Annotated in this window: 50 protein-coding genes (2 of these 50 cut by a window edge); 20 read left to right on the top strand and 30 right to left on the bottom strand. The window is 74.6% G+C overall.

From position 1 onward, the window contains the following. The 3 genes from HNR12_RS00735 to HNR12_RS00725 all read left to right on the top strand — a co-directional run. A protein-coding gene (locus tag HNR12_RS00735; RefSeq protein WP_372454526.1) for a thiolase family protein crosses the window boundary here: on the top strand, positions 1-258 show its 3' portion. The gene continues 921 nt to the left of window position 1, outside the view; only the last 258 of its 1,179 coding nucleotides appear in the window; its start codon lies off the left edge, out of view; the stop codon is at positions 256-258. After that, entirely contained in the window at positions 255-2,378 is a 2,124-nt protein-coding gene (locus HNR12_RS00730; RefSeq protein WP_338119696.1) for a 3-hydroxyacyl-CoA dehydrogenase NAD-binding domain-containing protein, read from the top strand. The genes HNR12_RS00735 and HNR12_RS00730 overlap by 4 nt, the downstream gene beginning before the upstream one ends. 111 nt (positions 2,379-2,489) lie before the next feature. Continuing rightward, positions 2,490-3,047, top strand: a complete 558-nt coding sequence (locus HNR12_RS00725; RefSeq protein WP_179765636.1) for an STM3941 family protein — start codon at positions 2,490-2,492, stop codon at positions 3,045-3,047. 12 nt (positions 3,048-3,059) lie between these two features. On the opposite strand, the gene HNR12_RS00720 is transcribed toward HNR12_RS00725, so the two are convergent. Beyond that, complete coding sequence (locus tag HNR12_RS00720) at positions 3,060-5,294, bottom strand: MMPL family transporter (protein ID WP_179765635.1); 2,235 nt, start codon at positions 5,292-5,294, stop codon at positions 3,060-3,062. Between the two features lie 226 nt (positions 5,295-5,520). On the opposite strand from HNR12_RS00720, the gene HNR12_RS00715 reads away from it, so the two are divergent. After that, the gene (locus HNR12_RS00715) at positions 5,521-6,213 is read left to right on the top strand and encodes a TetR/AcrR family transcriptional regulator (RefSeq protein WP_179765634.1); all 693 of its coding nucleotides are present in this window, start codon (positions 5,521-5,523) and stop codon (positions 6,211-6,213) included. Positions 6,214-6,346: 133 nt separating this feature from the next. Next, positions 6,347-7,702 carry a neutral zinc metallopeptidase gene (locus HNR12_RS29365; RefSeq protein ID WP_338119695.1) on the top strand — a complete coding sequence of 452 codons (1,356 nt, stop codon included), beginning with the start codon at positions 6,347-6,349 and terminating at the stop codon, positions 7,700-7,702. Positions 7,703-7,759: 57 nt separating this feature from the next. Here the strand turns inward: HNR12_RS29365 and HNR12_RS00705 are convergent, their stop codons facing one another. The 8 genes from HNR12_RS00705 to HNR12_RS00670 all read right to left on the bottom strand — a co-directional run bounded on the left by HNR12_RS00705 (position 7,760) and on the right by HNR12_RS00670 (position 17,670). Continuing rightward, positions 7,760-9,115, bottom strand: coding sequence for an FAD-dependent oxidoreductase (locus tag HNR12_RS00705; protein WP_179765633.1), 1,356 nt, complete (start codon positions 9,113-9,115; stop codon positions 7,760-7,762). Positions 9,116-9,228: 113 nt separating this feature from the next. Continuing rightward, the gene (dxs, locus tag HNR12_RS00700) at positions 9,229-11,154 is read right to left on the bottom strand and encodes a 1-deoxy-D-xylulose-5-phosphate synthase (protein ID WP_179765632.1); all 1,926 of its coding nucleotides are present in this window, start codon (positions 11,152-11,154) and stop codon (positions 9,229-9,231) included. Between the two features lie 95 nt (positions 11,155-11,249). Then, positions 11,250-11,891 (bottom strand): G/U mismatch-specific DNA glycosylase, encoded by a 642-nt coding sequence (gene mug, locus HNR12_RS00695; RefSeq protein WP_179765631.1) that lies wholly within the window; start codon positions 11,889-11,891, stop codon positions 11,250-11,252. A 49-nt stretch (positions 11,892-11,940) separates the two neighbouring features. After that, a complete protein-coding gene (locus tag HNR12_RS00690; protein ID WP_179765630.1) occupies positions 11,941-12,660 on the bottom strand; it encodes a sulfite exporter TauE/SafE family protein in 720 nt (239 codons plus the stop codon). Between the two features lie 270 nt (positions 12,661-12,930). After that, positions 12,931-14,214 carry a sugar ABC transporter permease gene (locus HNR12_RS00685; protein ID WP_179765629.1) on the bottom strand — a complete coding sequence of 428 codons (1,284 nt, stop codon included), beginning with the start codon at positions 14,212-14,214 and terminating at the stop codon, positions 12,931-12,933. Beyond that, positions 14,214-14,999, bottom strand: a complete 786-nt coding sequence (locus tag HNR12_RS00680) for an ATP-binding cassette domain-containing protein (protein WP_179765628.1) — start codon at positions 14,997-14,999, stop codon at positions 14,214-14,216. The genes HNR12_RS00685 and HNR12_RS00680 overlap by 1 nt, the downstream gene beginning before the upstream one ends. Positions 15,000-15,113: 114 nt before the next feature. After that, a complete protein-coding gene (locus tag HNR12_RS00675) occupies positions 15,114-16,256 on the bottom strand; it encodes an ABC transporter substrate-binding protein (RefSeq protein ID WP_179765627.1) in 1,143 nt (380 codons plus the stop codon). Between the two features lie 244 nt (positions 16,257-16,500). After that, positions 16,501-17,670: an ROK family transcriptional regulator gene (locus HNR12_RS00670; RefSeq protein WP_179765626.1), complete on the bottom strand. Its 1,170-nt coding sequence runs from the start codon at positions 17,668-17,670 to the stop codon at positions 16,501-16,503. A 131-nt stretch (positions 17,671-17,801) separates the two neighbouring features. Between HNR12_RS00670 and HNR12_RS00665 the strand changes: the two genes are divergently transcribed. Continuing rightward, positions 17,802-18,401, top strand: coding sequence for a hypothetical protein (locus HNR12_RS00665; protein WP_372451148.1), 600 nt, complete (start codon positions 17,802-17,804; stop codon positions 18,399-18,401). On the opposite strand, the gene HNR12_RS00660 is transcribed toward HNR12_RS00665, so the two are convergent. Together HNR12_RS00660 and HNR12_RS00655 are read right to left on the bottom strand one after the other, a co-directional pair. Beyond that, a complete protein-coding gene (locus HNR12_RS00660; RefSeq protein ID WP_179765625.1) occupies positions 18,398-18,676 on the bottom strand; it encodes a hypothetical protein in 279 nt (92 codons plus the stop codon). The genes HNR12_RS00665 and HNR12_RS00660 overlap by 4 nt on opposite strands. Before the next feature lie 159 nt (positions 18,677-18,835). Next, the gene (locus tag HNR12_RS00655) at positions 18,836-19,879 is read right to left on the bottom strand and encodes a molybdopterin-dependent oxidoreductase (RefSeq protein ID WP_338119694.1); all 1,044 of its coding nucleotides are present in this window, start codon (positions 19,877-19,879) and stop codon (positions 18,836-18,838) included. 186 nt (positions 19,880-20,065) lie between these two features. Here HNR12_RS00655 and HNR12_RS27730 point away from each other — a divergent pair, with 186 nt between their 5' ends. Next, positions 20,066-20,494: an anti-sigma factor domain-containing protein gene (locus tag HNR12_RS27730; protein WP_394353905.1), complete on the top strand. Its 429-nt coding sequence runs from the start codon at positions 20,066-20,068 to the stop codon at positions 20,492-20,494. Between the two features lie 266 nt (positions 20,495-20,760). Next, the gene (locus HNR12_RS00645) at positions 20,761-21,231 is read left to right on the top strand and encodes a septum formation family protein (protein ID WP_246424972.1); all 471 of its coding nucleotides are present in this window, start codon (positions 20,761-20,763) and stop codon (positions 21,229-21,231) included. Positions 21,232-21,580: 349 nt separating this feature from the next. On the opposite strand, the gene HNR12_RS00640 is transcribed toward HNR12_RS00645, so the two are convergent. Continuing rightward, on the bottom strand, positions 21,581-24,013 hold the full coding sequence (locus HNR12_RS00640; protein WP_179765622.1) for a serine/threonine-protein kinase: 2,433 nt from the start codon (positions 24,011-24,013) through the stop codon (positions 21,581-21,583). A 200-nt stretch (positions 24,014-24,213) separates the two neighbouring features. Next, complete coding sequence (gene acnA, locus HNR12_RS00635) at positions 24,214-26,949, bottom strand: aconitate hydratase AcnA (protein WP_179765621.1); 2,736 nt, start codon at positions 26,947-26,949, stop codon at positions 24,214-24,216. 415 nt (positions 26,950-27,364) lie between these two features. Here acnA and HNR12_RS00630 point away from each other — a divergent pair, with 415 nt between their 5' ends. Beyond that, positions 27,365-27,685 (top strand): hypothetical protein, encoded by a 321-nt coding sequence (locus tag HNR12_RS00630; protein WP_179765620.1) that lies wholly within the window; start codon positions 27,365-27,367, stop codon positions 27,683-27,685. A gap of 59 nt (positions 27,686-27,744) precedes the next feature. Here the strand turns inward: HNR12_RS00630 and HNR12_RS00625 are convergent, their stop codons facing one another. From HNR12_RS00625 to HNR12_RS00615, 3 genes are all read right to left on the bottom strand, one after another. Further along, positions 27,745-28,677, bottom strand: a complete 933-nt coding sequence (locus HNR12_RS00625) for an LLM class F420-dependent oxidoreductase (protein ID WP_179765619.1) — start codon at positions 28,675-28,677, stop codon at positions 27,745-27,747. Positions 28,678-28,745: 68 nt separating this feature from the next. After that, the gene (locus HNR12_RS00620) at positions 28,746-29,531 is read right to left on the bottom strand and encodes a DNA alkylation repair protein (RefSeq protein WP_179765618.1); all 786 of its coding nucleotides are present in this window, start codon (positions 29,529-29,531) and stop codon (positions 28,746-28,748) included. Positions 29,532-29,560: 29 nt separating this feature from the next. Further along, positions 29,561-30,823: a class I SAM-dependent RNA methyltransferase gene (locus HNR12_RS00615; RefSeq protein WP_179765617.1), complete on the bottom strand. Its 1,263-nt coding sequence runs from the start codon at positions 30,821-30,823 to the stop codon at positions 29,561-29,563. A gap of 308 nt (positions 30,824-31,131) precedes the next feature. Between HNR12_RS00615 and HNR12_RS00610 the strand changes: the two genes are divergently transcribed. The 3 genes from HNR12_RS00610 to HNR12_RS00600 all read left to right on the top strand — a co-directional run bounded on the left by HNR12_RS00610 (position 31,132) and on the right by HNR12_RS00600 (position 33,210). Next, positions 31,132-31,815: a potassium channel family protein gene (locus tag HNR12_RS00610; protein WP_179765616.1), complete on the top strand. Its 684-nt coding sequence runs from the start codon at positions 31,132-31,134 to the stop codon at positions 31,813-31,815. Between the two features lies 1 nt (position 31,816). After that, positions 31,817-32,500, top strand: a complete 684-nt coding sequence (locus HNR12_RS00605) for a potassium channel family protein (RefSeq protein ID WP_179765615.1) — start codon at positions 31,817-31,819, stop codon at positions 32,498-32,500. Positions 32,501-32,565: 65 nt separating this feature from the next. Further along, positions 32,566-33,210 carry a class I SAM-dependent DNA methyltransferase gene (locus HNR12_RS00600; RefSeq protein WP_179765614.1) on the top strand — a complete coding sequence of 215 codons (645 nt, stop codon included), beginning with the start codon at positions 32,566-32,568 and terminating at the stop codon, positions 33,208-33,210. A 56-nt stretch (positions 33,211-33,266) separates the two neighbouring features. Here HNR12_RS00600 and HNR12_RS00595 read toward each other — a convergent pair whose 3' ends face one another. Beyond that, positions 33,267-34,043: a DUF3159 domain-containing protein gene (locus HNR12_RS00595; protein WP_179765613.1), complete on the bottom strand. Its 777-nt coding sequence runs from the start codon at positions 34,041-34,043 to the stop codon at positions 33,267-33,269. Positions 34,044-34,229: 186 nt separating this feature from the next. Between HNR12_RS00595 and HNR12_RS00590 the strand changes: the two genes are divergently transcribed. Together HNR12_RS00590 and HNR12_RS00585 are read left to right on the top strand one after the other, a co-directional pair. Further along, a complete protein-coding gene (locus HNR12_RS00590; protein ID WP_179765612.1) occupies positions 34,230-34,472 on the top strand; it encodes a hypothetical protein in 243 nt (80 codons plus the stop codon). 347 nt (positions 34,473-34,819) lie between these two features. Next, the gene (locus HNR12_RS00585; protein ID WP_179765611.1) at positions 34,820-35,908 is read left to right on the top strand and encodes a serpin family protein; all 1,089 of its coding nucleotides are present in this window, start codon (positions 34,820-34,822) and stop codon (positions 35,906-35,908) included. A gap of 69 nt (positions 35,909-35,977) precedes the next feature. On the opposite strand, the gene HNR12_RS00580 is transcribed toward HNR12_RS00585, so the two are convergent. The 4 genes from HNR12_RS00580 to valS form a co-directional block, all read right to left on the bottom strand. Then, on the bottom strand, positions 35,978-36,556 hold the full coding sequence (locus HNR12_RS00580; RefSeq protein ID WP_179765610.1) for a GNAT family N-acetyltransferase: 579 nt from the start codon (positions 36,554-36,556) through the stop codon (positions 35,978-35,980). A gap of 29 nt (positions 36,557-36,585) precedes the next feature. Beyond that, positions 36,586-37,416 (bottom strand): DUF3710 domain-containing protein, encoded by an 831-nt coding sequence (locus HNR12_RS00575; protein ID WP_179765609.1) that lies wholly within the window; start codon positions 37,414-37,416, stop codon positions 36,586-36,588. Positions 37,417-37,472: 56 nt separating this feature from the next. After that, positions 37,473-37,949, bottom strand: coding sequence for a dUTP diphosphatase (gene dut / locus HNR12_RS00570; protein WP_308118531.1), 477 nt, complete (start codon positions 37,947-37,949; stop codon positions 37,473-37,475). A gap of 357 nt (positions 37,950-38,306) precedes the next feature. Next, positions 38,307-40,883: a valine--tRNA ligase gene (gene valS / locus HNR12_RS00565; protein WP_179765607.1), complete on the bottom strand. Its 2,577-nt coding sequence runs from the start codon at positions 40,881-40,883 to the stop codon at positions 38,307-38,309. Between the two features lie 285 nt (positions 40,884-41,168). Here valS and HNR12_RS00560 point away from each other — a divergent pair, with 285 nt between their 5' ends. Further along, positions 41,169-41,468, top strand: a complete 300-nt coding sequence (locus HNR12_RS00560; RefSeq protein ID WP_179765606.1) for a DUF4235 domain-containing protein — start codon at positions 41,169-41,171, stop codon at positions 41,466-41,468. Positions 41,469-41,625: 157 nt separating this feature from the next. On the opposite strand, the gene HNR12_RS00555 is transcribed toward HNR12_RS00560, so the two are convergent. The 4 genes from HNR12_RS00555 to HNR12_RS00540 form a co-directional block, all read right to left on the bottom strand. Further along, complete coding sequence (locus HNR12_RS00555; RefSeq protein ID WP_308118532.1) at positions 41,626-42,582, bottom strand: hypothetical protein; 957 nt, start codon at positions 42,580-42,582, stop codon at positions 41,626-41,628. Between the two features lie 226 nt (positions 42,583-42,808). Next, positions 42,809-43,108, bottom strand: a complete 300-nt coding sequence (locus HNR12_RS00550) for a DUF4193 domain-containing protein (RefSeq protein WP_179765605.1) — start codon at positions 43,106-43,108, stop codon at positions 42,809-42,811. Between the two features lie 461 nt (positions 43,109-43,569). Beyond that, positions 43,570-44,865, bottom strand: coding sequence for a sensor histidine kinase (locus tag HNR12_RS00545; protein WP_179765604.1), 1,296 nt, complete (start codon positions 44,863-44,865; stop codon positions 43,570-43,572). After that, positions 44,862-45,515 carry a response regulator transcription factor gene (locus tag HNR12_RS00540; protein WP_179765603.1) on the bottom strand — a complete coding sequence of 218 codons (654 nt, stop codon included), beginning with the start codon at positions 45,513-45,515 and terminating at the stop codon, positions 44,862-44,864. The genes HNR12_RS00545 and HNR12_RS00540 overlap by 4 nt, the downstream gene beginning before the upstream one ends. 799 nt (positions 45,516-46,314) lie before the next feature. Between HNR12_RS00540 and HNR12_RS00535 the strand changes: the two genes are divergently transcribed. Next, positions 46,315-46,482: a hypothetical protein gene (locus tag HNR12_RS00535; RefSeq protein WP_179765602.1), complete on the top strand. Its 168-nt coding sequence runs from the start codon at positions 46,315-46,317 to the stop codon at positions 46,480-46,482. 150 nt (positions 46,483-46,632) lie between these two features. On the opposite strand, the gene HNR12_RS00530 is transcribed toward HNR12_RS00535, so the two are convergent. Further along, on the bottom strand, positions 46,633-47,451 hold the full coding sequence (locus HNR12_RS00530) for an inositol monophosphatase family protein (RefSeq protein WP_179765601.1): 819 nt from the start codon (positions 47,449-47,451) through the stop codon (positions 46,633-46,635). A 127-nt stretch (positions 47,452-47,578) separates the two neighbouring features. Then, positions 47,579-48,616 (bottom strand): ferrochelatase, encoded by a 1,038-nt coding sequence (locus tag HNR12_RS00525; protein ID WP_179765600.1) that lies wholly within the window; start codon positions 48,614-48,616, stop codon positions 47,579-47,581. 196 nt (positions 48,617-48,812) lie between these two features. Here HNR12_RS00525 and HNR12_RS00520 point away from each other — a divergent pair, with 196 nt between their 5' ends. Then, positions 48,813-50,114, top strand: coding sequence for a D-arabinono-1,4-lactone oxidase (locus tag HNR12_RS00520; RefSeq protein WP_179765599.1), 1,302 nt, complete (start codon positions 48,813-48,815; stop codon positions 50,112-50,114). Positions 50,115-50,186: 72 nt separating this feature from the next. On the opposite strand, the gene HNR12_RS00515 is transcribed toward HNR12_RS00520, so the two are convergent. After that, positions 50,187-51,140 (bottom strand): hypothetical protein, encoded by a 954-nt coding sequence (locus HNR12_RS00515; RefSeq protein ID WP_179765598.1) that lies wholly within the window; start codon positions 51,138-51,140, stop codon positions 50,187-50,189. A gap of 725 nt (positions 51,141-51,865) precedes the next feature. Between HNR12_RS00515 and sepH the strand changes: the two genes are divergently transcribed. Continuing rightward, a complete protein-coding gene (gene sepH, locus HNR12_RS00510) occupies positions 51,866-53,161 on the top strand; it encodes a septation protein SepH (RefSeq protein ID WP_179765597.1) in 1,296 nt (431 codons plus the stop codon). A gap of 86 nt (positions 53,162-53,247) precedes the next feature. On the opposite strand, the gene HNR12_RS00505 is transcribed toward sepH, so the two are convergent. Both HNR12_RS00505 and HNR12_RS00500 read right to left on the bottom strand, forming a co-directional pair. Continuing rightward, complete coding sequence (locus tag HNR12_RS00505; RefSeq protein ID WP_308118889.1) at positions 53,248-55,059, bottom strand: PH domain-containing protein; 1,812 nt, start codon at positions 55,057-55,059, stop codon at positions 53,248-53,250. Further along, complete coding sequence (locus tag HNR12_RS00500; RefSeq protein WP_179765596.1) at positions 55,056-55,517, bottom strand: PH domain-containing protein; 462 nt, start codon at positions 55,515-55,517, stop codon at positions 55,056-55,058. The genes HNR12_RS00505 and HNR12_RS00500 overlap by 4 nt, the downstream gene beginning before the upstream one ends. Before the next feature lie 235 nt (positions 55,518-55,752). Between HNR12_RS00500 and HNR12_RS00495 the strand changes: the two genes are divergently transcribed. After that, positions 55,753-56,742: an ATP-binding cassette domain-containing protein gene (locus HNR12_RS00495; protein WP_179765595.1), complete on the top strand. Its 990-nt coding sequence runs from the start codon at positions 55,753-55,755 to the stop codon at positions 56,740-56,742. Next, positions 56,739-56,973, top strand: partial view of an ABC transporter permease gene (locus HNR12_RS00490; protein ID WP_179765594.1) — the beginning only. The gene runs 593 nt beyond the window's last position; the window shows 235 of its 828 coding nt (coding positions 1-235); the start codon lies at positions 56,739-56,741; its stop codon lies beyond the right edge, outside the window. Before HNR12_RS00495 ends, HNR12_RS00490 begins: the two co-directional genes overlap by 4 nt.

The following is a 56,973-nucleotide window of genomic DNA, read 5'->3' as shown; positions in this document are numbered from 1 at the left end:
GCGTTCGCCGTCCAGGTGCTGGCGTTCCTGGAGCACTTCGGCGTTCCCGACGACGACCCGCGGGTCAACCCCTGGGGCGGCGCGATCGCGCTGGGCCACCCGCTGGCCTCCTCGGGCGTGCGGCTGATGACGCAGCTGTCCCGCCTGTTCGGCGAGCGCCCCGACGTCCGCTACGGCCTGACCACCATGTGTGTGGGCCTGGGCATGGGCGGGACCGTGCTGTGGGAGAACACCAACTGGGAAGGGAGCGCCAAGTGAGCAACTCCGACGTACGGTCCGGCGGCGTCCCCGACTCCCCCGAGGCCCTGCGCGAGGTCTTCGCCGACGAGGTCGTCACCCGCGCCCTGGCGCGCGACGTCCAACTGCCCTACAACGCGGGCACGGCGGTGCTGATCACCCTGGACAACGGGCACGACCACACCAAGCCCAACACCTTCGGCCCGGCCGGGCTGCTCAGCCTCAACGACGCCATCGAGGCGGCGCGCGCCCGCACCGACATCGCGGCCGTGGCCATCACCGGCAAGCCGTTCATCTTCGCGGTGGGCGCCGACCTCACCGGCGTCCCCCAGGTGCGCACCCGCGAGCAGGCCCACGCGGTGGCCCGGCTGGGCCACGACGTGTTCCGCAAGCTGGGCGAACTGGACGTGCCCACTTTCGCGTTCGTCAACGGCGCCGCCATGGGCGGCGGCGTGGAGGTGGCGCTGCACTGCCGCTACCGCACCGTCTCCTCGGGCGTGTCGGCCTTCGCGCTGCCCGAGACCTTCCTCGGCCTGGTGCCGGGCTGGGGCGGCACCTACCTGCTGCCCCACCTCATCGGCGCCGAGAAGGCGCTCAAGCTCATCATCGACAACCCGCTGGCCCAGAACCGGATGATCAAGGGCCCCGAGGTGCGCGCCCTGGGCATCGCCGACGCGGTGTTCGAGCCGGCCGACTTCGTCGAGGAGTCGCTGCGCTGGGCCGCCCGGGTCGTCAAGGGCGCGGTCGCCGTGGAGCGGCCCGAGGTCGACCGCGGCGCCGGCTGGGACCAGGCCGTCGCCAACGCGCGCTTCATGCTGGAGGGCCGCCTGCACGGCGCGGCGCCCGCCCCGGTGCGGGCGCTGGAGCTGGTGGCCGCGGCCAAGGACCGCACCCGCGACGAGGGCTTCGCCGCCGAGGACGACGCGCTGGCCGACCTCATCATGAGCGAGGAGCTGGCCGCCGGGCTCTACGCCTTCGACCTCAACCAGAAGCGGGCGCGGCGCCCGGCCGGCGCGCCCGACAAGTCCCTGGCCCGCCCGGTGACCAAGGTCGGCGTGGTGGGGGCCGGGCTGATGGCCGGCCAGCTGGCGCTGCTGTTCGCCCGCCGCCTGGGCGTGCCGGTCGTCATGACCGATCTCGACCAGGAGCGGCTGGACAGGGGCGTGGGCTACGTCCACGGCGAGGTCGACAAGCTGCTGGCCAAGGGCCGGGTCAATCCCGACCAGGCCAACCGGCTCAAGCGCCAGGTGACCGGTTCGCTGACCAAGGACGCCTTCGCCGACGCCGACTTCGTCATCGAGGCCGTCTTCGAGCGCATGGACGTCAAGAAGCAGGTGTTCGCCGAGGTCGAGGCGGTCGTGCCGGCCGAGGCGGTACTGGCCACCAACACCTCCTCGCTGTCGATCACCGAGATGGCGGCCGACCTGCGCCACCCCGAGCGCGTGGTGGGCTTCCACTTCTTCAACCCGGTGGCGGTGCTGCCGCTGCTGGAGATCATCCGCGGCGAGCGCACCGACGACGCCGCCCTGGCCACCGCCTTCGCCACCGCCAAGCAGCTCAAGAAGAGCGCGGTGCTGTGCAAGGACGCGCCGGCGTTCGTCGTCAACCGGCTGCTCACCCTGTTCATGGGCGAGGTCCTGGCCGCCGTCGAGGAGGGCACCGAGCCCGAGGTCGCCGACCGCGCGGTGGCGCCGCTGGGGCTGCCGATGTCGCCGCTGATGCTGCTGCAGCTGGTGGGCCCGGCCGTGGCGCTGCACGTGGCCGAGACCCTGCACGAGGCGTTCCCCGACCGCTTCGGCGTCTCGCCGCAGCTGCGGGCGCTGGTGGAGTCGGGTCGCACGGCCGTCTACGGCCCCGACCTGACCATCGATCCCGAGGTGCGGGCGCTGTTCACCGGCGGCGGCCGGCCCTCCAGCGAGGAGCAGATCCTCCAGCGCGCGCTGGAGGCCCTGGCCCGCGAGATCCGGCTGATGCTGGAGGAGGGCGTGGTGGCCGAGCCCGCCGACATCGACCTGTGCCTCATCGCGGGCGCGGGCTGGCCGTTCCACCTGGGCGGGATCACGCCCTACCTCGACCGGTCGGGGGTGTCGGAGAAGGTCAACGGCGCGCGGTTCCACCCCAACGGGCCCAAGGCCCTGTAGGCCGCCCGCGGGCGCGGCGGCGCCACCCGCCGCCGCGCCCGGGCGACACGCGCCGCGCGGTCCCCGCCCCATACCCCGGGCCCGGGGGCCGCACCGCGTTATCCTGGCACTATGCCGGGCCCAGCGACACCCTTTGTGGTCTCCAACCGCTTCCGCATCACCTGGGAGGGGCTGTGGCTGACCCTGGCCTGCGTGGTCTTCACCGGGATCGGCGTCGCGCTGGTGCTGCGGGGCAGCCCCGTCGACCTCGCCCTGGGCCTGCTGGCGGTCGCCGTGTTCGGCGGCGCCGGGCTGGTGTCGCTCTCGCGCTTCCTGTCCCACCGCCCGGTCCTCATCCTCGACGAGGCCGGCGTGCACTTCATCGCGCCCTGGCCGCGCGGGCGCCGCGACGACCTCTCCTTCCCCTGGTCGGAGGTCGCCCTGCTGCGGGCCTGCACCCAGGTCGTGCCGCACCGCGGGGGCTCGGTGCCGATGCACTACCTCGTCTTCGTCAACCGCGACGAGGCCGAACTGCCGTTCCATCCGCCCTCGCCCTGGCACACCACCAACGCCGTGCGGGTGCGCCCCACCTGGAACCACACCATCGGCGAGATCATCGAGGCGGCCCACCACTACAAGCCCGACCTGCCCTTCGACGACCGCCGCCGGCCCGGCCCCGGCCGCGGGTAGCCCGCCTGCGGCTCAGCGCGCCCCGGCCGGGCTCGCCGGGCGGTCGCCGTCGGCCCGCCGGGGCGCCTCGGCGACGTCCTCGCCCTCGGTGATCCCCACCCGGTCGTGCAGCCGGCGCAGCGGGCCGGGCAGCCACCAGTTGGCGCTGCCCAGCAGCCGCATGGTGGCCGGCACCAGCAGCGCCCGCACCAGGGTCGCGTCGACCACCACCGCCATGGCCAGGCCGATGCCCATGATCTTGAGGAACAGCAGGTCGGATGAGCCCATGGCGGCCAGCACGACCACCAGCAGCAGGGCGGCGCTGGTGATGATGCCGCCGGTGCGCTGCAGGCCCACGGCCACCGAGTGCGCGTTGTCGCCGGTCAGGGCGAACTCCTCCCGGACCCGGCTGAGCAGGAACAGCTCGTAGTCCATGGCCAGGCCGAACGCGATGATGACGATCAGCACGATGAACGTGGGGTCGATCGTGCCGACCGGCTCGAACCCGAGCACGCCCGCCAGGTGGCCCTCCTGGAAGCCCCACACGACCACGCCCAGGGACGCGCCCAGCGACAGCGCGCCCATCACCACGGCCTTGACCGGCAGCACGATGGAGCCGAAGGCCAGGAAGAGCAGCACCAGGGTGGTGGCGACCACGAAGACGACGGTGGTGGGCAGGGTGTCGACGATGGCGGCGACGTTGTCGATCTGCATGGCGGCCGGCCCGCCGACCAGGACCTCCTCGGCGCCCTCGGGCTCGGGCGCGGTGCGCACCGCGCGCACCAGGTCGGCCGTCGCCGGGTCGTCGGTCTCGCCCTCGTAGGCCACGGTGATGTGGGCGGCGCCCTCGCCGGTGCGCGAGACCTCGGCGCCCTCGGCGCCGTCGAGGCCGCCCAGGCGGTCGGCGAAGTCCGCCAGCTCCCCGCGCGCGACGTCGCCGGTGACCGCCACGTCGATCCGCCCGATCCCCCCGGCCGGGAAGTCCTCGCGCAGCGACTCGGTGGCCACCCGGCTGGCGGCGTCCGCCGGCAGGTAGCGCTGGTCGGTGGAGCCCAGCTCGGTGGCGGCCAGCGAGGAGGCGAAGGCGACCAGCACCGCGCCCACGGCCACCAGGTAGAGCACCGGGCGGCGCATCACGCTGTGGGCCAGGCGCGCCCAGGCCCCGCCGGCCGCGGTCTCCTCGGGGCCGCGCCCCAGCGCGGCGCGGCGCAGCTCGCGGCGGCGCCGGGCGCGGGCGAACAGCCGCAGGGAGTCGATGCGGTCGCCGGCCACGGCCAGCAGCGCGGGCAGCGCCACCAGGGCGGCCAGGACGTCGAAGAGGACCACGGCGATCCCGCCGAACCCGATGGAGCGCAGGATGGGCTGGGGGAAGAACAGCAGGCCGGCGAAGGCGATCATGACGGTGACACCGGAGAACGCCACCGTGCGCCCGGCGGTGGCCAGGGTGCGCGGCACGGCCTCGCGCACCTCGGTGCCCCGGGCGCGCTCCTCGCGGAAGCGGTTGACCATGAACAGGCCGTAGTCGATGGCCAGGCCCAGGCCCAGGATGGTGGCGACGTTGACGGCGAAGACGGAGACGTCGGTGACGTAGGTGAGGGCGCGCAGCAGGGTGAGCGAGCCCAGGATGGCCAGGCCGCCCACGGCCAGCGGCATCAGCGCCGCCACCACGCCGCCGAAGATCACCACCAGCAGCGCCAGCAGGACCGGCAGCGAGATCAGCTCGGCGCGCACGACGTCGCCCTCGGCCTGGGCCGCCAGGTCGGACTCGATGCCCACCGCGCCGCCGATCTCGGTGTCGAGCTGGCCGGCGTCCAGCTCGTCCTCGATGGCGTGGAAGTTGTCCATGCGCTCGGCGTCGGTGTCGCCGGCCAGGGTGATCGGCACGTAGGTGGCGTGCCGGTCCTCGGAGACGAGGATGCCGCGCTCGGTGTCGCTGAGCCCTTCGTCGAGGTAGGTGCGGACCGAGGCGATCCGGTCCTCGGGCAGGTCGTCGCGCATCTGCTGGACGGAGAAGGCGAACATCGGGTTGTCGACCCGCAGCTCGTCGCTGCGGTAGACCACCACGATGTCGGCGGCGTCGTGGCCGAGCTCGGCCTCCAGCGTCTCGGCGGCGCGGGCGGACTCCGATCCGGGGTCCTCGAACCCGCCCTCGCTGACGGACTCGAAGACACCGGTCCCCCATACCCCGGCGAAGGCGGCGAACAGGGCGGTGGCGGCGAGCACCCAGCCGCGCCACCGGTAGGTGAAGCGCCCAAGACCTGCGAACATGAAACCGCTCCTCGACGTCTCACAGACGTGGATTGAACAGAGCAGACACCGGCACGGATACGGCGTTAACTAAGCTTACGTCGTTAACGGTTATGACGTTATCGTGGCACGGCGCCCCGCGGTCACCGCGCGGGGGGCGGAAAGGGACGAGGAATTGCCCACACGGCCCACCCCACCGGCATCCACGCAGGTAGCGGACGCGGCGGCGCCCACCCGGCGCGAGCGTGTGCGTGAGGCCACATCGCGGGAGATCAAGGAGATCGCGCGGCGCCACCTGGTGGCGCACGGGTCCTCGGGGGTCTCCCTGCGCGCCATCGCCCGCGAGATGGGCATGACCGCGCCCGGGCTCTACCGCTACTTCTCCAGCCTCCACGACCTCCTGGACTCCCTGCGCGCCGACCTCTTCACCGAGCTGACCGACGCCGTGGCCGCGGCCCAGGCCGCCCTGCCCGAGGACGACACCGACGGCCGGGTGCTGGCCGCGCTGCGCGCCGTGCGGGCCTGGGCGCTGGGCAACCGCGCGGAGTTCACCCTGCTGTTCGGCCCGGCCGTCACCGACACCGGCCCCGACGACGACAGCCCGGCCGCCGTCGCCGGGCAGCGCTTCGCCGCCGCCTTCGTCTCGCTGTTCGACCGGCTGCTGGCCGAGGGGCGGTTCGCGCCGCCGCCCGAGCCCGAGGCGTCGGCGGAGCTGCGCGCCCAGCTCGACGCCTTCGCCGCCTGCACCGGGTTCACCGGCGACCACGCCTCCGACGCGGCCACCCAGTTCATGCTGCGCTCCTGGGTGCGCTTCTACGGGCTGGTCTGCATGGAGGTCTTCCGGCACCTGGGGTTCGTGGCCGACGACCTCGGCGCGCTGTTCGAGGCCGAGCTGCGCGACCTGGTCACCGGGCTGGGCGTGGTCTACCGCGCCCCCTGACCGGCGCGGGGCCCCTCGGCCCGCACTGGCCGGTCCCGGCCGATTGCGGACCGCGCTGTGCGACCGCGCACGGGGGCCGAATATGGTTGATCGTCACGCTTGCCCGCGTTGCGCAACCAGAAGGACCAGCCCCGTGGAGACCACCCCCGACGGCGCGGACGACCCGGCCGCCGGCCGCCCCCCGGCACACACCCCGCCCCCGGCCGACCGCGACCACGCGGACGCCCCCCGGCCCGGCCCCGCGCCCGCCGAGCGCGCGGGCACCGGCCCCCGCCCGGCCGGCGCGGGCGGCGCCCCGCCGCCGGCGCCGGCGCCCGCGCCCCGCCCGGCCGAGTCCGGCGGCCCCGCCGCCGGCGCCGTCCCGGCGGCCGCGGGCGCCCCCGACGGGCCCACCGCCACCGGCGCCTTCCCGGCCGCGCGGACCGGCGCGTTCGGGGCCCCGCCGCGCCCCGGCGGCCCGGGCGGTCCCGCCGCGCCGCCGCCCGCCGGCCCCCACCCCGGCGCCCCCGCGCCGTTCGGCCCGCCCTACGGCCACCACCCCCACCCCGGCGGACACCCCGTCCACGGCTACCACCCGGGCGCCTACCCCTACCCGCCGCGGCGCGGCCGCGGCGCCACGGCGGTGTGGGTGGCCGTGGGCGGCTCGGCCTTCACCGCCGTGGTCGCCCTGACGCTGTGCGTGGCCCTGGTCGTGGCCGCCGACCCGGGCGCGGGGCCCTCCGCCGGCGGCCAGGCGCCCTCGGGCGACGACCCGGCGGCCCACTACGACGAGCGGCTGGCCGCCCGCCCCGGCGCCATCGACCTCGACGTCGCCGAGCACCCCGCCTACGACCTGGCCATGCCGGAGTCGATCGACTGCGCCCCGCCCGACCTGGACCCCGCCTCCGACGCCTCCTGGCGGACCTTCAGCGACGAGGTGGGCCGCTGCCTCAACGAGCTGTGGCAGCCGCGGCTGGAGGAGCTGGGCCTGCGCACGCCCGAGCCGACCTGGGACGTCACCGAGGAGAACCCCGACACCGGCTCGGCCGAGGAGGGTATGACCCTCGCCTACTACGAGAACGACACCATGACCATCACCGTGGTGCTGCCCAACGTCTCGGAGCTGGCGCGCGACGTGCCCGACAACAGCCAGGAGAGCGTCTGGGCGGCACTGCTGGGCCACGAGTACGGCCACCACGTGCAGCAGGCCACCGGCATCCTGGAGGAGAGCTACGCCATGGAGCGCCAGGCGCCCACCGAGGACGCCGAGCTTGAGGCGCTGCGCCGCACCGAACTCCAGGCCGAGTGCATGGCCGGGGTGGCCATGCAGGCGATGGGCGGGTTCGACCAGGCCGAGATCGACCGGGCCAACACCTTCCTCAACAGCGGCAGCGACCTGCCCACCCACGGCACCTCGGCCAACCGCCAGGAGTGGTTCGACAACGGCGCCTCGGCCGACACCCTGGAGGCGTGCAACACCTACGGCGCGCCGGTGGCCGACGTCGACTAGCACGGCGCGCGGGGCCGGGCTCCCGGCCGCGCGCGGCGTGGCGCGCCGCGCGCGGCCTCAGCGGCCCAGCGCGGCGTGCAGCTCCGACCAGCCGCCGAGCTTGACGCGCTCGCCCCGGCCCAGCCGGCGGCCGCGCTCGACCTCGGCGGCGTCGATGGTGAGCCAGTCGCCGTAGTCGGTGACCACCGCGCCGCTGCCCGCCAGCACGTCCTCGACCGGTTCCAGCACGGGCGCGGCGGCGCGCAGCTTGGGCGCGTCGTCCAGCAGGGACCGCACCGTGGCCGCGGCGTCGGACTTGTTGGTGCCGATGACCCCGGTGGCGCCGCGCTTGATCCAGCCCGCCACGTAGTCGCCGGGGCGGATGCCGCCCTCGGGGTCCAGCACCCGGCCCTGGACGTGGGGCACGGTGCGCGTGGCGGCGTCGAAGGGCACCCCGGCCAGGGCGGTCCCGGCGTAGCCGACCGAACGGAACACCATCCCGGCCGGGACCGTGTCGAACTCCCCGGTGCCGGCCAGGCGGCCGTCGTCGTCGAGCACGGTGCGCTCCACCCGCAGCGCCTCGGCGCGGTCGGTGCCCAGGACCTCGACGGGGCGGGTCCAGAACCGCAGCTCGATGCGGCGCGGCCGCGCCGCGGGCGGGCGGGCCGCCCACTCCTTGAGGATGGCGAGGTTGGTGCGGGCGGCGCGCTCGGCGGTGCGCATCTGCGGACCGGTGGGGTCGATGTCGACCTGCTCGGGGCGCACGGCGACCTCGGCGCCGGGCAGCCGGCCCAGCTCGCGCAGCTCGGGGGCGGTGAACTTGGCCTGGAGCGGGCCGCGCCGGGCCAGCAGGTGGATGCGGCGCACGCGGCTGGCGGCCAGCACCTCCAGCACGGGCTGGGGGATGTCGGTGCCGCGCAGCTCCTCGCCGGACTTCGCCAGCAGCCGCACGACGTCCACGGCGACGTTGCCCGCGCCGACCACCGCGACCTCCTCGGCGTCGAGCAGGAACCGCTCGACCTCGGAGTCGGGGTGGCCGCAGTACCAGTTGACGAAGTCGGTGGCCGCGACGCTGCCGGGCAGGTCCTCGCCGGGGATCCCCATGCGGCGGTCCACGGCGGCGCCGGTGGCGTAGACGACCGCGTGGTAGGCGCGGGCCAGGCCGGCGCGGTCGACGTGGCGGCCGAACTCCACGCCGCCCACGAAGCGCACCTGGGGCCGCTCCAGCACCTCGCGCAGGGTGCGGGCCACGCGCTTGATCTTGAGGTGGTCGGGGGCCACCCCGTAGCGCACCAGGCCGTAGGGCGTGGGCAGCCGGTCCACGAGGTCGACGGCGACGTCCTCGCGGCTCTGCCGGGTCAGCGCGTCGGCGGTGTAGATGCCGGCCGGCCCGGAGCCGATGACGGCCACCCGCAGTGGGTCGGGAGAACTCATCTCCCCATTCTCGCGCATCGAGCCCGCGCGCGTCCGCTCGCCGGGGTGCGGACGCGTGCGGGCGCGGCCGGCGCCCCGGGCAGCCGCGCGGGTGCCCGGGGCGCCGGGCGGGCTCAGGGCTTGGCGGCGGCGGCGCGGCCCACGGCGCGGTCGGCGTGGCGGGACACGGTCTCGGTGAGCTTGCGGGCCAGGCTCTGCGGGGTCAGGCCCATGTCCTCGAGGATGTCGGCGCGCTTGGCGTGCTCCAGGAACTCCTGCTCGATGCCGAAGGTGCGCACGGGGATGTCGAGGTCGGCGTCGCGCAGCGTGCGGGCGACGGCGTCGCCCACCGCGCCCACGCGGCCGTTGTCCTCGACCACGGCCACCACGCGGTGGCGCGCGGCCTCTCCCACGATCGCCTCGTCCAGCGGCTTGACCCAGCGGGGGTCGATGACGGTGACCCCGATCCCCTGGTCGGCCATGCGGTCGGCGACCTCGCAGCAGGTCTGGGCCATGGGGCCCACCGCGATCAGCAGGAGGTCCTCGGAGTGGTTGGCGCGGGTGGGCCGGCGCAGGACGTCCATGCCGCCCACGCGCTCCACGGCCTCGATCTCGGGCGCCACGGCGCCGGTGGGGTAGCGCACGACCGTGGGGGCGTCCTCGACGGCCACGGCCTCGCGCAGCTGCTCGCGCAGGCGCGGCGCGTCGCGCGGCACGGCCAGCCGCAGGCCGGGCACGACCTGGAGGATGGAGAGGTCCCACATGCCGTGGTGGCTGGCGCCGTCGGGGCCGGTGACCCCCGAGCGGTCCAGGCAGAAGGTGACGCCCTGGCGGTGCAGGGCGGCGTCCATGAGGACCTGGTCGAAGCAGCGGTTGAGGAAGGTGGCGTAGACCGCCACGACCGGGTGCAGGCCGCCCATGGCCAGGCCGGTGGCCGAGGTGGCGGCGTGCTGCTCGGCGATGCCGACGTCGAAGCAGCGGTCGGGGTAGGCCTCGGCGAAGGGCGCCAGGCCGGTGGGGTGCAGCATGGCGGCGGTGATGGCGACGATGTCCTCGCGCTCGGCGCCGAGCGCCACCATCTCCTCGCTGAAGACCGAGGTCCACTTCTGGGGCGCGGGCGCGCTCGCCGCCGCGCCCGCCGGGGCGGCCTTGGCCGCGCCGATGGAGTGGAACTGGTCCTCCTCGTGGTTCTCGGCGGGGGCGTGGCCCTTGCCCTTCTGGGTGATGCAGTGGACGATCACCGGGCCGCCGAAGTCGCGGGCGCGGCGCAGCGCCTTCTCGACCACGGCGGCGTCGTGGCCGTCGATGGGGCCGACGTACTTCAGGCCGAGGTCCTCGAACATCATCTGCGGCTGGATGGCGTCCTTGATGCCCTTCTTCAGCCCGTGCAGCGCCTCGTACAGCGGCTGGCCCACCACGGGCGCGCGGTTCAGCGCGGCCTTGGCGAGGTCGAGGGCCTGCTCGTAGCCCTGGGTCATGCGCAGGGAGGCGAGGTGGTCGGCCAGCCCGCCCATGGTGGGCGAGTAGGAGCGGCCGTTGTCGTTGACGACGATGACGACGCGGCGGTCGTGCCGGGCGGCGATGTTGTTGAGCGCCTCCCAGGCCATGCCGCCGGTCAGGGCGCCGTCGCCGACCACGGCGGCGACGGTGCGGTCGCGCCGGCCCTGGACCTCGTTGGCCTTGGCCAGGCCGTCGGCGTAGGAGAGCACGGTCGAGGCGTGGGAGTTCTCGATGAAGTCGTGCTCGGACTCGGCGCGCGAGGGGTAGCCCGAGAGCCCGCCGCGGCTGCGCAGCCCGGAGAAGTCCTTGCGGCCGGTCAGCAGCTTGTGCACGTAGGACTGGTGGCCGGTGTCGAAGAGGACGGGGTCGCGCGGGGAGTCGAAGACGCGGTGGAGCGCGATGGTCAACTCGACCACCCCCAGGTTGGGGCCCAGGTGGCCGCCGGTGCGGGTGACCTCGGTGACGAGGAACTCCCGGATCTCGGCGGCGAGCTGCGGCAACCTCTCAGCCGGGAGCTTCTTGAGGTCGTCCGGGTTGCGCAGCGAGTCGAGTAGCGTCAACGTCTCGTCAGTCCCCTCGATCCGGCGTGCCCCCGCTGGGCCGGGCGCGGTCCCTCCGCACCGTGCACGCCTCGTCCTGCTCGGTTTTCCCGAGTTTATGAGCCGCTGGACGGCGGGTGGTACCGAACCCACCCGGCTGTGGACGATTCGGTCCCCCCGGCGGCGGTGGCGGCGTCGTGCAGGCGGCGCATCTCGGCCGCGATGCCGTCGGTGTTCCAGTGGGCGTTGAGCCAGCTGGGGTTGGGCAGCACCCACACCGGGACCCCGGCGAGGGGCTCCCGGCGGGGGCCGATCCGGGCGGCCGGGTCGCCGAAGGCGTGCCGGAACGCGGTGACGCCGAGCACGCCCAGCGCCCGCGGCCGGAGTTCGCGCAGCTTGTCGGCCAGGAGCGCGCCGCCCTCGCGGAGTTCGGCGGGGCTCAGCTCGTCGGCGCGCGCGGTGGCGCGCGCCACCAGGTTGGTGATGCCCAGGCCCCAGTCGGGCAGCAGGTGCTGCTCCTCGGGCCGCAGTTGGCGGGGGGTGAGCCCGGCGCGGTGCAGCGCGGGCCAGAACCGGTTTCCGGGCCGGGCGAAATGGTGGCCGGTCCACCCCGAGTACAGGCCGGGGTTGATGCCGCAGAAGAGGACGTCCAGACCGGGGGCGAGCACGTCGTCGATGACGGCCCCGTGGGCCGCGGCGAGGTCGGCCTTGGTGGGGCGCCGCCGGGGGTGGGGTCCGCCGCCGCTGGATGCGCTCATGGCCTTTCGGAGCCTACCCCAGGCCGCGAGCGCGTCCGGGGCCTTCGGGTCACAGCACCGACTGCACCAGCAGCGCCGCACCCGAGGCGGTCACCACGCACAGCAGCGCCGCGCGGATCAGCCCGGCGTCGACCACGCGGGCCAGCGGCCGGCCGAGGACGAACCCGGCGACCTCGAAAGGCAGCAGCCACAGGCCGGCCCGCACGTGCTCGGCACGCAGTTCGCCGCCGGCGGCGAGCATGCCCAGCGACAGCACGGCGCCCAGCGTGAAGTAGGCGCCCAGGGTGGCGCGGATGCGCGGGCCGGTCTCGTGCTGGTAGAGGATCGCCAGCGGCGGACCGCCGATGGAGGTGGCGGTGCCGGTGACGCCGGAGACGAGGCCGGCCGCCACCAGCGCGGTGCGGCTCAGCCGCACCCGCACCGCCCGCACGGTCAGGGCCACGGCGACCAGCACCATGGCGCCCACGGCGCCGCCCAGCACCTCGGGCGCCACCAGCGCGACCACCCCCACCCCGGCGGCGGTGCCGGGCACCCGGCCCAGCATCGCCCAGCCCAGGCCGCGCCAGTCGATCTCCCGCCACTCCGAGACCAGGGTGAACAGCGGCAGGACGCTGGTGACCACCAGCATGGTGCCCGGCATGTACTCCGGGTAGACCAGCGCGACGACCGGCGCCGCCACCAGGCCCAGGCCCAGGCCGACCCCGCTCTGCACCACGGCGCCCAGCAGCACGGCCAGGCCGGCCACCAGGAGGAAGGAGAGTTCGGGCATCGGGCAGCGAGGCTATATCCCCGCATTCCAGGTCGGATCGCTGGCGTTGCCGCATTGCCCGAACATCGGGTCATCCCGCTTTTCGCGGTTGCCGCGCCCCCGCCCGGCGCGGGTCGGCCCGGCCCCGGCGCGCGGCGGGGCGCGCCGGCGCCCCCGGAGGGGAGGGCTCCGGGGGCGCCGGGTGACCGCGCGCACCGGGTGGGGAGGGGGTGCGGGCGGTCGCGGCGGCGTACGGGGCGTACGCCGTGGTGGCGGGCGGTGCCGGGGGCCTCAGCCGCCCCGGGCGTGGGTGCGGCGGGTGCGGCGCGAGACCGCGTCGAGGGTGACCGCCACCAGCAGCACCAGCGCGGTGATCATGAACCGCACCGGGGTGCCCATCTGCAGCAGGTACAGGCCCGAGGTGATGGCGCCCAGCACCAGGCCGCCCAGCAGCGCCGAGTAGGCGTTGCCGCGCCCGCCGAAGAGGCTGGTGCCGCCGATCACCGCGGCGGCGATGGCCATCATCAGCTCCTCGCCGGCGGCGGTGTCCAGGCTGGCCGAGAACGACCGCGACACCAGGATGATGCCGCCCATCGCCGAGAGCATGGAGGCCAGCGCGAACACCGAGATGCGCACCGCGTCGACGTTGATGCCGGCCCGGCGGGCCGCCTCGGCGCCGCCGCCCACCGCGAAGACCATCCGGCCGTAGCGGGTCTTGCGCAGGATCAGGTCGAAGGCCACGACGAACCCCACGAAGATGAGGAACGCCAGCGGCACGCCCTTGAACTGGTTGAGGACGAACACGGCCCCGAACACCGGCACGGCCAGGGCCAGCGTGCGCACCGCGATCTCCACGGGCGGCTTGGCCGGCAGCCCGGCGGCGGCCCGGCGGCGCTCCCCCAGCAGGGTGAACACCAGGAAGGTCGCCACCACCACGACGGCGATGCCCCAGCCGAAGGCGGGCACGAAGAACGTCTGGGTGAGGGCGGCGATCGCGCCGCTGTCGCTGATGTTGATCGTGCCGTCGCTGCCCAGCAGCTGCAACTGCACGCCCTGCCAGCCCAGCAGGCCGGCCAGGGTGACCACGAAGGCCGGTACGCCGATCTTGGCGAAGACCGTGCCGTGCAGGATGCCGATGGCCAGGCCGGTGCCGATGGCGGCCAGGATCGCCAGCCACTCCGACACGCCCATGCGCACCGCCAGCACGGCCAGCACCGAGGCCGAGGCCCCGGCCACCGACCCGATGGACAGGTCGATCTCGCCCAGCAGCAGCACCATGATGACGCCGGTGGTCATCAGGCCCACGGCCGCCACCTGCACCGTCAGGTTGGACAGGTTCTGCGGCGAGAGGAACCGCTCGTGCATGAGCTGGAACACCGCGCAGATGACGATGAGGCCGACGATCACCGGCAGCGGCCCCAGTTCGCCGCCGCGGATGCGGCGCAGCGCCGCCGCGGCCAGGCCGGGCGGGGACGTCTGGGTGACGAGCAGCCGGGGGTCGGGCTCGACCCCGACCGCGTCGGGCTTCCGGCCGGCCTTGCCGGTCTTTCCGGTGATGGGTGTCTGCTGTGCCATCACGCCTCCTCCGTCCGGCCCACCGACGCGCGCCCGGAGCGCCGCGAGACCGGATTGTCGGCCGCACCGGTGATGGCCGCCACGATCTCCTCGTAGCTGGTGTCCTCCACCGGGAAGTCGCCGGCGTTGCGCCCCAGGCGCAGGACGACGGCGCGGTCGGCCACGGCGCGCACGTCGGCCATGTTGTGGCTGATGAGGATCACGCCCAGGCCGCGGTCGCGCAGCCGCTCGATGAGGTCGAGCACCTGGGCGGTCTGGGCCACCCCCAGGGCGGCGGTGGGCTCGTCGAGCATGACCACCTTGGGCTCGCCCAGCAGCGAGCGGGCGATGGCGATGATCTGCCGCTGGCCGCCCGACAGCGAGGCGACCGGGACCCGCAGGCTCGGCATCTTCACCGACAGCGAGTCCAGCAGCTTCAGCGCCCGGCGCTCCATCTCGACCTCGTTGAGTATCCCGGCGGCCGACTTCTCGACGCCCAGGAACAGGTTGGCGACGATGTCGAGGTTGTCGCACAGGGCGAGGTCCTGGTAGATGGTGGCGATCCCCAGGCGCTGGGCGTCGCCGGGCCGGCCGATGGAGACCGGCCTGCCCTCCCAGAGGATGTCGCCGCTGTCGGCCGGGTTCACCCCGGCGATGACCTTGACGAGGGTGGACTTCCCGGCGCCGTTGTCGCCCAGCAGGGCGACCACCTCACCGGGCGCGACCCGCAGGTCGACCTGGTCGAGTGCCTGTACGGCGCCGAATCTCTTGGATATCCCGGACAGTTCCAGGACTGGTGTGCTCAATGTCGCGTCCTTTAGGCTTCCGTCCACGACGGGAGTCGCGTGGCTTGTGGTGTCCCGCTCGGCGAACGGGCGCCGGTGTGCAGGACCGGCGCCCGTCGGCGTGTCGGCGGCCGGCTACTCCGCCTGCGCCTCCTGGCAGAAGTCGGTGTCGGCGTACTCCTCGGTGCAGATCTCCTCGACGGTGTAGAACCCGTCGGCCACCACCGTGTCCTGGACCTCGTCCACGGTCACCGGCACCGGCTCGATGAGCACGGCCGGGATGGTGTTGCCGTCGTTGTCCTCGACCTCGGTCAGCTCCACGCCCTCGCCGGCCTGGTACTCCTCGCCGGTGGCGGCGGCCACCGCCATCTCCGCTGCCGTGCGCGCCTCGGGCTCGATCGCCTTGTAGACGGTCATGTACTGCTCGCCGGAGATGATGCGCTGCACGCCCGCGATCTCGGCGTCCTGGCCGGTGATGGGCGGCAGGTCGTCCACTCCGGCGCTCTTGAGCGCGGCCACGACGCCGGCGGCCATGCCGTCGTTGGCGACGTAGACGCCGTCGATGTTGTCGGCGCCCACCGAGGTGATGGCCTGCTCCATCTCGGTCTGGGCCTGGTCGGGCGACCACTCGGGGGTGTCGTACTCGGCGGCGATCTCGACCTGGCCCTCGAAGACCTCGTGGGCGCCGTCCTTGAAGTCGCCGGCGTTGGGGTCGGTGGGCGCGCCGTTGATCATGACGATCTGGGGCTCGCCGCTGCCGCCCTCCTCCTCCAGGGCCGCCAGCAGCGCCTCGGCCTGGACCTGGCCCACGCGGTGGTTGTCGAAGGAGACGTAGTAGTCGACGCCGCCCTCGGCGAGCCGGTCGTAGGCCACGACGGGCACGCCCTGGCTCTGGGCGTTGTTGACGATCCCGGCGGCGGCCTCGGAGTCCACGGCGTCGAGCACGAGCACGTCCACGCCGTCGGTGAGCATGGCCTCGGCCTGGGACTGCTGCTTGGAGGTCTCCTGGTCGGCGTTCTGGTACAGCAGCTCGCAGTTCTCGCACAGCTCCTGGAGCGCCTGCTCGAAGAGGGGCTTGTCGAACTCCTCGTACCTGGCGGTCTTGGACTCCGGCAGGAGCAGGCCGACCTTGAAGCCCTCCTCGACGCTGGCGTCGCCGCCCTCCTCACCGGTGCCGGTGGTGGTGGCGCCGCAGCCGGAGACGACCAGGGCCAGTGCCGACAGCGCCGCCGCCGCGCCGAGCGCGGGGCGGAACGAGTACCCGCTTCGCTTGTTCAACGAACTTGACCTCCTCTGAGGCCACCGAGGCGTACATGGGGGGACACCGGTCGCGCAGTGTGGGCCGGGTCACTCGGTGGGCCGATGCGGGAAGTCAAACCCCGCGCCCCGCTTGGCGTCAAGGCTTGAACACATAACCGAAACGTCACGGAGGTTTCATTCAACCCTTGAACGCATTGTCGGCGCAGGTCACAGGCATAGCCGTGAAACATGAGGAGAATCGGGTGTTATGTCGCCTTTGGCGCTACATGTTCGCGGCGGCCCGCGCGGCCAGCAGCAACGCGCCCCGCAGGGCCGCGTCGTCGCCCAGGCGGCCGCGCTCGATCCGCAGCCGCGCCAACGCGCTGCCCAGCGTGCCCAGCTCCATGGAGCGGCGCACCGGCTCCTGCAGCGCCTCCCCCGCCTCGGTCAGCTCCCCGCCGAGGAGCACCAGCTCGGGGTTGAACGTGTTGGCCAGCACCCCCAGGGCGCGGCCCAGCGCCGAGCCCGCCTCGGCGACGATGCGCCGGCAGCCGGGGTCGCCCTTCTCGGCCGCGGCCACCAGTTCGGCCACGCTCCGGGGCGCGCCCTCGCCCTGGTGGGGCAGCATGTCCAGCAGGTAGGGCGCCCCCAGCACGGTCTCCAGGCAGCCCCGGTTGCCGCAGCGGCACACCTGGCCGCGCTCGTCCAGGCCGATGTGGCCGATCTCGCCGGCCGTGCCCCCGGCGCCGCGGAACAGCGCGCCGCCCACCACGATCCCGGCGCCCACGCCCTGGCCCAGCCGCACGTAGACGACGTGCTCGCGGCCCTGGCCGGCACCGTCGGCCATCTCGGCCAGGGCGCACAGGTTGGCGTCGTTCTCGGCGGTGACCGGAACCCCCAGCCGCAGGCCCAGCGCCTCGCCCGGGCGGAAGCCGGCCCAGCGGGGCATGCAGGTGATGGCGCCGATCTCGCCGGTGGCGAGGTCGACGGGGCCGGGCACGGCGGCGGTGGCCGCCACCACGGTCCGCCGGTCCACCCGCACGCGGCCCAGCAGGGTCTCGACCAGCCACACCGCGCGCCGCACACCGCGCTCGGGGTCGCCGGCGACGTCGTAGGCGATGGCCTCGCGCGCCAGTACGCCGCCCTCGCTGTCGCCCAGGGCGGCGGTGATGGCGGTCAGCGTGAAGTCGATCGCGACCACGGCGCCGGGCGGGCGGATGAGGGTGACCGCGCGGGCGCGGCGGCCGTTGGAGGAGGTCTCGCGCACCGACACCGTCCCGGCCGCGCGCAGGTTGCGTACGATGTTGGAGACGCTGGCCGGGGACAGCCCCGTGCCGCGCGCGATCTCGGCCTGGGTCAGCGTGCCGCCACTGCGTAGCGCGTCGACCACGCGCTGCTGGTTGGCCCGCCGCAGCGCCGCCTGGGAGCCGGGAGTCACCTCCACATCGGTCACCTGGTCCGTCTCCTCCCGTGAAGCCGCCCTGAAGCCTTGCGCCGCTGGTGAAAGCGAGCTTACAAGAATTGAATTCAGCACAGGCACGGCGCCGCGGCCCGGGCACGCCGCCCCGGCCGGCCGCCCTCACCCTGTCCGCCGCCGACCCCGACTGGCCCCGGCGGGCCGTGGCGGCGCTGCGCCGCTCCCCCGCCCGCGCCGGCGGGGTGCGCGTGCTGGCCGTCGAGGGGCGCTCGGGCGCGGGCAAGACCACGCTCGCCCGGCGGCTGGCCGCCGAGGCCGGCTGCCCGCTGCTGCACATGGACGACCTCTACCCGGGGTGGTCGGGGCTGGCGGCGGCGGTGCCGCTGGTGCGGCAGTGGGTACTGGAGCCGCTGGCGCGCGGGGCCGATCCGCGCTGGCGGCCCTACGACTGGGCGCGCGGCGCCTTCGGCGACTGGCAGACCACGCCGGTGCGCGGCGAACTGGTCGTCGAGGGCTGCGGGTCGGGCGCGGCGGAACTGCGGCCCCACCTGGCGGCGCTGGCCTGGGTCGAGGCCCCGCGCGAAGAGCGGGAGCGGCGGCTGGACGCCCGCTGGGACGCCGCCGAGTACGCGCCGTACCGGCATATGTGGGCGGACCAGGAGGACGCGTTCTACGCCGCCCACCACCCGCGCGAGCACGCCGACCTGGTGATCGACAACGGCGGACCGGCGCCCGCGGGGGGCGCCGGCCGGGGTGCCGCGGACTAGTTGTTGTCGTCCTGCGCGTCGTCCTGCTCGTTCATGTCGTCGGTGTCGTCCTGGTCGTTGGCGTCGTCCTGCTGGTCGTCGCCGTCCTGGTCGTCCTGGCCGTCCTGCTGGTCGTCCATGTCGTCCTGGCCGTCCTGCTCGCCGTCCTCCTCCTGGACGGTCTCCTCGCCGTCGTCGCCGTCGTCGTTGCAGGCGGCCAGCGAGAACGACGCGGTCAGGGCGATAGCGCCGGCGGCGACGAGGCGGCGCAGGACGGTGAGAGAGGGGCTGGGCATGGGATTCTCCTCGCAGTCGTTCGGTTGCGGTGCGCACCCGCCGCGGGGCGCGGCGGGGCCGGTGCCGGCCGTGCGGCCGGCTGTGGACGTCCGGCTGTCCCAACGGGACGCCGCCAAACGCCCGCCGCGGCGGGGAACGCGCCCCGCCGAGGTCAGGGGTCAGGTCACGGTCACCTCGACGGTGTGGTGGCCGCTCGCGCCGTCGGGCGCCGGCGGGGCCTCCTGGGCGGTCTGCCACCGGCCGTCGCGGTCGCGCGCCCGCACCCTGAGCCGGTGCCGGCCGGGCCGCGCCGTCCACTCCAGTACCCACTGGCGCCAGGTGTCGGCCGTGTCCTCGGCCGCCAGGCGCGCCGGGAGCCACGGGCCGTCGTCCACACGCACCTCGACCGCCGACACCCCGGTGTTCTGCGCCCAGGCCACGCCGGCCACGGGCACCGTGCCCGCGCCGACCGAGGCGCCCGCGCGGGGGGTGTCGATGCGCGACTGGGTCTTGACCGGTCCGCGCTCGGACCATCCCCGGGGCACCCAGTAGGCGTCGAAGGCGGCGAATGTCGTCAGCTCCATCTCGGTGATCCACTTGCACGCCGAGACATACCCGTAGAGGCCGGGAACCACCATCCGGGCGGGGAATCCGTGCTCGGCGGTGAGCGGCCGGCCGTTCATGCCCAGGGCGAGGAGCGCGTCGCGGCCGTCGAGCAGGTCCTCCACCGGGGTGCCGATGGTCATGCCGTCCTCGGAGCGGGCGACCAGCTGGTCGGCGGGGCCGCCCGCGCCGGGCGCACGCACCCCGGCCTCGCGCAGCAGCGCCGCCAGCGGCACCCCGATCCAGCGGGCGTTGCCCACCAGGTCGCCGCCCACCGGGTTGGACACGCACGCCAGGGTGATGTCGCGCTCCATCAGGTCGGAGCGCTCCAGCAACTGGGCGTAGGTGTACTCACGCGGGCGCACGCCCCGGCCGTGGACGCGCAGCCGCCAGCGCCCGGCGTCGACCTGGGGCACCGCCAGCGCGGTGTGCACCGTGTAGAAGTCGGCGACAGGGGTGTAGAAGGGCGCCACCCCCTCGACGTCGAGTTCCACGCCGTCGGGCAGCGGCGGCGCCGGGGAGTCGGGGCGGGGCAGCCGGACCGCGCCGGCCTGCTCGGCCGCTGTCGGGCGCCGCTCGGCGTACAGCCGGCCGCCGGCGGCCGCCCCGGCCGAGAGCACCGCCGCGGCACCGGCCAGGGTTGCGATGAGGAGGTGTGGCGGCGGGTGCGCGCGGCGGTGCCCGGCATCCGCCAACTTCCGCCGGCCGCCGGAACGGCGTCGGCTCCGCCGGAGCGGGCGCTTCCGGCGCGGGCGAAGCCGCGCGGCCGGCGCGCGCGGACACGCCGCCACCGCCTGCCGTGGGTGGTGGCCGCCGCCGCGACCGCGCTGGCGCTGGTCTTGGGCGGCGCGGTGGGGGCGATGGGCGTCCGCATGCAGCAGATGCGGGAGCACACCGCCGAGGTCGAGCGGCTGCTGGCGGCCTCCGACGCCAGTGTGCGCGACGCCCCCCCTCGACGGCGGCGACGCGCGGGCCAGCGTGGTGACCTCCCAGCGCAGCGGCACCGTGCTGGTCATGGTCGAGGGCCTGCCCCGGCTCCCGAGGGCATGGGCTACCAGTTGTGGTACGTCGAGGACTCCGGTACGCGCTCGGCGGGGATGCTGGCGGACACGGGTGGCGGCATGTACTCCGGCATGGCCCGGGGTCTGGGCTCCGCCGAGCGGATCGGCATCAGTCTGGAGCCGGCCGGCGGCATGCCCGAGCCGAGCCACGACCCGATGACCGTGGAGCTGTAGCGCCGGACCGGGGCCTCCCCACGGCGGCGGCCGGGTCCGGCCAGTGTGATGTCTGGCATGGGAGTTTTCCGAAGTTCGTGGAACCAACCGGCCGCCGGCGGCGTCCCATGATCACAGCAGCCCCGGATGCGGACAATCACCCCTGAACGCGGTGCCCCTGGGTCGCTGCCTCCGCGGTATCGAGACGGACGCATCGCTCGGCATTCCCCCTGCGGTCTGGACGCCTGGATCCCATCCCCTTGGAACGAAGAACAGACGGAGAACTCATGCCTTCGACGACCATGCGCCCGCGTATCGTTCGGGTCGCCGCCACCGCCGCCGTCGCCGCCGCCGGCCTGACCCTGTCCGGGTGCGGCATGCTGGCGAGCCTCCAGGGTGGCAGCGTGTTCACCCTTGAGGTGGGCGACTGCCTGGCCGAGCCGCTGGGCATGACCGAGATCTCCGAGATCGAGACCGCCGAGTGCAGCCAGCCCCACGAGTCCGAGGTCTTCGCCAGCGTCATGATGGAGGACGGCGAGTACCCCGGCGACGAGGCCGTGGCCACCGAGGCCGAGGAGACCTGCATGTCGGAGTTCGAGACCTTCGTGGGCATGCCCTACATGGAGTCCGAGCTGGACATGGACATGCTGCACCCGACCCAGGAGTCCTGGGACTCCATGGACGACCGCGAGATCCTCTGCATCATCTACGACCCCGCCGGCCAGACCACCGGCAGCCTGTCGGGCGCGGCCCGCTAGTCGGCCGCGTCCACCGCGTCGGCCCGCGAGGGCCGGCCCTGCCGCGCCCGGCCGGGTCCGCCCCGGCCGGGCGCGGCGCGTTTCACCGCGGCGCGGCGGTGACCGCGGCGGACGCGCGGGGGCACCAGGGCGCGCTTTATGGGTACTCGCCCTACTGCGCGGCGCCCCAGTGCCGCTCTGGCTGCGTTCTCGTCGGTCGGCAGGGAACCGAAACCGCCCTGACTCCCTCCTCGGCCTTGCGAGAGCGGCACTGGTCCCTGACCGGCGCCCCGCCAGGGGGCGCCACGCGCCTCAGGCGGGGCGCACACGAGTGCGCCGCTCGCTACGGGCGGCGTCCCTAGCACCTGCCCTAGCCGCCGCAGGCCGCGCGGACCTCCTCCAGTTCGCGGCGCATCTGCAGCACGCCGTTCTCCAGCTGGGTGGCGTGCCCGTTGAGCTGGTGGAACCGCGCCTCCGCGGCGTGGGCGGAGGTGCGGTGGCCGTGGCGGGGGCCGCTGGCCAGCCGCAGGATCCCGGCGGCCAGCCGCGCCGCCAGCCACACCAGCACGATGAGCAGGATCCAGCCGAGCATGTCGTCGGCGGTCTCGGTGAGGTCCAGGATGACCAGCACACCCACCGCCAGGCCGGGGAAGGCGGGGTTGATCCGCAGCCAGGCCCCGAGCCGGTTCAGCCGGGCCTCGCGCTCCCACCTGCTCAGCGCCTCGGTGCGCTCCCCCTCGGCCACGGCCAGGGCGGCCGACCAGTCGGCCAGGCGCGTGGCGCTCTCCCGGGCCACGCCCGTCAGCGGCGCCACGGCGGCGGCCGTCCCGGCCCGGGCCGCCGGTCCCGACGCGCGCTCCACGGCGCTCCACAGCGCCGCGAACCACTCGGCGGCCTCGGCGCTGCCCTGGGCGTCGGGCGGCACGACCAGTTCGGGCCGCAGCAGGTAGGACAGGATGAGCGCGGAGTCCACGACGGCGTGGGCGGCCAGGCGCGGGGCCGCCCGGTCCAGCCGCTGGCGGAACTCTCCCGCGGCGCGCTCGGCGGCCTCCAGGTCGTCGGCCAGCCGGCGCAGCTCGGCGCTGTCGGGGCCCTGGTGCAGGGCCATCACGCTCAGCACCTCGGAGCGGGCCAGCAGCATCAGCTCGTTGTCGGGCGCCGCGCCCGTGAAGGCGGGCCGCACCACGGCGAAGCGCTCGCGCAGCGCGGCCACCGAGGCGTCGCGCCCCCGGAAGACCGGCGGCAGGTCGGGGCGCAGCTGGACGATGAACCAGGCGAGGGCGACGTTGGAGTCGGCCGCGCGGCGGCGGAACAGGGCGCGGTCGACGAGGGTGTCGCCGATGTCGTCGATCAGCCAGACGCCCAGCGCGGCGCGCTCCTCCTCGCTGCCGAAGACCTCGGCGGCCGCCGGCCAGTTGGCCTGCATCGCCGCTGCCAGCTCGCCGGGATCGGTGAAGCGGCGGCCGGTGAACCAGTAGGGCGGGACGTCGCCGACGGCGCCGTGGAACCCGGTGGGGCCACGGGTGCCGGTGTGCGGGGGCGCGCCGAAGGCCGAGGCGCCGGGCCCTGATGCTGCGGCGTGCGGCGGGGTGGTGTGCGGCGCCCCCGGTGCTGCCGCCGCGCCCGAGGCGTCGGCCGCCGCGGCGCCGGAGGCGGGTTCGGGGGTGGGCGGGGCCGGGGCCGCGCGCGTGGCACCGGGCGCGAGGCTGGTGTAGACGAGCGTGCCCGGGGCGTCCGGGGCACCGCCCTCGGGGTCGGCGGGGGCGCGCGTCTGGGCGGGCGGTTCCACGCGCGTGGGGGCCACCCTCGTCTCGGCCGCGCCGGACGGCTCCACCACCGTGCCCCCGTCGGCGCCGGCCGGCGGCTCCCCCGCCGGCACCACGCGGGTGGGCTCCACCCGGGTGGCGGCCACGCGGGTGGGCGCCTCGGCCGCCCCCGCGCGCTGCGCGGGCTCTGCTGCGCCGTCCGCCCCGGCGGCGGGTGCGGCGGGCGGTGCGGCGGGCGCGGCGCCCAGCAGCAGGTCCAGCAGGCCGCGCGCGGTGGGGCGGCGGGCCGGGTCCTTGTCCAGGCAGGCCAGCACCACCGGCAGCAGCGGCTCGCCCAGGTCGCCGGTGTCGGGCTCGCCGGTGAGGATGCGGGTGGCGCGGGCGGCCTGCGTGGGCGCGGCGAACGCCTCGCGGCCGGTCGCGGCGTAGACCATGACCGCGCCCCAGGCGAAGACGTCCACGGCCGCCGTCAGCCGCAGCCCCTCCAACTGCTCGGGCGCCATGTAGCCGACGGTCCCCACCACGCCGCTGGCGGTCACCGAGGTGGCCTCCACGGCGCGGGCGATCCCGAAGTCGATGACGCGCGGGCCGTCGGCGGCCAGCAGGATGTTGTCGGGCTTGAGGTCGCGGTGCACCACGCCGGCGCCGTGGATGGCGGCCAGCGCGGTGGCTGTGGAGACCGCCAGCCGCTGGAGGTCGACCCCCCGGCGCGGCCCGTGGTCGCGCACGGCCGCGGTGAGCGTGGGTCCCTCGATGTACTCCGAGGCGATCCACGGCTGCTCCGCGGCGCAGTCGGCGTCGAGGATCGGCGCGATGCAGAAGCCGCTGACCTTGCGGGCCTGCTCCACCTCGGCGGCGAACCGGCGCCGCATCTCGTCGTCCCGCGCCCAGGAGGCGTGCAGCAGCTTCACGGCGGCGCGGGAGCCGTCGGGCGCCACGCCCAGGAAGACATCGCCGAACCCTCCGCGCCCCAGGCGCTCGACCAACCGGTACCGCCCGGCGAAGCGGTCGCCTCCCGCGGTTTCGGCCTCGCCCATACGCACCGTTTCCGACTCGCCCCATGCTCTACGGGATCAGGACTATACGCCCCGCGAGCACCGGGTTGGTACTCGTGGTGCCCGCGGGAGGGCCGCGACGCCCTCGGTGGGAGGCCTACGGCGCGGGGCCGCCCCGTCTGCGCGGACGGCGGCGGCCCCGGTGTGCCCCTCGCGCGGCCCCGGCGGGGCCGCGCGGGCGGCTACTTGGCGATGAGCTGGCGCAGCACGTACTGCAGGATGCCGCCGTTGCGGTAGTAGTCGGCCTCGCCGGGGGTGTCGATGCGCACGACGGCGTCGAACTCCACCCCGGTGTCGGTGCTGACCTTGACCGTGCGCGGCACGCGCCCCTCGTTCAGCTCGGTGATGCCGGTGATGGAGAAGGTCTCCTCGCCGGTCAGGCCGAGGGAGTCGGCGGACTGCCCCTCGGGGAACTGGAGCGGCAGCACGCCCATGCCGATGAGGTTGGAGCGGTGGATGCGCTCGTAGGACTCGGTGATCACCGCGCGCACGCCCAGCAGCCGGGTGCCCTTGGCCGCCCAGTCGCGCGAGGAGCCCGAACCGTACTCCTTGCCGCCCAGCACCACCAGCGGGATGTCCCGCTCGGCGTAGTTCTGCGCCGCGTCGTAGATGAAGGTGACGGGCGCGTCGGCGGGGTTGTCGGCCTGGGTGAAGTCGCGGGTGTAGCCGCCCTCGGTGCCCGGCGCGATCTGGTTGCGCAGCCGGATGTTGGCGAAGGTGCCGCGGATCATCACCTCGTGGTTGCCGCGCCGCGACCCGTAGGAGTTGAAGTCGCGCCGCTCGACGCCGTGGGCCTTGAGGTACTGGCCCGCCGGGGTGTCGGGCTTGATGGACCCGGCCGGCGAGATGTGGTCGGTGGTGACGGAGTCGCCGAGCTTGGCCAGCACCCGGGCGCCGGTGATGTCGGTGACCGGCTCGGGCGTGACGCCCATGCCCTCGAAGTAGGGGGGCTTGCGGACGTAGGTGGACTCCGCGTCCCACTCGAAGGTGTTGCCGGTGGGCGTGGGCAGCGAGCGCCACCGCTCGTCGCCGGCGAACACGTCGGCGTAGGCCGACTCGTACATGTCCGAGGCGATCGCGGAGTCGATGACCTCCTGGATCTCCTCGGGCGCCGGCCAGATGTCGGCCAGGTAGACGGGCTCGCCGTCGGAGCCGGTGCCCAGCGGCTCGGTGGTGATGTCGACGTCCATGGACCCGGCCAGGGCGTAGGCCACCACCAGCGGCGGCGAGGCCAGGTAGTTCATCTTGACGTCGGGGTTGATGCGGCCCTCGAAGTTGCGGTTGCCCGAGAGCACGGCCGCCACGGCGAGGTCGTTGTCCTGGACCGCCTTGGAGATCTCCTCGGGCAGCGGGCCGGAGTTGCCGATGCAGGTGGTGCAGCCGTAGCCGACGAGGTTGAACCCGAGCTTGTCCAGGTAGGGGGTCAGGCCCGAGCGCTCGTAGTAGTCGGTGACGACCTTGGAGCCCGGCGCCAGCGAGGTCTTGACCCACGGCTTGCGGGACAGGCCCTTCTCGACCGCCTTCTTGGCCAGCAGGGCGGCGCCGATCATGACCGAGGGGTTGGACGTGTTGGTGCAGGAGGTGATCGCGGCGATCACGACCTTGCCGTGGTCGATCTCGGTCTTGGTGCCGTCGGCCATGGTGACCGGCACGGGGTTGTGCGGCACCTGCCCGTTGGGCGTGGGGGTCGGGGAGTCCGACGCCGGGAAGGACTCGGCCGAGGCCTCGTCCACCGAGCTGGTGACGTAGTTCTGCACGTCCTGGCGCCAGGTGGCCTTGGCGGCGGACAGGGCGATGCGGTCCTGCGGGCGCTTGGGGCCGGCGATGGAGGGCACGACGTCGCCCAGGTCCAGCTCCAGGTACTCGGAGTACTCGGGCTCGCGGGCGGGGTCGTGCCAGAGGCCCTGCTCCTTGGCGTAGGCCTCGACCAGGCGGGTCTGGGCCTCGGGGCGGCCGGTGAGGGTGAGGTAGCGGATGGTCTCCTCGTCGATCGGGAAGATCGCCGCGGTGGACCCGAACTCCGGGCTCATGTTGCCGATGGTGGCGCGGTTGGCCAGGGGCACCGAGGCCACGCCCTCGCCGTAGAACTCCACGAACTTGCCGACCACGCCGTGCTTGCGCAGCATCTCGGTGACGGTGAGCACGAGGTCGGTGGCGGTGGTGCCCGGGTTGAGCGAACCCGTCAGCTTGAAGCCGACCACGCGCGGGATCAGCATGGAGATCGGCTGGCCGAGCATGGCGGCCTCGGCCTCGATGCCGCCCACGCCCCAGCCGAGGATGCCCAGGCCGTTCTGCATGGTGGTGTGGGAGTCGGTGCCCACGCAGGTGTCGGGGTAGACCTGGCCGTTGCGGACCATGGCCACGCGGGCCAGGTGCTCGATGTTGGCCTGGTGCACGATGCCGGTGCCCGGCGGCACCACCTTGAACTCGTCGAAGGCGGTCTGTCCCCAGCGCAGGAACTGGTAGCGCTCGCGGTTGCGCTCGTACTCGATCTCGACGTTGCGCTCGAAGGCGTCGGGGCGGCCGAAGATGTCGACCACCACGGAGTGGTCGATGACCAGCTCGGCCGGGGCCAGCGGGTTGATCTTCTCGGGGTCGCCGCCCAGGTCGTTGACCGCCTCGCGCATGGTCGCGAGGTCGACCACGCAGGGCACGCCGGTGAAGTCCTGCATGATCACCCGCGCGGGGGTGAACTGGATCTCCTGGCTGGGCTGGGCGTTGGGGTCCCACTGCCCGATGGCCCGGATGTGCTCCGCGGTGACGTTGGCGCCGTCCTCGGTGCGCAGCAGGTTCTCCAGCAGCACCTTGAGGCTGTAGGGGAGCCGCTGGACGCCCTCGACGGCGTCCAGGCGGAAGATCTCATACGACTCGTCGCCAACGCGGAGCGTGTCACGGCTGCCGAAGCTGTTCGCGGACACGGTGATTGCCTCCTGATCTCGCCACTTTGTCCCAGCATCCTGCCGCAGCGGCACTGCCGGGACACCACTGAGGCTGTCCTAACAAGGAGCCGGCCAGGACGGCGCCGCGCCGCCCGCCCGGCGGCGCGCCGGGGACCCTGTTCGTTTCTACCAGCGATGTCCCCGCTACCCCCGTCGGCGCGCGTAGCCGGGCCCGGACTTCGCCCGCGCGGGCCTGCCGCGCGGCGGCCGATCTCGCCTGCCCCGAGTTGATTTATCTCGATATCAAGGTATCGGACGCATATCTCGACATCAAGTTACCAGCGGGTACGAGGAGGGCCCGGGTTACGGGGAACCACCGGCCCGTCGCCGCGCGTCCTACCTCCTCGACACGCCTCGGTCCCCCATGTCAGCGAACCAGCAAGGAGCCCCCCTGATGCGCGCACTGCGCGACACGGTCATCTTCGTCCTCTGCGGCCTTGCGCTGCTCGTGTGGGGACTCATCACCCTGCTCTCCCCCGGCGCGCCCGAGGGCATCACGCTTGCCGAGGCGGCCTCGCGCTACTGGACCATCCCCGTGGGCGCCGCGATGCTGGGGACCGGAATCGTCTTCTACGTGCGCGGCGGGCGCCGCCGGGCCACGCCCTCGGCGGGGTCCCAGGGGCCGGGCGAGCCCGGGCGGGGCGGGGCCTCATCAGGCCCCGCCGACGGCCCGGCGCCCGCCCAGGCGCCCGAGGAGCACCGGCGCGAGGACTGAAGGCGCGCGGCGCCGCCCCGGCACCCCGTGGTCCGGCGGGGCGTCCGGGGCGGCGGACGCTACTGGAGCTGCCGGTAGACCTGCGCGGCCAGCAGCTCCAGGTGGTCCAGGTCGGACAGGTCGAGCACCTGCAGGTACAGGCGCTCGGCCCCCAGCTCCTTGAAGCGGCCGATCTTCTCGACGATCTCGGCCGGGCTGCCGGCCAGGCCGTTGCGGCGCAGCTCCTCGGGCGCGCGCCCGATGGCCGCCGCCCGCCGGTTCACCTCGGCCTCGTCGCGGCCGCAGCAGACCACCTGCGCCGCGGAGTAGACCATCGGCTCGGTGCGCCCGGCGGCCTCCACGGCCGCGCGCACCCGCTCGAAGGCGGCACCGGTGTCCTCGGGCGAGTTGAACGGGACGTTGTACTCGTCGGCGTGCGCGGCGGCCAGCCGGGGCGTGCGGACCTTGCCGGTGCCGCCGATCAGCACCGGCGGACGCGGGGCCTGCTGCGGCTTGGGCAGCGCCGGGCTGTCGGTGAGGCGGTAGTGGCGGCCCTCGTAGCGGAAGGTCTCGCCGACCGGGGTGGCCCACAGGCCGGTGATGATGTCGAGCTGCTCCTCGTAGCGCTCGAACCGCTCGCGGCCCGAGGTGGGGAACGGGATGCCGTAGGCGGTGTGCTCGTCCTCGAACCAGCCGGCGCCGAACCCGAACTCCACCCGGCCGCCGCTCATGCGGTCGACCTGGGCGACGGCGATGGCCAGCGGGCCGGGGTGGCGGAAGGTCGCGGCGGTCATGAGCGTGCCCAGCCGGATGCGGGAGGTCTCGCGCGCGAGCCCGGCGAGCGTCACCCAGGCGTCGGTGGGCCCGGGCAGCCCGTCGACGTCGCCCATCTTCAGGTAGTGGTCGGAGCGGAAAAAGGCGTCGAAGCCAAGGTCCTCGGCGGCCTTGGCAACCGCCAACTGGGTCTCGTAGGTGGCACCCTGCTGCGGTTCGATGAAGATCCTCAAGCGCATGGCCCCATTGTCGTACCGTTGGCCCCGCGGGGGAAAACGCGACCCACAGGCCCCGTGGCCCACTTCGGTCACACCCGGCCCGACACGCCCGCCCGGCCGCCGCGCGGGTTCAGGGCCGCGTGCGCGCTCAGCAGGCCGGCCCGCTGATCGTCGGGCAGGCGGCGCGCCGCCTCGCGCAGGGTGAGGCCGGAGAGGCGGTCCAGGCGCGGCGCGAGCCAGTCGGCCACCGTGCCGGGGTGGTGCTTGGTGCCCTCGCGCAGCACCCAGCCGATGGCCTTGCGCACGAAGAAGCGGGTGTCGCCGAGCAGGGGGTCGGCGGCCTCGGCGAAGACGGGGAACCACCGCGCGAAGTCGGCCTCGCGGCGCACGGGCAGCAGGAAGGACAGCAGGCCGCCGCGGCGCACCCACTGCGCGTCGTCGGCGGCCCACCGCAGCGCGTCGGCCGCGACCTCGGGACGGCGCAGCAGCAGCCGCCCGGCCACGAACGGTGCCAGCAGGTCCACGTGCGCCCAGGTCGCGCACTCGCGCAGCAGCCGCTCCAGCAGGGCCGTGTCGGCCGGCTCCAGCCGGTCGGCGCAGCCCTCCAGCAGCAGCAGGGCCAGGGAGCGCTCCTCGTGCACCGGCCGCGCCCACAGCTCCTCGGCGGTCCGCACGGCCTGGTCGCGGCTGAGCCCGGGATGCGCGCGCAGCACCGCCTTCACCAGGGCGCGCATGGCCGGCAGCGGAACGCCGACGTGCTCCAGCCCGCTCCTGAGGTAGCGCTTCTCGGTCTCGGCCCGCCCGGGCACCGCGCCCTCGCGCAGCCGCGCCCGCATGTCCGCGGCAAGGGCGGCGGGGTCCGCGGGGGGCGCCATGGCCGCTGCCTTCCGGTCCACCGGGGCGGTCAGTCCTGCTCGGTGCGCTCCAGCACCGCCAGGCACTCCACGTGGTGGGTCATGGGGAAGGAGTCGAAGCCGCGCACGTCGACGAGGTCGTAGCCCTCCTCCACGAAGGCCGCGAGGTCGCGGGCCAGGGTGGCGGGGTCGCAGGAGACGTAGGCCACCCGGCGGTTGCGGAGTTCGGCCAGCTGGCGGGCGACCAGGGTGCCCGCGCCGGTGCGGGGCGGGTCGATGACGGCGACGTCCACGCGCATGTCGACCCACTCGCGCAGCCGCTGGCCCACGTCGCCCTGCTCCACGCGCGCCCACGGGAGGTCGCGGAGGTTGTGGGCGGCGTCGCGCACCGCGTCGGGGTCGCCCTCGACACCCAGCACGCGGCCCTCGGCGCCGACCGCCTCGGCCAGCGCGGCGGTGAACAGCCCCGCGCCGCAGTACAGGTCCAGCGCGGTCTCGCCCGGCTTGGGCGCCAGCGCCTCCAGCACGGCCTCGGTGAGCACGCGGGCCGCCGCGGGGTGCACCTGCCAGAACCCGCCGGCGCTGACGCGGAACTCCCGATCGCCCACGCGCTCGCGCACCGCCCGGCGCCCGCGCACCTGCTGCACGCGGCCGTTGCGGAAGCGGCGCAGCACCGCCGCCGACGCCTTGGGCGCGGGCAGCGGCGGCAGCTTGGCGCCGGTGGGGGTGACGATCAGCGCGGTGTCCTTGGTGGAGCCCGAGGCGACCGCCTCGACCTCGCGCACCTGGGGCCACTCCAGGTCGGTGACCCCCAGCCGGTCGACCTCGGGGTGGGCGATCAGGCAGCGGTCCACCGGCTCGATCTCGTGGGAGCGGTGGCGGCGCAGGCCCGAGCGGCCCTCGGAGTCGACGGCGAAGCGCACGCGGGTGCGCCAGCCCAGGCCGTCAGGCGTGCCCGGCAGCTCCTCGACGCGCACCTCGCGGGTGATCCCGGCGATGCGGCGCAGCTGCTCGGAGACCACCTCGCCCTTGATGCGGCGCTGGGCCTCCAGGGAGGCGTGCTGCCAGTCGCAGCCGCCGCAGCGGCCCGGACCGGCGAAGGGGCAGGGCGCCTCGACCCGGTCGGGGGAGGGCTCCAGCACCTCGACGGCGTCGGCGCGCAGGAAGCGCTTGGTCTCCTCGGTGACCCGCACCCGCACCAGCTCGCCGGGCAGCGTGTGCCGGACGAAGACGACGCGGTCGTTGTGGCGGCCCACACACCAGCCGCCGTGGGCGACGTTGTCGACCCGGAGTTGGATTTCGGTGCCCACCATGCCCGGCGCGCGACGGGTTTTCGGGCTCGGCGCAGGACTCAATGCAGACGACCTCCGGCAGACGGGAACATTCGGGCTTTGCGTGGGTGACCCTCCGCGTACAGCCACCGCCCATCTCCTCGCCACTCTAGCCGAGCCCGCGGACCGGAATCGGCGCTGCACCGGCCCGGTCCGGCCGCCCGGCGGCGGCCGGCGGCGGCCGGTGCGGGCGCGCCCCGCTCCCCCGCGCGTGCGCGATGGGTATACCGTCGCCGGGGGCGCGCCCGCGGGCGGCCCCGCGGGAAGAGACCGGCAGGAGCGGGTGAGCTGTGCACATCGTGATCTTGGGCTGCGGGCGGGTGGGCTCCACGCTCGCCCACCGGCTGGAGGACATGGGCCATTCGGTCGCGGTGATCGACCAGTCGCCCGAGGCGTTCCGCCGGCTGCGCCCGGCCACCGCCAAGGCCGCCGTCCACGGCGCCGGCCAGGACCGCGACGTGCTCATCGCGGCGGGCATCGAGTCGGCGTCGGCGTTCGCGGCGGTCAGCAGCGGCGACAACTCCAACATCATCACCGCCCGCGTGGCGCGCGAGACCTTCGGCGTGCGCAACGTCGTGGCCCGCATCTACGACCCCCGGCGCGCGGCCGTCTACCAGCGGCTGGGGATCCCCACCGTCGGCACGGTGCACTGGACCGCCGACACCGTGCTGCGGCGGCTGATGCCGGGTGCGGCCGGCCTCGACCTGGGGCCGCTGTGGCGCGACCCCTCGGGCACCCTGGTGATGACCGAGGCGCCGCTGACCCCGGCCTGGATCGGCCGGCGCGTGGAGCAGCTGGAGGCCGCGCTGCCGCTGCGGGTGGCCTACCTGGTGCGCGCCGACCGCATCATGCTGCCGCGCGGCGACGACACGCTGCACGCGGGCGACGTCCTGCACGTGCTGGCGCGTGCCGAGGAGATCGACCGGATCCAGGCCCGCCTCGCCGAGGCGGCCGACGAGCGGCAGGGAGGCTAGGATGCGCGTCGCGATCGCGGGGGCGGGCGGCGTGGGCCGCTCCATCGCCGCCGAGCTGAGCGGCAGCGGGCACGAGGTGCTGCTGATCGACCGCGACACCCGCGCCATCGGCGTGGACGAGCTGCCGCGGGTGGAGTGGCTGCTGGCCGACGCCTGCGAGCTGGCCTCCCTGGAGGACGCCCGGCTCAGCGACTTCGACGCCGTGGTGGCCGCCAGCGGCGACGACAAGGTCAACCTGGTGGTGTCGCTGCTGGCCAAGACCGAGTTCGGGGTGGGCCGGGTCATCGCGCGGATCAACGACCCCCGCAACGAGTGGCTGTTCACCGAGAGCTGGGGCGTGGACATGGCGGTCTCGCCGCCGCGGCTGATCGCCGCACTGGTGGACGCGCCCGACACCGACGTCGAGGACGAACTGGCGGCCGAGGCGTCGGGCGGGGTCTCGCTGCCCGAGACCGACCTGCTGGAGTTCACCCTGCCCGACGACACCCCCCACGACGGGCGGCTCGTCGCGGAGTTCACCGCCGTCCTGCCCGAGGGCGTGGTGCTGGTGGCCGTGGTCCGCGCCGGCCGGGCGCACCCGCCGGAGGCGGCGATGCCGCTGCGCGGCGGCGACGGGCTGGTGTTCCTGGGCAGCGCGGACGCCGTCGAGGAGCTGGGCGTGCTGCTGGCGCCCGAGCCGGGGTAGCGCCCGCCCCGCATCCGGGGGGGGCGGTCACCGGTCCGCGCGCCGAGGCCCTAGGGTCCTGGCCTGTGACCGAATCCTCCACACCCGCCCACCTCAAGACGACCGCCGACGCCTACGGCGCCGTGGCCGACCTCTACGCCGAACTCGCCCGCGACGCGTTCGACGACTTCCCGCTGGACCGCGCGGTGCTCGCCGCGTTCGCCGAGCACGTGCGCACGGCCGGCGCCGGGACCGTGGCCGAACTGGGGTGCGGCCCCGGCCAGACGACCGCGCACCTGCGGGACCTCGGCCTGGACGTGTTCGGCGTCGACCTGTCGCCGGCCATGATCGACCTGGCCCGCAGGGCCTATCCGGACCTGCGGTTCGAGGTCGGCTCCATGGACGCCCTGGAGCTGGCCGACGGCGCGCTGGCCGGGGTGGTGTCCTGGTACTCCGTCATCCACACGCCTCCGGCGGAGCTGCCCCGCTACTTCGCCGAGTTCGCCCGGGTCCTCGCGCCGGGCGGGCACCTCGTGGTGGCGTTCTTCGAGGCCGAGGACGGCCCCCTCACGGAGTTCGACCACAAGGTGACGACGGCCTACCGGTGGCCCATCGACGAGATGGCGGGGCTGGCGCGCGCTGCCGGGTTCAGCGAGATCGGCCGGATGCTGCGGGAGCCGCACGAGGGCGAGCGGTTCCGCCGGGGCCACCTGCTGATGCGCAGGGGCTGAGGCCGGTTGCGCGACCGCCCGCGCGCAGGGCGCGCCGGGCGGCCGCGGCGGCCGCGCTACTCGGCGGTGCGCGGCCGCGCGGCGGCCTCGGTGCCGGCGGCCTCGTCGGCCATGGGCGTGCGGCCGCGCGCCAGCAGCCAGACCATCGCCGCGAGGGCGGCCACCTGGAGCGGCCAGCCCATGGCGATCTTGGCGATGCCCAGGAAGGCGAAGGTGTTGGCGACGCCGTAGCTCTCGGCCGCCCACAGCGGCAGCTGCACCGCCACGCGCACCACGCAGGGCAGCACCAGCAGCCAGGTCAGCCGGGAGCTGAGCCGCACCACGGCGGGGTTGTCGCGCCATCCGGTGGGGTCGCCGGTGACCGCGCCGATCAGCAGGCCGATCGCCGGCCAGCGGATGAGGACGGTGAGTGTGAGCACCGCCGCGTAGACGGCGTTGTAGATGATGCCGGGCAGGGCGAAGTCCTCGGCGTCGCCGCTGCGCAGCGCGAAGACGGCCGCGATGCCGATACCGAACAGGCTGTTGACCACGAACTGCACCGACGTGCGCTGGATGAGCCGGATGACGGCCAGGACGACCGCCACGCCGACACTCAGGACCAGGGACAGCCGGAGTTCCTGGCTGGCCATGTAGGCGACGGTGAAGGTGAGCGTGGGGATGGCCGCCTCGACCATGCCGCGCTTGCCGCCGAGTGCCTTGGACAGCTGGGCTCGGACGACCGCCTCGACCGTCTGCTCGGAGACGGGCTGGGCGGCTGTCTCGTGGGTCGCCGCGGAGTCGGGTCGGGCGCCGGAAACCTCCGCGGTTTCGGCGGCGCGCTGGTGGTCGGTCATGAGGCTCCAGATTCCGGCGTCGGCTACGCCTTCCACCCTAGGTCACGGCGGCGCGGCCGAGCGCGATTCAACCATGGCCGACCCGGGCGTTTCCGGTCGGCCGCCTTTCCCTACTGCTTCCCCGATCCGCCCGTCCGATACGCGCACTACCCCGCGCCGGCGGCCCAGCCCGTGGTCAGCGCGTCCATGACGAGGCCGATCAGCGGCCGGACCCCGCGCCACCTGGAGTCAGCCGACGACAACGCCTTCCCCGGCGACCCGGCCAAGCTCGCCGCCGCGATCTGCGACACCACCCGCGACCCGAACCCGCCCCTGCGCCTGGCCCTCGGCCCCGGCACCTACAGCGCGATCCACGCCGCCCGCACCGACCGCCTCACCGCGCTCCAAGCCCAGAGGGACCTCGCCGAATCCGTCGCCTTCACACACTGATCCGCCCACCCCAGGCCGCCGCCCCGACCAACCCACCAAGGTCCGCGATTGACAGAGATCTGAAAACACAAACCCGACAAGAGCGCCATAACGCCCCCTGTACGCAGTCGTCGTCGCAGTTCCGGGAGCCCGGCCCCGTGACGCCCCGGGCTCCCGATCTCGGCCACGGTTACCGCCGCCGCGACGTCGAGCACCCGCCACCGAACCGGCAATCCCCCACCCCACTCGCCCCCGTCCCCCGGTCACCGCCCACCCGCCACGAGAATGGGCGATTGGCGCCCGGCCACTCGGCCCCCGGGCGGTTAGGCTGGCCCCAGTGCCGACCTCGTCCGCTGGGAGTGTCCGCGATGCCCGTTGCCCTTCGGTCCGACCAGGTGGAGTTCGCGACACGGCTCACCCCCGCCCTCGGCGCCGGCGGCGAGTTGGCGTGGTCACCGCTGTCGGTGGCCGGCGCCCTGGGGCTCCTGGCCACCGGCGCGCGCGGGCGCACCCGGCAGGAGTTGGCGGCCCTGCTCGGCCCCGACCTCGACACCCATCTGGCAGCGCTGGACGACGCCGTCACCGGCGCCCCCGAACTCGCCACCCTGACGAGCCTGTGGGTGCGCGACGACCTCCCGGTGCGCCCGGAGTTCACGGCTGCGGTCAAGGCGCGGCCCAACGCCGCCGTCCGCACGGCCGACTTCGCCGCCGACCCCGAAGGGGTACGGCGCGCGGCCAACGCCGAGGTCTCCGAGGTCACGCGCGGGCTCATCGCGGAGCTGCTGCGATCCGGCGACGTCAACAGCGCGACGCGCGCCCTGCTCGTCAACGCGCTGTGGGTGCGGGTGCGCTGGTCCAAGCCGTTCGACCCCGCCGACACCGCCCCGCACGACTTCCGCAGCCCCTCCGGCACCCGGCGGGTGCCGATGATGCGCGGCCGCGAGCGCCGCCCCTACGCCCGTGCGGCCGGCTGGCGGATGGTGACCGTGGCGGCCGCCGACGACCTTGCGCTGGACGTGCTGCTGCCCGAGGACGAGTCCGACCGCGGCGTGCCCACCACCAAGGCGCTGCACGCCCTGTACCGTGCGGCGGCGCCCACCGACGTCGACCTGGCCCTCCCCCGCTTCGAGGTGCGCACCCGCGCGGCGCTCTCCGGCCCGCTGCGCGCCTGCGGCGCCGCCACCGTCTTCACCGACGACGCCGACCTGTCGGGGGTGTCGGAGCACCCGCTGCGCGTGGACGAGGCCGTCCACGAGGCCGTGCTCCGGGTGGACGAGAAGGGCGCCGTGGGCGCGGCCGCCACCGCCGTGGTGATGCGCACCGTCGCGGCGATGCCGAGCAAGCCGGTGCGCTTCGTGGTCGACCGCCCCTTCGCCTTCATCCTGCGCCGCCGAGGCGGTCTGCTGTTCCTGGGCACGGTCACCGCCCCCACCGACCCCGGCCGGGCCGCGGACTGACCCCCGCCCCGCGCCCCCACGCCCGTGCCGCGCCCCGCCGTACTCCCCGCCACCGCTCCGGCGGCCGGCTCAGGCGTCCGCGGGCGGTTCGTCCAGGCGGTCGAACGGGGCCGCGTAGGCGAAGGTGCCCCGCGCCGCCGCCGGGTCGTAGGCGCTGAGGGTGCGGACCTGGAAGTACTCTCCCCAGGCGGGATCGGGTGCGGCGATGCCGTAGTGCGACGCGGGCCGGAAGCCGAACCGGCGGTAGAACGCGGGTTCTCCCAGCAGCGCCACGAACGGGGCGCCCAGCGCGTCGGCCGCGCCCAGGGCGGCGTGCATGAGGGCCGACCCCACTCCCCTGCCCTGGTGCTCGGGCGCGACGCTGAGCGGCCCCAGGCCCAGAGCCCGGGTCTCGCCCACCCGGCCCCGGCTGCACAGCACATGGCCGATCACGGTGCCCTGGCCGCGCGTCTCGTCGACGTCGTCGTCGGACACCGCCACCAGCGACAGCTCGGGGACCCAGTCGGGGTCCTCGCGGAGCCGGCCGATCAGGGTCACCTCGACGGGCTCGCGCCCCGCCTGCGCACCGGCCGCGTGGGCGGCGAAGGCGGCGGCGGTGACGGCGCGCACGGCGGGGACGTCGGTCGGGGACTCCCGGCGGACGATCACGGGCTGACCTCGGTTCTCTCTCGGTTGTCTCAATTCGGTCTGTTCTCGCTGCCGTCTGCGTCGGACCCGGCGCCGGCCGAGCCCGCCGGTCCCGCACCGTCGGCCTGCACGCCCGTGCCCGGGACCGCCGGCGCGGTGCCCGCCTGCGGCGCACCCGGGCCGGCGTCCTGCTGGTCGTTGCGCACGGCGCCCGGCGGGATCACGATGGGCAGCAGTTCGCGCGGCGGCATCGGGGTCTCGCCGCGCACCACCACGATCTTCTGGAACAGCTCCTCGACACCGGCCATGGCCTCCGGCTTGACCGCGCCCTCGCCCCGGATCACACCGAACAGCACCCAGCGCGGGCCGTCCACGCCGATGTAGCGTACGCGCTCGCCGAGCTGGCGGCCCTGGTCGTCCTTCTTCCCGGCGACCGGGATCACCGCGCGCAACTCCGGGCCGAAGGTGCCGTCGAAGTCCTCGACCTTGCCGCCCTGCGCGGTGACCTGGCTGCGCAGCTCCTCGCGCATCTCCTCCCACACGCCGCTGGACTTGGGCGCGGAGAAGGGCTGGAGCTGGAGGGCGGTGCGCTGGGTGTGCAGGGTCACGCCGATGGGGCGGCCGCCGCGCGCGGAGTTGACCTGGATGCCGGTGCCCGGAACGACCGGCACCCGCAGCGCGCCCAGGTCCATGCGCTGGGCCTCCGGAGCGTCCTCGGAGGCGTCCCAGGGCCCCAGCGCGCGGTAGCGGTCGGCCTCCTTGGCGGGCTCCGGGGGAGCCGACGCCGAGGTGTCCTCGGCGCTGGGGCCGATCACCCGCTCGGCCTCCCGGGCCCGTGCGGAGCGCGCGGTCTCCTTCTTCTTGCCTCGGCGTCCGAACACGCCCTACACCCTTCCCGCTCGGTGGTCCCGGGTCGCCCCGGGTGTGCTGGTCTTGGTCACCGCGCCGCGTGGCCGCCCGTGGAGCCGAACCCGCCCGTGCCCCGCACGGACTCCGGCAGGGTGTCGACCTCGCGGAACCGGGCCCGCTCGACCCGCTGGACGACGAGCTGGGCGATGCGGTCGCCACGGGAGAGCTTGACCGGGGTGGCCGTGTCGGTGTTGATCAGGGTCACCCGGATCTCGCCCCGGTATCCGGCGTCGACGGTGCCGGGCGCGTTGACGAGTGTGAGTCCGCAGCGGGCCGCCAGCCCCGATCGCGGGTGGACGAACGCGGCGTAGCCCTCGGGCAGCGCGATGGAGATCCCGGTTCCGACCACGGCCCGCTGCCCGGGTTCGAGGACGACGTCCTCGGTGGTGACCAGGTCGGCGCCGGCGTCGCCGGGGTGCGCGTAGACCGGCAGGGGGATCTCGGGGTCGAGCCGGCGGATGAGGATGTCGAGGTCGTCTCCGCCGGTGTGGGATTCGCTACTCACACCTAGCGAGCTTAGCGCGGTCCACCGGCTCTGATCGACGCGCGCGGGCCGCACGCCCCGGGTGCCGCGCCGACGCCTGGGCCGCCCCCGTGCCCGGCCCGCCCGCCCCCGCATCCGACCCGCCTACCCGGCCCGCACACCAGCGCACACACCGCCCCAGGCCCGACGGCCCACACCCGCCCGCGGCCCACCCAAGGACACAGGCGCGGGCGCGGCGCCTCGGCGGGGCGCGGTGCGGCTGCCCCGCCGGGGGCCGGACCTTCCTTCAGGCCGGGCCCGCCGGGGGGTGCACCGATTGGACGCCGCCCCCTGCTCGGCGGTCTACGCGTCCCGCTCGCCCTGCTCCGCGTGCCCGCCCTACTCCGCCTGCTCGGCGGGGAGGCTGACCTCGACCTGGAGGTCGAGGTCGTCGGCGTCCTCGAAGTCGATCCGGGTGGCGCGCCCGGCGGCGGCGAGGTCGTCGGCGGCCAGCCGCACCTGCGGGACGTGCTTGCCCCGGACGGCCACGCGCTCGACCTCGACCCGCATGGACAGCTTGGCCTCGGACTTGGCCTTGCGGACCATCCGCAGGACCTCGGAGGCGGCGGCCAGCACGGCGGGGTCGCCGTCGCGGGCGGCGGCGCGGAACTCGTCGGTGTCGGGCCAGGAGGCGGCGTGCACCGAGCCGTCGTGCCACCAGCTCCAGACCTCGTCGGCGACAAAGGGCAGGAACGGGGCGAACAGCCGCTGCAGGGCCGAGAGCGCGATCAGCAGCGCCGCGCGCGCTGAGGTGGCCGCAGGCGAGGCGGAGTCGTAGGCGCGGGCCTTGACCAGTTCCAGGTAGTCGTCGCAGAACTCCCAGAAGAAGCGTTCGACGCGCTCCAGGGCCCGGGTGTGGTCGTAGTTGTCGAAGGCGGCGGTGGCGTCCTCGACGACGTCGGCGAGCGCGGCCAGCATGGAGCGGTCCAGCGGCTCGGTGACGGCGGCGGGGTCGGCCGGGGTGTCCTGCCCGGCGACCGACAGCGCGAACTTTCCGGCGTTGAGGATCTTGATGGCCAGGCGCCGCCCGACCTTCATCTGGCCTTCGTCCAGCGCGGTGTCGGTGCCCAGCCGACCGCTGGCCGCCCAGTAGCGGATGGCGTCGGAGCTGTACTTCTCCAGCAGGTCGATGGGCGTGACGACGTTGCCCTTGGACTTGGACATCTTCTTGCGGTCGGGGTCGAGGATCCACCCCGAGATCGCGGCGCTGCTCCAGGGCAGGGTGCCGTTCTCGAAGTGGGCGCGCACGACCGTGGCGAACAGCCAGGTGCGGATGATGTCCTGGCCCTGGGGCCGGAGGTCCATCGGGAAGACGCGCTCGAAGAGGTCGGGGTCGCGCTCCCAGCCGGCGGCGATCTGCGGCGACAGCGACGAGGTGGCCCAGGTGTCCATGACGTCGGGGTCGCCGATGAACCCGCCGGGGCGGCCGCGCTGGTCCTCGGTGTAGCCGTCGGGGACGTCGGAGCTGGGGTCGACCGGCAGCCGGGACTCCTCGGGCAGCAGCGGGGAGTCGTAGAGCGGGTTGCCGTCGGAGTCGAGCGGATACCACACCGGGAAGGGCACGCCGAAGTAGCGCTGGCGGCTGATGAGCCAGTCGCCGTTGAGCCCGGCGACCCAGTGCTCGTAGCGCGAGCGCATGTGGTCGGGGTACCAGTTGAGTTCGCGCCCGCGCTCCAGCAGGGCCTCGCGCGTGGCGGCGTCGCGGCCGCCGTTGCGGATGTACCACTGGCGGGTGGTGACGATCTCCAGCGGCTTGTCGCCCTTTTCGTAGAACTTCACCGGGTGGGTGATGGGCGCCGGCTCGGCGAGGAGGTCGCCGGACTCCCGCAGCATCTCGACCATGCGCTCGCGCGCGGTGTGCACGGTGGCCCCGGCCAGGCGGGCGTAGGACTCGGCGCCCCCGGCGGCGGCCACCGCCTCGGGCGGGTCGGCGACGATGCGGCCGTCCCAGCCGATGACCGGGCGGGTGGGCAACTGGAGTTCGCGCCACCAGGTGACGTCGGTGGTGTCGCCGAAGGTGCAGATCATGGCGATGCCGGAGCCCTTGTCGGGGTCGGCCAGGCGGTGCGCCACGACCGGGACCTCGACGCCGAAGACCGGGGTGCGCACGGTCTGGCCGAACAGCGGCTGGTAGCGGGGGTCGTCGGGGTGGGCGACCAGCGCGACGCAGGCCGGCAGCAACTCGGGCCGGGTGGTCTCGATGACGACGGGGTCGGCGCCGTCGCGGTGGAAGGCGAGCTTGTGGTAGGCGCTGGGGCGTTCGCGGTCCTCCAGCTCGGCCTGGGCCACGGCGGTGCGGAAGGTGACGTCCCACAGCGTGGGGGCCTCGGCCATGTAGGCCTCGCCGCGCGCGAGGTTGCGCAGGAACGCGCGCTGGGAGGCGGCGCGGGAGGCGGTGTCGATGGTGGCGTAGGTGTGGCGCCAGTCGACGCTGAGGCCCAGGCGGCGCCAGATGCTCTCGAAGACCTTCTCGTCCTCGGCGGTGAGGCGGTCGCACAGCTCGATGAAGTTGCGCCGGGAGATGGGCACCTGGCGCTTGGGGTCGGGCTTGGCCGGCGGCGAGAAGTCGGGGTCGTAGGCGACGGTGGGGTCGCAGCGGACGCCGTAGTAGTTCTGCACGCGGCGCTCGGTGGGCAGGCCGTTGTCGTCCCAGCCCATGGGGTAGAACACGGCCTTGCCGCGCATGCGCTGGAAGCGGGCGACGGTGTCGGTGTGGGTGTAGGAGAAGACGTGCCCGATGTGCAGCGAGCCCGAGACGGTCGGCGGCGGGGTGTCGATCGAGAAGGTCTCGGCGCGGGAGGCGGTGCGGTCGTAGTGGTAGACGCCGGACTCGTCCCATACCTGGACCCATTTCGCCTCGATACCGTCGAGCGAGGGCTTGTCGGGAACGCGGAAGGAACGAGAGCGGTTGGTCATAGGCCCAATGGTATTGGTTTGCCGGTCCTGGTCGCTCCGTTTTCCACAGCCCGCCGGACCTGCGCGCGGACCGCTCCGCGCGCCGGCGGCGCCCGCTTGCCGGTGGGCCGACGCGCGGACCGCCCCCACGGGCGGCGGGCGCGCGGCATGGCAGTATTTCCAGTGTTTCGGCCGGCCACCGCCCGGCCGGACGGCGTCTCCCGCGGGTCCGTTGAGTCCTCGGAGGCGCCTCCCCGGGCGGAGGGGCCGACCGTCCTCCATTGGGAAGGGACACGTTTCGTAGAGATGGCTAAGAGCAAAGAGGGCCAGGGGCACCTCGCGGCGCAGATCGTCGGCGGCGTCACGGCGCTGGCGGCGGCCTACGTCGCGCGCAAGGTGCTGACGTTCGCCTGGACGCAGGCCACCGGCAAGGCTCCGCCCACGGAGCCGGAGTCGCCCGACGTCACGCTCGGCGAGGCGCTGGGCTGGGCCGTGGTGACCGGTATCGGCATGGAGGTCACCCGCGTGCTCGCGGTGCGGGCCGCCTACCGGCAGTTCTTCGACGCCGGCGATCAGACCGGTGTCGTGGGCATCGACATCGACTGACCCCGCGGGGCCGGCCCGAGGCGAGCCGGCGCGGCGCCCGCCGGGCGCCGCGCCGTCCCCCGCCCGCCCCGCCGCGCGTTCCCTCGGCGAAGCCCGGGAGCCCGTGCGCCCAGGCGAGGACGCGTTCTACGAAGGCTCGCTCTCGGAGGCCAGACGCCTAGGGCGCCTTGGGCAGCGCGCGCGTTCCCCGGCCGCCCGGCTCCACGGTTCCAGCGCCGGGCTTCGCGGCGCCCGGCAGCGCCCGCTTGCGCAGGTCGGCGCGCACCGACTTGCCCAGCGCGTGGGTGGCCGCCCGGTTGAGGGTGCCGCCGGCCAGGGCGCCGGTGAGGTAGGGCCCCAGGGTGGTGAGATGGCGCCCCAGGAGGCGCAGCAGCCGCTTGCGCAGCGCGGCCTTGGCCGCGGCGCCCAGCGTGACCGACAGCGACTCCCCGGCCTTGGTGGGGTCGATGCCGCGCTTGCGCGCCCAGGCGGCGAGGTAGCCGGAGGTGCGCTGCAGGCCGGAGCCGGGCGCGGGGGACTCGTAGACCTCGTGCAGCTCGGCGATGAGCTTGACCTCGATCGCGGCGACGACGAGGGTCTCGGCGACGAGTTGGGCGGGCGCGGTCAGCAGCAGGGGCGGTGCGGTGAACTGCACGGCGGCCAGCGCGCCGCCGGCCGCGCCCACCGTGGTGGTGGCGTTGGCGGCGTTGCGCACCAGGGCCTCGGCGAGGTCCTCGCCCTCCAGGCCCTTGTGGTGGCGGACCAGGGTTGCGCGGTCGCGCACGGGGATGCGCGGGGCGATCTCGTTGGCGAACAGGTCGGTGACCCACTTGCCGGTGGCCACGCCGCTGCTGCGGGCGGCGCGGGCGCTTCCGGCCAGCGCGCGGGCCAGCCGGCCGATCAGGCCGGCGCGGCGTTTGGGGTCGGCGCCCTCCTCGCCGAGGATCCGCCCCACCAGGGCGCCGACCTCGGCGTCCGAGGCGGGTTCGAGGTCGGTCCCGGGCCCCTCGGCGGCGCCGGGCTCCCCTGCCGGGCCGCCGGCCTCCGGTGCCGGGCTACCTGGCCCCTGTGCCGGGCCGCCGGGTTCCTCGGCGGGATCGCCGCCGGCGCGGTCCACGGGCGTATCGTCGGACACCTGTTACCCCCAAATCCCAGCTTTTTCCCAGCATTTGGCAAAGCCTGCGGCGTCTGCCGCCTTCCACGCTAAGGGATGTCCGGAAATCAATGGGCCGCCCGGGGGCCATAAGCGGCCGCTAAAGCACGATGCGCCCCCGCAAGGGGACGCATCCGGTGCCGCTCACATGCCGCGGCTGCACGGCCGGGCGAGGCAGTCGAGCCAATGGAGGGAGGAAGCCCCCCGTTCAGGCGGCGCACTCCTTGCAGACGAACTGCCCATTGTGCTCTTCGGCGAGCTGGCTGCGGTGGTGCACCAGGAAGCACCGGCCGCAGGTGAACTCGTCGGCCTGCCGCGGCAGCACCCGAACGGCCAACTCCTCTCCGGAGAGGTCCGCGCCGGGAAGCTCCATGCCCTCGGCGACCTCGTCGGGGTCGACATCGATGGTGCTCGTGCCCTTGTCGACGCGACGGGCCTGCAGTTCCTGCAGGCTGTCCTCGTTGATGTCCTCGTCGGTCTTACGCGGGCTGTCGTAATCGGTGGCCATTCTGCCTACTCCATCCCCCTCGTTCTATGCCTCGTCGCGCGCTACCAACGCTTCAGAGACTCGTTTTGTGCCCGAACCTGCCAGAAATTTCCGCCGGCGTAAGTGGACTATGACCCCTCCCGGGTGCAGCCCTGCACCGCACAGGCTCCGGACTCACCGCGCGTCATCGCGCGGGTTCCGCCCGTTCTCATGTGCTACCCAACGCCTGAAGGATTCCGACCTATTTCCTCGTCTTTCCTCGCATCGGTCGAGCGCGGGTACTCCCCGAGTCGCAAGGTCAGAACAGACACGCGCGCGCCGGGGTTTATTCCCGCCGCGTTCACGCCCGGGAGAGCATACCCACCTTCGGAAGCGGCTCGGACCCGGGGGCGCCGTGTCGTGAGACACGTATAGATATCACGGACGCGCCGCGCCCCGCAGCTTCTCCGCCGAGGGCACCGCGCACCGCCGATCCGCGGGCCTCAGCGGCCCGCCGCGGCGGACTCCCGCCGGGCGTGGGGAAAGCGCACGGTGACCACCAGGCCGCCCCCCGCGCGGGGCCAGGCGCTGACCGTGCCGCCGTGGGCGCGCACGACCGAGCGGACGATGGACAGCCCCAGGCCGGCGCTGCGGCCCGAGCGGACGCGGTCGCCCGAGGCGCGGCGGAACGGCTCGAACAGGCCCTCGATCTCGTAGCCGGGCACCACCGGGCCGGAGTTCTCCACCTGCACCGCCGGGGAGTCCTCGTAGATGCCCGAGCGCACGGTGATCTCGCCGTCGGCGACGTTGTAGCGCAGGGCGTTCTCGACCAGGTTGGCCACCAGGCGCTCCAGGAGCACGGGATCGCCCGTGACGGGCGCGGCGCGCAGGTCGGTGCGTACCGACAGGCCCGACTTCTCGACGTCCTCGGAGAGCTGGCTGAGGACCGTCTCGGCGACCTCGCCGAGGTCGACCTGGGTGCGCACGTCGAGTTCGCGGTCGCTCTTGGCCAGGAACAGCAGGCCGTCGATGAGCCGCTCGTGGCGGGCGTTGGTCTCCAGCAGGGTGCGGCCCACGGTCTTGAGGTCGGCGGAGGCCTCGGGGTCGCTCAGGGCGACCTCCAGGAGGGTGCGGTTGATGGCCAGCGGCGTGCGCAGCTCGTGGGAGGCGTTGGCCACGAACCGGCGCTGGCCGTCGAAGGCGCGGTCCAGGCGCTCCAGCATGCCGTCGAAGGTGTCGGCCAGTTCGCGGATCTCGTCGTCGGGGCCGCCCAGGGCGATGCGCTCGTGCAGGGAGCGCTCGGAGAGCCGGCGCGCGATCCGGGTGATCTTGTGCAGGGGCGAGAGCGCCCGCCCCGCCACGAAGTAGCCCAGGCCCACTGCCAGCAGGCCGACGATCACCAGCGCGATCACCGAGAAGCGGGTGACCTCGGCCAGCACCGTCTCGATATAGGTGTTCTTGATGTTCTCCAGCGCGGTGGGGTCGTCGTAGTAGGGGGAGTCGGGCGAGACCGTGAAGGTGAGGTTGTCCAGCAGCCCGGCGACGATGATGTAGTTCAGCAGCACCAGGAACGAGCCCGCCGCGAAGAACAGCATCCCGTAGATGAGGGTGAGGCGGGCGCGCAGGCTGATGTTGTCGGTGAAGCGGTGCACGCCGCCCGAGACCGGGCCGCCCGCCTTGTCGGAGGGGGTCGGCTGCGCCGACGACAGCCGCCGCCACGTGCCGGTGTCGCCCGGCGGAGTGGGCGCGACCTCGCCCGGCGAGACGGCGGGGGCAGCCTCGCCGTCCTGCGGGGTCAAATCCGGTACCCCGCCCCGGGGACCGTCTGGATGACCGGCGGCTCCCCGAGCTTCTTGCGCAGGGTCATCACGGTGACCCGCACGACGTTGGTGAACGGGTCGGCGTTCTCGTCCCACGCCTTCTCCAGCAGTCCCTCGGCGCTGACGACGGTGCCGTTGGCGCGCATCAGCACCTCCAGCACGGCGAACTCCTTGGGGGTCAGGGAGACCGTGCGGCCGTCGCGCTGGACGGTGTGGTTGGCGGGGTCGAGTTCGATGCCGTTGCGGCGCAGCACGGGCGGAAGCGGCGGGACGGCCCGGCGGCCCAGGGCGCGCACGCGGGCGATGAGCTCGGCGAAGGCGAAGGGCTTGGTGATGTAGTCGTCGGCGCCCAGGGTGAGGCCCTCGACCTTGTCCTCCAGCTCGCCGGAGGCGGTGAGCATCAGGATGCGGCCGGTGTAGCTCTGCTCGACCAGGGTGCGGGCGACGTCGTCGCCGTGGACACCGGGGAGGTCGCGGTCCAGGACGATGACGTCGTAGTCGTTGACCCCGACGTGCTCCAGGGCGCTGTCGCCGTCGTAGACGACGTCGACGGCCATGGATTCGCGGCGGAGTCCGACGGCCACGGTGTCGGCCAGGACCTGCTCGTCTTCGACCACGAGTACGCGCACTGTGTCTTCGTCGTCCTTCGTCGTTTCGCGACCCGGGTGGGCCGCTGCCGGCGCATCCCCCAACACACCGGCAGCGGCGCTTAGAACCCCCGGCTGCACCATCCGTTATCGCACCCGCTGAATAAGGATGAGGTAAGCCATCGCGGCGTGGGTGCCGCCATGGATTTCCGCCCCGCCGCGGAAATCCGCGGAGGGCGGGTCCTCACCCGGGTCCGCCGGCCGGAGCGGCCGGAGGCGGGTGCGCGGCAACCTGGGTAGCCGCTGGGGAGGCCGCGCGGGACCGGGATTCCGGTGCCCGAAGGGCTCCCCCTGTGCGCGGGTGTCGCTGCCGGCGTATCCCCCAACCGCCGGCAGCGACGTTCACCCCGCACATTTCGAATCTGACACATCAAGAATAAGAAACAAGTAAGCCCTGGCGCCGTTCGCCGGATGTGGTGTAGAGCACCGTGGGTTTTCCTCTCCGCGCCGGTGCGGCGGGCCGCCGCGCGATACCCGCGAGGTCGCGCAGGGCCGCGCCGGCGCCCCTCCAGTGTCCCACGCGCACCCGCCCCCGCGGCGGCGCGCACACCGGCTCCCGATCACGGCTCGGTCACGTCCCACCTGCGGTGGTTTGGGAGCAGGACCCTCCTGGGTATGGCCACCACCCGCGGGTCGCGTGGGTCACGACGCCGCGGTCTTCCCGTCATCCGCCACGCCGGTGTGGCGCTTCATGACGTCCGTCCGGGCACCTCGGGTGCCCACCGCATTCGCAGCAACCGCAGTCATTCGCAGCATCGACGCGAAGAAAAAGTGAGGTGAAATGGGCGAGTTCCGCGCGGAGATCAAGGGCCGCATCATGGAGATCCGCCAGTCGCTTCAAGCGGCGCAGGCCGCCGGAGACGAGTACCTCGCCGACGTCCACATGTCGGAGCTTGAGGACCTGCACCGCATCGCCGCACGCAACGGGGTCGACACCGGCTGCGTCTGAGCGCACCGGGGCCCTGACCCGCCCCGGATCCCGGCCTCCCGGCGCACGGGCCGCATCCGCGCCCGCCCGCGTCCCGGCCCGGGGCACCACCACCCCTGTCAACCGGCGGCGCCCGGCACCCGCCAGCGCGGGTGCCGGGCGCCGCCGTTCTCAGCCCCCCTCGGGGCCGTCGGTGTCGGCGCCCAGGCCGGCCAGCAGGTCGTGCAGCTCCTCGAACAGCCCCGGCGGGGCCGCGATGGTGAGGTCGGGGTTGGGCGGGGCACCGTGCAGCCCGCCCACGCGCGCGCCCGCCTCCTGGGCGATGAGCGCGGCCGCGCCCCAGTCCCAGGGGTTGAGCCCGCGCTCGTAGTAGGCGTTGGTGCGTCCGCGCGCCACGCCGCACAGGTCCACCGCCGCCGATCCCCCGCGGCGGATGTCGCGCACGCGCGGCAGCACGGTCCGCAGCACCTCGGCCTGCTGGGCCCGCCGCCGGGCGGAGTAGCCGAACCCGGTGGCCACCAGGGCCATGTCCAGCGGCACCGGCGGGGCCACGGCCAATCGCTCGCCGTTGCAGTAGGCGCCGCCGCCCAGCGTGGCGGTGTAGAGGTCGCCGCGCACGGGTGCGGCCACCACGCCGGCCACGGTCCGGCCCTCGGCCTCCACGGCGATGCACACCGCCCAGTCCTCTCGGCCGTAGAGGTAGTTGACGGTGCCGTCGATGGGGTCGACGATCCAGCGCACGCCCGAGCTCCCGGTCTCGTCGGCGCCCTCCTCCCCCAGCACCGAGTCGTCGGGGCGCCGGGCCAGCACCCGCTCGCGGATCAGCTCCTCGACGGCGCGGTCCATCTCGGTCACCACGTCGGTGGGCGTGGACTTGGTGTCGAGCACGTCGATCCCGGCCTGGCCCTCGGCGGCGACGCGCCCGGCCTCGCGGGCGATGTCGACGGCGATGGCCAGCAGCGCGGACCGGTCCTCGGCGGACGTGGACATGAATCCCCCCGTTGGCTTGGCGGTGGGGCGCCCCCGCCGTGTCCGGCGGGGCGGCCCCGGACACCGAGCGATGGTATCGGCCCGGCCCGCGGCGCCGCCGGGGCGGTCGCGGGCCGGGGCCCGCTGGTCAGCGCTGGGCGCAGCAGCCGGGGGCGCACTCCTGGTCGGCCGGCAGGGAGCCCAGGCGGACCGGCTCGGCGCCCGCGGCGCGCTCGGCCACCAGTTCGCGCACCATCGCCACGAAGCGCGGGTGGGTGCCGGGGCTCAGCGCCCGCTCGAAGTGCAGGCCGAGGTCGGCGGCGGTCTGGCGGGCCTCGTTGTCGAGGTCGTACTTGACCTCCATGTGGTCGGAGACGAACCCGTGCGGCACCACCACCACCGCGCGCACCCCCTCGCCGGCCAGCTCGGTGAGGCGGTCGTTGACGTCGGGCTCCAGCCACGGCTGGGAGGGCGGGCCGCTGCGGCTCTGGTAGACCAGCTCGTAGGGGTGGTCCTCGCCCAGCCGTTCGGTGACCAGCCGGGCGACCTCGCCGAGTTGGGCCACGTAGGCGCCGCCGGGGCCGAAGGTGTGCCCGGGCGGGCCGCTGGCGGCCGCCATCGCGGTGGGGATGGAGTGCGCCGAGAACAGCAGGTGGGCGCCGGCGCGCTCCTGGTCGGGCAGGCGGTCCAGGGCGGCGCGGGTGTGCTCGACCAGGGGCTCGACGAACCCGGGGTGGTCGTAGAAGGGCCGGATCAGCTCGATCTCGGGCGCCGTGGGACCCACCGCCTCGCGCGCGGCGGCGATGTCGTCGAGGTAGGCGCGGTGGCTGGAGTAGTTGCTGTAGGCGGAGGTGGCCATCGCCACCACGCGGCGCACGCCGTCCTTGGCCATCTGCGCGACGGTGTCGGCGAGCATGGGGGCCCAGAACCGGTTGCCCCAGTAGACGGGCAGGTCCACCCCGTGCTCGGCGAAGTCGGCGCGGACCGCGGCGATGAGGTCGCGGCACTGCTGGTTGATGGGGCTGACGCCGCCGTAGAGGTAGTAGTGCTGACCGACCTCGGCCAGGCGCTCGCGCGGGATGTTGCGTCCTCGGGTGACGTTCTCGAGGAAGGGGATGACCTCGTCCTCGGCTTCGGGGCCGCCGAAGGAGATCAGCAGAAACGCGTCGTAGGGCTCGTAGGGCATGGCTCCATGTAACCAGCCCGCGGCGGCTGCCCCGCTCCGCCCGCGCGTTGCGCGTGTCACGGGGGTCGACGCGCTGGTCGGCGGGGGTGCGCGGGGACGCTCGGCAGGCGCCCGGAACGCACCGTCGGACCGGGTTCGCGCCATGTGTCCAAGGGGCCCTGTTCGGGCGCCCATCGGCACTGTAGCCTCCGACGCCATGACCAATGTGGTGTGGCGCACATGGGCGCGGACGCAGACGGCGCGGCCGCGCCGGATCGCGGTGCCCGGGAGCACGCGCGAGGTGGCGGAGGCGGTGCGCGCCGCGGCGGTCGAGGGCGCGCGGGTGCGGATGGTGGGCTCGGGCCACTCCTTCACCGGCGTGGCGGTGACCGACGGCGTGCTGCTGTCGCCCACCGGGCTGTCGCGGCTGCGGGCGGTGGACCCCGCGGCGGGCACGGCCGTGGTCGAGGCGGGCATGCCGCTGTGCGACCTCAACGAGGCGCTGCTGGACCACGGGCTGGCCCTGGCCAACATGGGCGACATCGCGGTGCAGACCGCGGCCGGCGCGGTCCAGACCGGCACGCACGGCACCGGGCGGGCCAGCGGCGGGCTGGCCGCCCAGGTGGTGGGCCTGGAGCTGGTGCTGGCCGACGGCTCGGTCGCGCGCTGCTCGGCCGACAGCGACCCCGAGCTGTTCGAGGCGGCGCGCGTGGGCCTGGGGGCCTTCGGCGTGGTCACGGCGCTGACGCTGGCGGTGCGCCCGGCGTTCCTGCTGCACGCGCGCGAGGAGCCGATGGCGCTGGCGGAGGTGCTGGAGCGGCTGCCGGAGCTGCGCGCCGCCAACGACCACTTCGAGTTCTACTGGTTCCCCCACACCGGGCGCACCATCACCAAGCGCAACAACCGGGTGCACGGCCCGGCCGAGCCGCTGGCGCCCCTGCGGGCGTGGCTGGACGACGAGTTCCTGTCCAACACCGTGTTCGAACTGGTGAACCGGGTGGGCCGGCGCGCCCCGGCGGTGATCCCGGCGATCAACCAGGTCTCGGCGCGGGCGCTCACGGCGCGCGCCTATACCGACGCCTCGTTCCGGGTCTTCTCGACGGTGCGCCGGGTGCGGTTCGTGGAGATGGAGTACGCGGTGCCGGCCGAGCACCTGCCCGAGGTGCTGGGCGAGGTGCGGCGCATCGTCGACGCGCGGGGCCACCGGGTGTCCTTCCCCGTGGAGGTGCGGTTCGCCCCGGCCGACGACGTCTGGCTGTCGACCGCCTACGGCCGCGACACCGCCTATGTGGCGGTGCACGTCTACCAGGGCATGGACCACCGCGCCTACTTCGCCGACGTGGAGCCGGTGTTCACCGCCGTGGGCGGGCGCCCGCACTGGGGCAAGCTGCACACGCGCGACAGCGCCTACCTGGCCGGGGTCTACCCCCGCTTCGCCGAGGCGCTGGCGGTGCGCGACCGGGTCGATCCCGAGCGGCGGTTCGCCAACGCCTACCTGGACACGGTCCTGGGCCCCTGAAACGCGCGTGTCCTCCCCGCGCGGGCGCGGGGAGGACACGCGAGGCGCGGCGGGCACCGCGGACGCGCAGCCCTACGGGGCGGGCTGCCCGGACAGGTCGCCGTTCTGCCCGGTGCCGGTCTGGGGCTGCTGCTCGCCGGTGTCGCCCGTGCCGGTACCGCCGGTGCCGGGGTCGGGGGTGGCACCGGGGTCGGTCGTGGGCTCGGAGCCGTCCTCGGGGGTGGCCACGCCGCCGTCCTCCTCGGGGGCGACGGGCACCTGGCCGGTGCCCTCCTGGGGCTCGGCGGGGCCGGCGGGCCCGGTGGGGGGAGCGGTCCCCGTCTCCCCGCCGGGTGTGGCCTCGGTGTCGGGCGCGGGGTCCTCGGCGCCGTCGGCCTGGCCGCCGCCCAGCAGGGTGGGTGCCGAGCCGGTGTCGGAGCCGCGCACGGTGTCCGACAGCGACTGGCCGGTGAACAGCTCGAACACCAGGATCGCGGCCATCGCGGCGAGGAACACCGCGGCGGCGGGCACGGCGGCGAACCGCCAGCGCCGCCACCAGGCGCGCGGCCCGGTCTGCTCGCCGGGCGCGCGGGTCCGGTGGCCGCCGGCGGTGCCGGTGGGGGCGGCACCGCCCAGGGTGGGCAGGGCGCGCGTGCGCTGGAGGTCCTCGCGGCCCGACGCCCTCTCGGAGCGGGCGCCGGGGGCGGTGTCGGTCTCCGTGGCGGCCGCCAGCAGGGTGTCGCCGTCGGCGGCGCCCGGTCCCGAGCGGGCGAGTTCGCCGCGCGCGGAGTCGTGGCGGCGCCCGCCGGTGCGGGCGGCGAGGTTGCGGGCGGACTCGCTGCCGCGCTCGGCCAGGTGCTGGAAGACGGCGGTGCCCGCGGTGCTCAGGACGCTCATGACGGCGGCGCCGATGATGGTTCCGTAGACGCCCAGGAACGACGCCAGCGTGGCGGCGGTGAGCGTCGCGACCCCGGCGCCGACGACCTGGGGAACGCTCAGGTCCAGGCGTTTGCGCCGAGTGGGCTCGTCTTCTTCGCAGTCGGTCATCCTCCCCCTCCGTGGTGGCCCGTGGCGGCCGGCGGCCCGGTGGTGCCGGGACCGGTCGGCGGCCTGGTGTGGTGGCGCCCGCCGCCCCGGGCCGGTCCGCCGGGCGCGCCGGCGGCCGCGCGCCTCGTCGCGGCGGCGGGGCCGGCCGGGTGGGGCGGGCGGCGCCCGTAAGGCGCGCGGCCGGCCGCGGCGGTGTGCGGGCCGCGCTCGGGCGGGCGCGGCCGGCGGGGCGGTGGGCGCGGTGGTAACGCCGCGGCGGTGCCGATGCCCATCGGCACCGCCGCTCCCCCGTTGCATCCAGAGAACTCCCGCAGACGGGGACGATGTTCCCTAACAGCCTGAAAACAGGACAGAAGAAGAATTAATCACGTTGCACCATCAACCAGCGTGTCGGCTTGCATAACGGATGCGCGACGGGGAAGCGACGCTCGCGGAAAGCCCGCGTCCGTACCGGCTCAGCCGCCGGATCGGCAGATACCATCGGCCCAGGGGCGACGGGCGCGGTCGAGGCCGGGACGGACCGCCGCTCCGGAATCCCGGTTCACTCCCGTGCCAAGATGGCACGGGGGAGCACGACGAGCCCGCGGGCGGTCTTGAACCACCCTGGGGTCACACAGTTCGGACATGCCGGGCGCGGTACTGGCCGAACCTGTGGCCGCCGATGAGACTGGGACCATGGGGGATGGCCGACGACCTACCCTCGACGGGACGCGAGAAGGAGGGCGATGCAAGAGCTTCGCCTGGTCGCCGTCAGCGAGGACGGCACTTACCTGGTACTGGCGAGTGCCGGCCGTGGAACCCGTTTCATGCTGCCCGTCGACGACCGTCTCCGCGCCGCCGTGCGCGGCCAGTTCTCCCGGCTCGGCCAGTACGAGATCGAAGTGGAGAATCCGTTGCGCCCCAAGGAAATCCAGGCTCGGATCCGCTCCGGAGAGACCGCCGAGGCGATCGCCGAGCACGCCGGAATCCCGATCGAGCGCGTGCGCTGGTTCGAGAGCCCCGTGCTGCAGGAGCGCGAGTACATCGCGCAGCAGGCGCAGCGCGCCACCGTGCGCCGCCAGGGCGAGTCCGCCCCCGGACCCGTCCTGGGCGACCTGGTGGCCGAGCGCATCGGCGCCCACCAACTGGAGACCGGCGACGCCGTCTGGGACTCCTGGAAGCGCGAGGACAACAACTGGCAGCTCAAGCTGGCGTTCCTGGTCGCGGGCGAGGAACGGGTCGCCCACTGGGTCTATGAGCCCCGCCGCCGCACGGTCACCCCCGCCGACGACGAGGCCCTGCGGTTCCTCACCCCCGAGGCCGACGAACCCCTCGACCTCGGGCCGGGCAGCGCCAACGTCACCCCTTTCGTGCCGCGCCGGCAGGGGCCGCCCCCGGCGCCCGAGCCCGTGCGCCCCCAGCCCGCCTACCGCCAGCCCGAGCCGGCTCCGCGCCCCGAGCCGCGGCCCGAACCCCGCCGCGACCCCGTCGGCGACGCCCCGCTGCCCTCGGCTCCCGCCGCCCGCCCCGACGAACCTCCGGCGCCGCCCGCGCGGCCGGCCGTGCCCGAGCGCGCCGCGCCGGGCCGCGTGCGCATCCGCCCCGACCGCGACACCCCTGCTCCCGCCGCCCACAGCGCTCCCCCGCCCGCCGCGCCGCAGCGCCGCGACACCTCCGCGCGCCCGCCCGAGGCCCCGGCCGCCCGCGCCGAGGCCCCCGAACCCGCCGCCTACGCCGAGCCCCACGCCGGGCCCCCCGCGCCCGCACGCGAGCGCGTGGAGCGGCCCGAGCGCCCGGCGCTGGGCCGCCCGGCCGAGCAGCCCGCCGAACCCCCGGCCGCCGCCCAGCGCCCGGGGGCGCGCGCCGCCGAACGCCCGGCATCGCGCGGCCGCCAGGACCCGCCGGTCCCGGCCGCCGCGGCCGGAACCGGCGCCGCGGGCGCCGGCTCGGGCGGCGCGCCGGCTCGCCGCAAGGGGCGCGGCAAGCGCGCCTCGGTGCCCTCCTGGGACGAGATCATGTTCGGCTCGAAGAAGTCGGAGTAGCCGGAGCGGTCGGCCACGCGGCCCCGCCCCTTCCGTCCGCCTCGGCGGGCGCGGGGCGGGGCCGCCGCCGTTCGCGGCGCCCGCACCTACCCGCGCGGCGCCCCGGGGCCGGGGTCGGGTTCGCGCACCACGAACGGGCGGACCATCTCGGGGGTCACCCCTTCGGCGAAGGCCACCGACTCCGCCATGTCGGCGTCGATCGCCGTGTAGCCGCCGGGGCCCGCGCCCACGGCCAGTTGCAGGTTCACCAGTCGGGTGCGCCGCTGGAACAGCGTCTGGCTCCACTTCCAGCCGATGATCGCCTCGCGCTGCACCACGGCCTGCTCGCGGTGCAGCGACCCCGAGCGCACGCTCACCTGGCGGTCGTCGGCGCCGTGGCCGAGGTTGCGGTAGCGGTCGATGCCCAGCGGTACGCCCAGCAGCGCCAAAACGCCCAGCACCGCCGCCACCCACACCGGCCCGGTGAAGGCGGCGGCGATGGCCGCCGCGGCGAAGGGCGCCACCGCCCGGAACAGCCGCCGGCCCAGGGCCGCGCGCGGGTGGCGCAGCAGCGGCCCGCCGAACGGCAGCAGCGCTCGCTCCACGACCGACTCCACCGTGCGGCGCGGCCCCATGGGCAGCAGGGCGGCGCGGGTGGCGGTCTGGCCGAGTCCGGTCACGACGGCGCGCAGCCGCACGACCCCGCGCAGCCGCTCCAGCGGGTTGTCCCACAGTTCGTGGCCCCGGATCCGGCGCAGTTCCAGGGTGACGCTCTGCCGGGTGAACAGGCCGCGCTCGGTCACCAGCGCCTGGCCGCGCCGGCGGAGCGTGAACTGCCAGTGGGCGATGGCGTAGGAGACGACCGCGAAGACCGGCATGGCCGCCAGCACCACGAGCAGCACCGCGGCGGCGAGGAGCACCAGCAGCAGGGTGCCGCCTTCGGCCGTGCGCAGGTACAGGTCGCGCGCGATGACGCCGGCGTCGCGGAAGCCGCGTTCGGCGGCGGCGTCGCCCAGGCCCTGGCTGACAACGCCCGTCAGGGCCGCCAGCGCGGCGAAGGGGGTCAGCAGGTAGGCCAGGCTCAGTACCGCGTAGAAGTACCAGCTCAGCGGCATGACGAAGTACGTCTCGGAGTCGGCGTCGCCGTCCTCGCCGGGCGCGGCGCCCGCCGGCGCGGCCGGCGCCCCTGCCTCGCCCTCGTCGGCGCCCGGGGCGGGGACCGGGGCCGCCTGCGCGGCGCTCTCGCCGCGCAGGACCGCCCGCCGGTGCAGCAGCACCCGGCGCAGCCGCTCGGCCTCGGCGGCGGTGACCGCGTCGAGCTTGCCCTCCTCGCTGGCCTCGCCCCCGGCCGCCGCCTCCACGCGGACCACGGCCAGGCCCAGCACGCGGTGCAGGAGCGTGGCGGTGATGTCCACGCCCCGGATGCGCTCCAGCGGGATGGACCTGCGGGAGCGGCTGATCAGCCCGCGGCGGATCTCCAGGCGGTCGGCGCTCACCTGGTAGCGGAAGGTGCGCCAGGTGACGAGGCCGCCGACGAGCATGGCGACCACGGCCGCGCCCGTGCTGCCCAGGACCCAGGGGTTGAAGTTGTAGGTCCCGGCGACCAGCGCGATGGCGATGGGCACCAGGAAGTTGCGCAGGTAGGCGATGGGCGCGGTCACCATCGTCAGCGCGCTGAGGCGGCGGGCGGGCTCGGGCGGCGGCGCGGGCGCACCGGAGTCCTCGGGCGGCGCCGGCGGGGCGCCGTCGGCGCCCGGGTCCGCGCTCGGGTCCGCGCCCGGGTCGGCGCCGGCGGGTGCTGCCGCGCCGGGTGCTGCCGGGCCGTGGGGGGCGGGGGCCGGCGCCGGAGCGCCTTCGGGACCGGGGCCGTGCTCCCGCTCGGGATCGGGGCCGGGACCGGGGTTGGGGTGCCCGCTCACGTGGCGTCGTCCCGCAGCTCGGTGGCGCGCTCGGCCAGTTCCTCGGAGATGCGCTGGGCGTCGGCGGCGTCGAGCCCCGCGATGGTGGTCGACCCGGCGTGCGAGGCGGTCTGGATCTCCAGGGTGGCCACCCGGAACAGCCGCTCCATCCAGCCCTGGCGGTGGTCGACGGTCTGGATGCGGCTCACCGGCACCAGCTGCCACTGCCGGCTCAGCCAGCCGGTGCGGGTGTAGACGACGTCGGCGGTGACCTCCCAGCGGTGCACGCGGTAGCGCCAGCGGGGCGCGACCACGGCGCGGACCAGCGCGTAAACACCGTAGACGCCGGGCAGCCACCAGGCGTAGCGCAGCACCGGGTCGGGTACCCAGAACCACGACGCCGCGCGAAGTCCCCAGGCGGCGGCGCACAGCAGCGCGGTGACGACCGCGGCCGATACGGCCATCTGGAGGGTCCACATCGCGACCGATCTTCGGGACACACGGTGTGCGGGGGATCTCAGTCGAGTCGTCACGGCACGAGTGTAGAGGGGGCCGGTCGGGCGGCGTGGGCCCCGGCGCGGGCGGGGCCCCTGACGCCGTGCGAGGCGGTCCGGCCCGCACTGACGGCCCGGTGTCAGCGCCCCGAAACGGTTATCAGCGCTTTGTCAGTAGCGGTGACCAGACTTGAGGCATGAACGGACGTTGGGAGGAACGATGACTCACGCCATCCGTGTGGAGGGCCTGGTCAAGAGGTTCAAGGGGCACACGGCGCTGGACGGCGTGGACTTGACGGCGCGCACCGGGGCTGTCCTGGGCGTGCTGGGCCCCAACGGCTCCGGCAAGACCACCACGGTCCGCATCCTGGCCACGCTGCTGCGGCCCGACGCCGGGCAGGCGCTGGTGGGCGGCCACGACGTCGTGCGCGAACCCCACGCGGTCCGCCGCCTGATCGGCCTGACCGGCCAGTACGCCGCCGTCGACGAAGACCTCAGCGGCACGCAGAACCTCATGCTGATCGCCCGGCTGCTGGGGTTCTCGCGGGCGGACGCCCGGGCGCGCGCCGCCGAACTGCTCGACCGCTTCGCGCTCAGCGACGCCGCCGACCGCGCGGCCAAGACCTACTCCGGGGGCATGCGCCGCCGGCTCGACCTCGCGGCCAGCCTGGTGGGCCGCCCCAGCCTGCTGTACCTGGACGAGCCCACCACCGGCCTGGACCCCCACAGCCGCAACGAACTGTGGGACGTCGTGCGCGACCTCGTGCGCGACGGCGTCACCGTGCTGCTGACCACGCAGTACCTGGAGGAGGCCGACCAGCTCGCCGACGACATCGTGGTGCTCGACCGGGGCCGGGTCATCAGCGAGGGCACGCCCGACCAGCTCAAGACCCGTGCGGGCTCCCAGGTGCTGCAGGTGCGCCCTGTGGAGGCGGCGCGCCTGGACCAGGCGGCCCGCATCGTCGAGGCCGTCACCGGCGCCGAGGTCCGCTCCGGCGACGGCGCGGCCAACGCCTCGGTCAGCGACACCGCCGTGCTGCCCGAGGTCGTGCGCCGCCTCGACGACGCCGGCGTCCAGGTCGCCGAGCTGACCCTGCGCAAGCCCAGCCTTGACGAGGTCTTCCTGGCCCTGACCGGCCACACCGCCGAACCCGCCCCGGCCGGGGACGACCCCGCCGGTGCCGATCAGACCGAAAGGACCCACGCATGAGCGCCGTGAACACGGTGGAGCCGTCGCCGCTTGCGGCCGGCCCCGCCACCGCGCAGCGCATCACCCCGCTGAGCACCGTGCGCCACGGCGCGCTGCTGACCTGGCGCAGCCTGCTGAAGATCCAGCGCAACCCCGAAGAGGTGCTGGGTCTGACCTTCATGCCGCTGATGTTCGTCGCGCTGTTCGTGTTCGTCTTCGGCGAGGCGATGATGGGCGACTGGCAGGCCTACC

It is taken from the genome of Streptomonospora nanhaiensis (assembly GCF_013410565.1).
GTDB lineage: Bacteria > Actinomycetota > Actinomycetes > Streptosporangiales > Streptosporangiaceae > Streptomonospora > Streptomonospora nanhaiensis.
Note: the sequence above shows the minus strand (reverse complement) of the source record. Positions and strands in the feature narration are given on the sequence as shown.

Bases quoted from the DNA above. Each gene is read 5' to 3' on its own strand.
- HNR12_RS00645 (WP_246424972.1), top strand. From the start codon at position 20,761: ATGCCTTCGACGACCATGCGCCCGCGTATCGTTCGGGTCGCCGCCACC.
- HNR12_RS00525 (WP_179765600.1), bottom strand. From the start codon at position 48,616: ATGCCCTACGAGCCCTACGACGCGTTTCTGCTGATCTCCTTCGGCGGC.
- HNR12_RS00615 (WP_179765617.1), bottom strand. From the start codon at position 30,823: ATGGTGGGCACCGAAATCCAACTCCGGGTCGACAACGTCGCCCACGGC.
- HNR12_RS00595 (WP_179765613.1), bottom strand. From the start codon at position 34,043: ATGACCGACCACCAGCGCGCCGCCGAAACCGCGGAGGTTTCCGGCGCC.
- mug (WP_179765631.1), bottom strand. From the start codon at position 11,891: ATGAGCGCATCCAGCGGCGGCGGACCCCACCCCCGGCGGCGCCCCACC.
- HNR12_RS00620 (WP_179765618.1), bottom strand. From the start codon at position 29,531: ATGGCGCCCCCCGCGGACCCCGCCGCCCTTGCCGCGGACATGCGGGCG.
- HNR12_RS00535 (WP_179765602.1), top strand. From the start codon at position 46,315: ATGGGCGAGTTCCGCGCGGAGATCAAGGGCCGCATCATGGAGATCCGC.
- sepH (WP_179765597.1), top strand. From the start codon at position 51,866: ATGCAAGAGCTTCGCCTGGTCGCCGTCAGCGAGGACGGCACTTACCTG.
- HNR12_RS00720 (WP_179765635.1), bottom strand. From the start codon at position 5,294: ATGTTCGCAGGTCTTGGGCGCTTCACCTACCGGTGGCGCGGCTGGGTG.
- HNR12_RS00690 (WP_179765630.1), bottom strand. From the start codon at position 12,660: ATGCCCGAACTCTCCTTCCTCCTGGTGGCCGGCCTGGCCGTGCTGCTG.
- HNR12_RS00725 (WP_179765636.1), top strand. From the start codon at position 2,490: ATGCCGGGCCCAGCGACACCCTTTGTGGTCTCCAACCGCTTCCGCATC.
- HNR12_RS00520 (WP_179765599.1), top strand. From the start codon at position 48,813: ATGACCAATGTGGTGTGGCGCACATGGGCGCGGACGCAGACGGCGCGG.
- HNR12_RS00605 (WP_179765615.1), top strand. From the start codon at position 31,817: ATGCGCGTCGCGATCGCGGGGGCGGGCGGCGTGGGCCGCTCCATCGCC.
- HNR12_RS00495 (WP_179765595.1), top strand. From the start codon at position 55,753: ATGACTCACGCCATCCGTGTGGAGGGCCTGGTCAAGAGGTTCAAGGGG.
- HNR12_RS00550 (WP_179765605.1), bottom strand. From the start codon at position 43,108: ATGGCCACCGATTACGACAGCCCGCGTAAGACCGACGAGGACATCAAC.
- HNR12_RS00705 (WP_179765633.1), bottom strand. From the start codon at position 9,115: ATGAGTTCTCCCGACCCACTGCGGGTGGCCGTCATCGGCTCCGGGCCG.
- HNR12_RS00590 (WP_179765612.1), top strand. From the start codon at position 34,230: ATGACGAGGCCGATCAGCGGCCGGACCCCGCGCCACCTGGAGTCAGCC.
- HNR12_RS00530 (WP_179765601.1), bottom strand. From the start codon at position 47,451: ATGTCCACGTCCGCCGAGGACCGGTCCGCGCTGCTGGCCATCGCCGTC.
- HNR12_RS00585 (WP_179765611.1), top strand. From the start codon at position 34,820: ATGCCCGTTGCCCTTCGGTCCGACCAGGTGGAGTTCGCGACACGGCTC.
- HNR12_RS00560 (WP_179765606.1), top strand. From the start codon at position 41,169: ATGGCTAAGAGCAAAGAGGGCCAGGGGCACCTCGCGGCGCAGATCGTC.
- HNR12_RS00660 (WP_179765625.1), bottom strand. From the start codon at position 18,676: ATGCCCAGCCCCTCTCTCACCGTCCTGCGCCGCCTCGTCGCCGCCGGC.
- HNR12_RS00685 (WP_179765629.1), bottom strand. From the start codon at position 14,214: ATGGCACAGCAGACACCCATCACCGGAAAGACCGGCAAGGCCGGCCGG.
- HNR12_RS00630 (WP_179765620.1), top strand. From the start codon at position 27,365: ATGCGCGCACTGCGCGACACGGTCATCTTCGTCCTCTGCGGCCTTGCG.
- HNR12_RS00625 (WP_179765619.1), bottom strand. From the start codon at position 28,677: ATGCGCTTGAGGATCTTCATCGAACCGCAGCAGGGTGCCACCTACGAG.
- HNR12_RS00640 (WP_179765622.1), bottom strand. From the start codon at position 24,013: ATGGGCGAGGCCGAAACCGCGGGAGGCGACCGCTTCGCCGGGCGGTAC.
- HNR12_RS00515 (WP_179765598.1), bottom strand. From the start codon at position 51,140: ATGACCGACTGCGAAGAAGACGAGCCCACTCGGCGCAAACGCCTGGAC.
- valS (WP_179765607.1), bottom strand. From the start codon at position 40,883: ATGACCAACCGCTCTCGTTCCTTCCGCGTTCCCGACAAGCCCTCGCTC.
- HNR12_RS00500 (WP_179765596.1), bottom strand. From the start codon at position 55,517: ATGTGGACCCTCCAGATGGCCGTATCGGCCGCGGTCGTCACCGCGCTG.